This is a genomic window from Streptomyces sp. NPDC005423, from assembly GCF_040606415.1.
Taxonomy (GTDB): Bacteria; Actinomycetota; Actinomycetes; order Streptomycetales; family Streptomycetaceae; genus Streptomyces.
The window spans coordinates 170,734-225,619 of sequence record NZ_JBEXET010000003.1 but is presented as its reverse complement, the minus strand read 5'-3'; the positions used below and the strand labels follow the sequence as shown (position 1 = coordinate 225,619).

Genomic DNA, 54,886 nt, shown 5'->3' with positions numbered 1-54,886 from the left:
GTCAGCTCGGTCACGCGGGCCAGCCGGCTCACTCACCACCGGCATTCCATGCGCATTCTCCTCAACACGCGAGGGTTCCGAGCGATTCCGTGTCCGTCCGACCGGCCCCGCGGGCCCCGCCACCGGCCGGGTCGCCGGCCACCGGCCACCGGACCCGCTATTCGACGTCGATGCCGAAGTCCCGTACCAGTTCCTCCAGGCCGCCCGCGTATCCCTTTCCGCCCAGTACGAAGTCCCAGTCGCCGTTGGTCCGGCGGCGGAAGGAGCCGAGGACCAGGGCGGTCTCGTGGGAGCGGCCGTCGGAGACCTCGAGGCGGCCCTGTTCGGTCAGGCTGGGGTCGAGGAGGCGGATGGAGGCGTCGGTGAAGCCGGAGAGGTCGGCGTCGGGGTTGACCTCCGGGTCGACGGCGGCGACGAGGACGAAGCGGTCGGCCTGCCGGGGCAGGGCGTCGAAGGAGACGCAGATCGCGGCCTTGTCGGGGGCCGTGGGAGGCAGTGCCCGGACCGAACCGTCGGCTGTGCGGGGGTTGTTGTAGAAGACGAAGTGTTCGTCGCTGAGGACGTGGTTGCCGTGGCAGACGAGGGCGCAGACGTCGAGGGCGACGGCCCCGGTCCACGACATGCCCAACACGTTGTAGTCGTCGGGGAGTCGGGTGTCCACGACTGTCGGGGTCGGCTGGGCCGGGCTTCGGCGGTTGCCCTCGCCCAGCCGTCCGCGCAGGCCGTGGCGGTGCAGCAGGTCGACGAGCTGGGGGCCCGGGATCAGTTCGAGGGGCTTGCCGTTGGCGAAGGTGTGCGAGCCGGGGCCGAAGCCGGAAGTCGTCACCAGGACACCCTTGTTGGCGCCGGCGTCCTGCACGGTGCCGAACAGGTCGCGTACGGCGGTGGGCGGCACCGTGTTGCGGTAGCGCTTGACCTGGACGACGATCTTGCCGCCCCGGATCGGCGTCGGGTCCACCGCGTCGACGTCCACGCCGCCGTCGTTGGAGCGCTGGGTGGTGACCGCCCGCATCCCCATGGCCCGGAAGAGTTCCGCGACCAGGTTCTCGAACTCGATGGGGTCCATCTCGTACAGGTCGGGTTCCTCGGCGCCGCCGCCGTGGGCGACGACATGGTTGCCGACGTCCCGCGGGAGGCGGCCGGGCCGGACCGTCGCGAGCTGGTCGGGGCGGGCGGAGAGCTGGCCGCGCAGGGCGTCGGCGAAGCAGCTGCCCGCGTCCACCTGGGCCAGGTGCAGCCCCTGGAACGTCGAGCGTGCGGCCATGACGGTGGCCAGGTACATGTGGCCCGGCCGGCCCGTCGTCGGGTCGTGTCCGTCCACGAAGCCGTTCAGGGTCACCGACTCCAGCGCGCCGGACTCGTCGGCGGTGAAGAGTTCGTGCAGGACGAGCAGCATGCACTGGGCGAGGACCTCCCGGTACAGGGCCCGGCGCTGTCCGGCCGGGCGGGGCGTCTCCTTGTCCTGGTCGGTCCCGGAGACGTAGCGCACCGACTTGGCCTCGGGTACCACTCCGATGTCGGGCAACTCCCAGTCCAGCACCAGCTGTTGGGCCGACGCGTCGTAGGCGGCGGCCACCTGGCGGGGGAAGTCCTCCGGCCACGACGAGGAGGCGTAGAGCGCGGCGGTGAAGTACTCGACCACGGCATCGGGATCGCGCCGCCGCACCCCCTCGGTCACCTCGGTGACGCCCGCGTTGTGCCGGCGGACCTCGGCCTGCCGGCCGTCCGCCCACTGCTGGTACTCCCGCTGGTACTCGGCGAGCCGGCGTTGGCGTTCGGTCTCCGCCGCCTGGGCCGCGTGCCAGTCCCGTTCGAAGCGGGCCCGCGCCTCCTCCTGTGCCTGGGCGCGGCGGTTCGCCGTCCATCCGCTCTGCGGCTCGTACTGGCCGAAGTCCGGCATGGGCACCGGCTGTGCGAGCGCTCCCGGGGCGAAGGGCTCGAGGTCCTCGGCGGCCCGGAGCAGCGAGGCGGGCCGGAACGGCGGGGCCTGGCACCCCGAGGCCAGCAGGGTCTGCAGGGAGGCGACCTGGGCGTCCAGTTCCTCCGTGCGGCGCACCGCCTCGGCCTGCCGGTACTCGCGGTGGCTCTGCGCGGCGCGACGCTGATAGGCGCGTGCCTGCTGCGCCTCCTGCCGCTGCCGTCTGGCATCCGCTGCCAGCTGGCGCTGTTGCTGCCGCTGCATCTCGGCCCAGACACCGACCATGCCGGTGGAACGACGACTCATCTGCGCAGGCCCTCCCCGAGGCACTTGGTTGTCCCCACAACCAGGTGTGACGGGACGACTCTATCCAGCGATCACCGTGGTCGTCCCCGGCCGTCACCCGTCGCGGCGAAGTCACCTAGGGTGGGCGGGTGTTGGAGAGAGCCCGGGGACGCCCCGAGTCGGCGGCCGAGCGGGCCGCGCGTGAACTGGTCGCCCGGTGGCGGACGCGGAACGTCCTCGTGCGCGACGGAGCGCTCGCCCTGGCGATCGCCGCCGTGGCCTTCGCGCCGGGGCTGGTGGAGAACGGGGTGCTCCTCGGCGAGCTGCCCGAACGCCGGCTGGACGGGTGGGGAGTGCTGCTGGGGCTCGCCCAGTGTCTGCCGCTGGTCGCGCGGCGGCGCCGGCCCGTCATCTGCCTGACCCTGGCGGGCGGGGCGTTCGCCGTGGACCAGGCGCTCGGCTACGTCCCCTCGTTCGGCAGCGAGGGCGTCCTGATCGCCCTGTACTCCGGCGGCGCGTACATCGAACGGCGCCGGGAGAGTACGGCGGAGCGGGCCGTCGGAGGCCGCCGGTGGGTGGTGGCGGGGGTGGCGATCGCCTGCTACGCGGTTCTCGTCGTCGTGCTGCACCGGCTCGGCTCACCGGAGCGGGCCGTGGAGTTCGTGACGTTCTGGCTGGTGCTGGCGGGCTGCTGGGCCGCCGGCTGCTGGACCCGGGCGTGGCGCATCCGCGAGGAGCAACGACGGCTGCACAGCGCGCAGTTGGCGGTGGCCGAGGAGCGTGCGCGGATCGCCCGTGAGCTGCACGACGTGGTGACGCATCACGTCACGGCGATGGTCGTGCAGTCGGACGCGGCCCGGTTCCTGCTGCCGGGCGCGCCCGACCGCGTGGACGAGGGGCTCGACGCGATCGGGCGCACCGGCCGCCGGGCGCTGGTCGAACTCCGCTATCTCCTCGACGTGCTGAGCCGTCCCGAGGACTCCACGCCCGACCAGCCGGGCCCGGCCGATCAGGTCGCCCGGCCCGGCCTGCCCCACCAGCGGCACGACTCGTCCGCCACCTCCGCCTCCGCACCCACCTCCGCCTCCGCCGCCGCCCGTGCCCCCGGTCGGATGAGTGACCTGGTGGAGACGGCCCGGTCCGCGGGGCAACCCGTCGAGCTGGTGGAGCGCGGGCAGCCCCGGCAGCTGCACGGCAGCGTGGCGCTCGCCGCCTACCGCGTCGTCCAGGAGGCGCTCACCAACGCCGTGAAGTACGCACCGGGGCGACGGACCGTGGTGCGGCTCGCCTACGACGCCGAGGGCATCGACATCGACGTGGTCAACGACGGGGAGGCCGTACCGTCCTCGCGGCGCCGGGAACCGGTGGTGCCGGCGGGCCGGCGGGGACTGACCGGGCTGCGCGAGCGGGTCGGTGTCTTCGGCGGCGAGCTGTCGGCGGGGCCGCGCCCCGACGGCGGCTTCCGGGTCCGTACCCGGCTGCCCCTGGGAGAGCCCCGGTGAACGACGTACGGCAGGAGCACTCCCCGGTCAGGGTCCTGGTCTGCGACGACCAGGCGCTCGTCCGCGCGGGTTACGCGACCATCCTCGCCGCCCAGCCGGGCATCGAGGTCGTCGGTGAGGCCGCCGACGGCCGGGAGGCGGTGGACTCCGCGCTGGCGCTGCGGCCCGACGTGGTCGTGATGGACGTACGCATGCCGGTCCTGGACGGTATCGAGGCGACCCGGCGGCTCGCCGGACCGGAGGTCGGGACGCCCATGAAGGTGCTCGTCGTGACGACGTTCAACCTCGACGAGTACGTGTACGAGGCACTGCGGGCCGGCGCCAGCGGGTTCCTGCTCAAGGACGCCGGGCCGGCCGAACTGACCGCCGCCGTAAGGACGGTGGCCTCCGGAGAGGCGCTGCTCTCGCCCGCCGTGACCCGCAAGCTGGTCGGTGACTTCGCCGGGCGGGTGCGGCCCGCCGAGCGTGCCGCGGCGGCGAGGAACGAGTCGCTCGCGGCGTTGTCCCGCCGGGAGACCGAGGTGCTGCGGCTGATCGCGGCGGGGCTTTCGAACGCCGAGATCGCGGCGGAGCTGGTGATCAGCCCGGAGACCGTGAAGACGTATGTGTCCCGCATCCTGACCAAGCTCGATCTGCGGGACCGGGTGCAGGCCGTGGTGCTCGCCTACCGGACGGGACTCGCGACCGCGGAGGACTGACGCACCGCCCCGTTGCCTTGCCCGAGGAGCGGTGCGGGCCGCACCTCACGAGCCGCCGCTCCCGCCGCTTCCGCCGCTTCCGTACGGCTTGGTCAGGATCTCCAGGCGGTGGCCGCTGGGGTCGTCGAAGTACGTGCCCCGGCCGCCGTCGTTGCGGTTGATCTCGCCGGGGCGGCGGTGGTAGGGGTCGGCCCAGTAGGTGAGGCCGGCCGCGCGGAGGCGGGCGAAGATCGCGTCGAAGTCGGACTCCGAGACGAGGAACGCGTAGTGCTGCGGGGTGACCGGGCCGGACGCGTCCGCGTCGGCGAAGTCCAGCGTCACCCCGCCCGGGATCTCGACCGGCACGAACGGGCCGTACTCCGGGCCCACTTGCAGGCCCAGCAGGTCGGCGAGGAAGTGGGCCGAAGCGTGTCTGTCGTGGGCGGCGACGATGGTGTGGTTCAGCTGAACGGTCATCGTGGGACCTCCTCGGCCCAACATACTCCCGAGGCGTGACCGGGTACCGGTCGGAAGCCGGCCATCGGGGAGGTCCCCGGAACGCCGGGAGCCCCGGAGCGGTGCGGCTCCGGGGCCCCGGTTCGAGCGGCCTGGGTCAGATGGTGGCCGCGTCGATCACGAAGCGGTAGCGGACGTCGCTGGCCAGGACGCGCTCGTACGCCTCGTTTATCTGGTCGGCGGAGATCAGCTCGATCTCCGCGCCGAAGCCGTGCTCGGCGCAGAAGTCCAGCATCTCCTGGGTCTCCTGGATGCCGCCGATGCCGGAGCCGGCCAGGGTCTTGCGGCCGGAGATCACCGAGAACAGGTTGAGGGCGACGGGCTCCTCGGGGGCGCCGACGTTCACCAGGGCGCCGTCCGTCTTCAGCAGCGACAGGTACGCGCCGAGGTCGAGCGGGGCCGACACCGTGGAGACGATGAGGTCGAGGGTGCCCTTCAGCTCCTCGAAGGTCTTCGGGTCGCTGGTGGCGTAGTAGTGGTCGGCGCCCAGCTTCAGGCCGTCCTCCTGCTTGCGCAGGGACTGCGAGAGGACCGTGACCTCCGCGCCGAGGGCGTGCGCGATCTTGACACCCATGTGGCCGAGGCCGCCCATGCCGACGATCGCGACCTTCTTGCCGGGGCCGGCGTTCCAGTGCTTCAGCGGCGAGTACGTCGTGATGCCGGCGCAGAGCAGCGGCGCGGCCTCGTCGAGGGAGATGCCCTCGGGGATGCCGAGCACGTACTTCTCGTCGACGACGATCTTCTCGGAGTAGCCGCCGTAGGTGGGCTCGCCGTCCTTGCCGACGGCGTTGTACGTGCCGACACCGCCGCCGGTGCAGTACTGCTCCAGGCCGGCCTCGCAGTTGTCGCACTCACGACAGGAGTCGACCAGGCAGCCGACGCCCACCCGGTCGCCCACCTGGTACTTGGTGACCCCCGAACCCACCTCGGAGACGATCCCCGCGATCTCGTGACCGGGAACCATCGGGAAGATCGCCTCGCCCCAGCCCTCGCGGGCCTGGTGGATGTCGGAGTGGCAGATGCCGGCGAACTTGATGTCGATCAGGACGTCGAACTCGCGGACGGCCCGGCGCTCGATGGTGGTGCGCTCCAGCGGAGCCTTGGCGGCGGGGGCGGCGTACGCAGCGACAGTGGTCATTCCGGAACTCTCCTAGCGGGGGGTCGCGCCGGCCGGCTTCTGACCGGGCGCGTTCTCCAGCGTGCCCTGGATGGGCACGGCTACCCAGCCACCGGTTGTACGTAGGTCCGCTGTGCGTACCACTGACGGGGTCAGGCTCCTGTGCGTATGACGGGGAATACTGGGGGCATGGACGACAAGCCCGCATCCTCCCCCGAGCCGGCCGCGGACCCCGCCGGCCGCTCCCTGGACCGGCGTGCGGAGCTGAGCGAGTTCCTGCGCACCCGGCGGGCCCGGCTGAAGCCGGAGGAGGTGGGGTTGCCGGACTTCGGGCGGCACCGCAGGGTCCCCGGGCTGCGCCGCGAGGAACTGGCGCAGCTGGCCGGGGTGTCGGTGGCGTACTACACGCGCCTGGAGCAGGGCAACGGGCGGAACGTGTCGGCCGAGGTCCTCGACGCGATCGCCCGCGCGCTGCGGCTGAGCGACGCCGAGCACGCGCATCTGACCCATCTGGCCAAGCCCAAGCAGCACAAGAAGAAGGCGTCGGCGCGGACCCAGCATGTGCGCCCCGCGCTGGGGCAGTTGCTGGACGCGATGGACGGGGTCCCGGCGTACGTCATCGGCCGGCGTTCGGACATCCTGGTCTGGAACCGGATGGCCGCGGCCGTCTTCGGCGACTGGTCCCAACTGCCGTCGCAGGAACGGAACTGGGCGCGGCTGGTGTTCCTGCGCCCCGAGTACCGGGACCTGTTCGTGAACTGGGACCAGAAGGCCAGCGACATCGTCAGCATGCTCCGGATGGACGCGGGCTGCCATCCCGACGATCCGCGGCTCTCCGCCCTGGTGGGCGAACTCTCCGTGAAGAGCGGTGAGTTCAGGCGGCTGTGGGCCACCCACGACGTCAAGGAGAAGGTGTACGGCGTCAAGCACCTGCACCACCCGCTCGTCGGTGACCTCGCGTTGTCCTTCGAGGGCTTCCACTCCGCCGACGACGGCGAGCAGATGCTGGTGACGTACCACGCCGAGCCGGATTCCCCGTCGGCGGAGGCGCTGCGGCTGCTGGCCAGTTGGGGTACGGACGCGACCCGCGCGGGCACGGACGCCCACCGCGCCTCCTGACCGCCCGCGCTCGCCGCCGTCTCAGTCGCGGACGCCGAGGTCCGCCCGCATCAGCCGCCGCATCGCGGCCAGCCGGGGCTCGGCCTCCTTCAGGTCGAGCAGCGCCTCCTCGGCGCTCTCCCCTTCGGGCGACAGGCCCCGGTCGAGCCGCTTGGCGACGGCGTCCGCGGCCGCGAGCACCTGGTTCACCGCGCGGGAGGCGTCCAGGATCCGCTCGGGCACCACCATCTGCGCCTCCGCGTAACGGTCCCGGTAGTCGCGGCGCGCCTCCTCCAGCTGGTCGCGTTCCTGCTCGGTGTAGACGCCGTCGCGGATGCGGTGCAGGGCGTCCTTGAGGAGCGTGTGGAACTGCCGTGAGGCCCGGTTCATCGCCGTGTACGCCGCCCGCCGCTCCTCGAACCGCCTTCGCTCCGCGGCCAGTTGTGCCTCCTCGGCGCGGTGCCGCGCGGTGAGGCGCTGGCTGAGCACGGGTGCGAAGAGCGTGCCCAGCACCCCGACGACGGCGGTGATCATGGCGGTCACGGCGGCGGTCATGCGGCGACCCTATCCGCGCCCCTGGTGGACGGTCCGGCGGAAGCGGGGGCTCCGCCGGACCGCTCGCCGTCGAGGCTCTGTTCGGGTCCGTCGCCCGGCTGTGGTCAGGCTCCGGCGTTCTCCTTGACCGTGATCTTCCCCTTGCGGATGGTGGCCAGCCGCGGGGCCTTCTTCGCGATCGCGGAGTCGTGGGTGACCATGATGAAGGTCAGCCCGTGCTCCTTCCACATGCTTTCGAGTACGTCCATGATCTCGTCGCGCATCGACTCGTCGAGGTTGCCGGTCGGCTCGTCGGCGAGGAGCACCTTCGGCTGCTTGACCAGGGCGCGGGCGATGGCGACGCGTTGCTGCTGGCCGCCGGACATCTCGCCCGGCAGATGGCCGAGCCGCTCGCCGAGACCGACCGACACCAGCGCCTCCGCGGCCCGTTCGCGCCGTTCCTTGCTCTTGACGCGCAGCGGTACGAGGGCGGTCTCGACGTTCTCCTGCGCGGTGAGCGTCGGGATGAGGTTGAAGGACTGGAAGACGAAGCCGATGTTCTCGCTGCGGACCTTGGTCAGCTTCGCCTCGGAGAGCTTGGCCAGGTCCACTCCGTCCAGGACGATCTCACCGGTGGTGGGCCGGTCGAGTGCGCCGATCATCTGCAGCAGCGTCGACTTACCGCCGCCGGTGGGGCCCTGGATGACCAGCCGGTCGCCGTCCCCGATGGTCAGGTCGATGCCGTCGAGGGCATGGACGACTTCCTTGCCCCGCGAGTAGCGCTTGGTGACGCCTTTGAGTTCGTACATGGTGCAACTCCTGGTTATGCGAAAGGGGGTTGGGGCCCGTCGAGGTGACGGGCCCCGGTGCCGCGCGTGCTGTGCGGGGCGGTGCCGTGGCGGGGCGGCGTGAGGTGGGCGGCCGGACCGCTACTCGACGCGGCGCAGGGCGTCCGCGGGGCGGAGCCGGGAGGCGCGCCAGCCGCCGAAGGCCCCGGCGATCAGTCCGCCGGCCACGGCGAGACCCACCGCGAGGGCGATGGTGGTGCCGTTGACGGGCGCGGTGAGCGCGACGTCGAGCGTCTTGGCCGCGGCCTGCCGGCCGCCGCCGAATCCGCCGCCGCCACCGAAGCCGGCGCCGCCGGGTCCGCCCTGGCCGCCTCCGCCGCCCGTGCTGCCGACGGAGGCCGACAGCGTCGGGCTGATCGCGGTGACGACGTACGCGCCCGCCAGGCCGAGCGCGATACCGAGGATGCCGCCGACCAGACCGTTGACGATGGCCTCGCCGACCACCTGCCGGGTCACCCGGCCCGACCGCCAGCCGAGCGCCTTCAGGGTGCCGAACTCGCGTACCCGCCGGGAGACGGCCGAGGAGGTGAGCAGACCGGCGACCAGGAACGCGGCGATCAGCACCGCGATCGACAGCCACTTGCCGACGCTGGTGGCGAGGCTGGAAGCGGTGGACAGGGAGCCGGAGACCGTGTCGGCGAGGTCGGCGGAGGTGGTGACGGTCGTCCCCGAGACGTTGCTCTGGATCGTCTTCTTGACGGCGGAGATCTGCTGCGAGTCGGACGCCTTGACGTAGATCGTGGTGACCTTGCCGGTGTCACCGCTGAGGGTCTGCGCCTGCTTCAGCGGGATGTACAGGTTGGCCGCCGCGTCACCGCTGTCGGCGGTGGCGATGCCGATGACCTTGTACTTGACGCTCTTGATCGTGACCGTGCTGCCGACCTTGAGCTTCTTCTCCTTGGCGTAGGCGGAGTCGGCGACGACCACCTTGGCGTCGGTCTCGGAGGTGGTGAACGTACGACCGCTGGTGATCTTCGACGAGGTGAGCGGGCCGAGGGCCGGCTTGGTGACGTCGGTGCCGAACACCGAGTACTGGTTGACGTCGAAGTTGGCGCCGCCGCCGGTGACCTGGCCCTGCGGCTGGCCGGTGCCCTCGCCGCGCCCGCCGCCGTTGCCGCCGGAGTTCTGGTTCTGCTGGAACTGGCCGCGGGTGAACGTGCCGTTGACCTTCACCACGTTGAGGCTCAGTCCGCCGACCGCGGCGGAGACGCCGTGCTGTCCGGCGACCTTGGTGACCGTGGAGGTGGCCAGGGTGGTGAAGCCCTGCACCCTGACCCGGTCGCTGCTCTGCGACGTGCTGTCGCCGTTCTTGCCTGCGTCGAACTGGAAACGCGGTTGCTGCGAGGCGCTCGTGGTGGGGGTGGCCGCCTTGGTGACGGTCATGTCCGTGCCGAGCCCGTACAGCGACTGGAGGACCTTGTCCTGCGCCTTCCCCATGCCCGAGGACACGGAGTTGACCACGATGACCAGCGCGATGCCCAGAGCGAGACCGGAGGCGACGACGAGCGCCGCCTTTCTGCGGCGGCGCAACTCGCGCCTGAGATAGGTGAAGAACATGGCCGCAAGGTAGGGACGGCGCGTGATGATGCCATAAGGCCGACATAAGAGAACGATGAGAAGGCTGTCCATTGCCCAGGGGCGGGGTTGCCCGGGGCTGTCAACAGCCGCTCAGGGCACAGGATTTGATGCCGTATCGGCCGACTGTCCCCCTACGTCCAGGGGCCGCCGGCGCGGGGAGGCGGCGAGGAGAACGGGGGTCGGGGCGGGGGTGTCGCTGGAAAAAGCGTGACGGTCTTGGCAGAAGTGTCACGCTTTTCGAAGACGACCAGTGCGCTCGCCGAGCGTGTCGCGGGTGTGGGCGAAGAAGTGTGACACTCGGCGCTGAACCGTCACGCTTTTTCGGAGAAAGGGTCCCTCCCCCGGCCTCGGGGCCCAGGGCCGCACCGCTCGCTCGGCTGCCGGGGCATCCGGGAAGGCCGAAGGCGGCCGCCCGTCCGGGCAGCCGCCTTCGGTCGTTCTCAGTGTCGGGAGTCGGCGTCAGACCGCCGAACCCGCCTTCCACTGGGCCCAGTCCATGTTCCAGCCGTTGAGGCCGTTGTCCGGGGCCACCGTCTTGTCGCCCGTGTGGGAGATGACCACCACGTCGCCGACGATCGAGTGGTTGTAGAACCAGGCGGCCGGCATGTTGGCGTTGCCCGCGCCCTTCACGTCCTGGAGGCCGACGCAGCCGTGGCTGGTGTTGACGCTGCCGAACACCGAGGACGAGCCCCAGTAGTTGCCGTGGATGAAGGTGCCGGAGCTGGTGAGACGGATGGCGTGCGGGACGTCCTTGATGTCGTACTCGCCCTTGCCGTCATCGTCGGTGAAGCCGACCGTCGCGCCGTTCATCCGCGTCTGCGTGAACTTCTCCGACATCACCATCTGCCCGTTGTACGTGGTGTGTTCGGGGGAACCGGCCGAGATCGGGATGGTCTTGACGACCTTGCCGTCCTGCTCGACCTTCATCTGCTTCGTCTTGGCGTCGACGTACGAGACCTGGTTGCGGCCGATGTGGAAGGTCACCGTCTTCTGCTGCACGCCGTAGACACCGGAGGCACCCTGGACGCCGTCGAGCGCGAGCTTCAGCGTGACGGTGGAGTTCTCCTTCCAGTAGGCCTCGGGGCGGAAGTCGATGCGGTTGGCGCTGAACCAGTGGCCGACGACCTCCTGGCCGCTGCTGGAGGTGACGGTGATGCCCTTCTGGACGGCCGCCTTGTTGGTGATCGCCTTGTCGAAGTTGATCGACACGGGCATGCCGACGCCGACCGTCGAGCCGTTCTCCGGCGTGAAGTTGCCTATGAAGCTGTTGGCGGGGGCGACCGTGGTGAAGGAGGCGTTCTCGTGGGCGGCGCGGCCCGCGGAGTCCTTGGCTGTCGCGGCCACCTTGTAGGTCGTGGACCGGTCGAGCTGCGTGGTCGGCTTCCAACTGGTCTTGTCGGCGGCGATGGTGCCCGGGACGGCCTTGCCGTCGGAGGTGGTCATCGCCACGTCCGTGAGCGTGCCCTTGCTGACCACCACGGTCGCCGAGTTGTTGATGGAGGCGTTGTTCGAGCCGTCCTTGGGCGTGATCGTGATCTGGGCCTCGGAGGACTTCTTGGCCGCCGCCTCGTCGACCTTGGACTGTGAACTCTCGCCGCCCGTCGAGCCGCTCCCGGACGACGACTTGTCGTCCCCGCCGGAACACGCCGTGAGCACGAGCACACCGCCGAGCAGTGCGGACGCGGCCGCCAGGCTCTTGCGCCGCTTACTGTCCGTCATCACACGCTTCTCCATCATTGCCGAATCCCACAGAACTCCGAACGACCCCGTTGACGATCTCTAGAACCTTCAACCTTACAAAACGCCGGGACCGGCCGATCCCGTTCCACATCTTCCGCAGGTGTGGGGCACACCACTCCCCCGACGCGGGGACGACGGACCCCGGGCGCCGACGGCCGACCCGGAGTCACTTCTTCCCCGTACGGGCTCAGTCGTGCGCGGCCGCCGCGTCTTCTTCCACGGCGTCCACGTCGTCATCGGCGTAGCGGCCGTCCCGGTCGCCGTCGGCGCCATCATCCTCGTCAAGGTCCCAGTCCGGCGAATCGGGGTCGTAGTCGATCTCCTCGCTGCTCCAGGAGGCCTGCGCGAGTTCGACCCCCTCCATCCCGCTGACCAGGTCGAACGGGTCCACGAGATAGGCGAGCGCCTCGGCGGTGTCCTCTGTCACAGCGCTCTCGACGTGCGCCCGCTCGTCACCCGACAGCTCCGGATCGTCGGCGATCCGCGCCAGCGCGGCCCTGGCGACGGCGTCCTCGTTCTCCACTTCGACGACGAGTTCCACACGAAGGCGTACAAAACGTGATGTCTCTGGGGTGCTCATGCCCGGAGCGTACGGCCCGTGGCCCCCGCGACTTTCCCCTGACCCGCGCCGTTCATTAGCATCGGCCCACACGGCCAACTCGCCAGCGCCACAAGGGGATCGATATTCCGTGTCATCCGCTCGCCGTACGTTGCTGACCGCCACCGCCGCGGGCACCCTGCTGGGTGCCCTGTGGTTCGTCCCCTCCGCGCACGCGACGGTGGACCACCAGGCCGGAGCGGAGCCTTCGGCGAGCCCGTCCACGCAGGTCACACAGCAGGCACGGGTCACCGCCGCCGACCCGGCCGCGTACACGGAGGCGGCCTCGGACGCCAGCCGGCTGGCCGACACCGGCAGCCCCGACACCACCCCGTACGTCGTCGGCGGCACGCTCTTCCTCGGGCTGGGCGCCGGCTTCGTGGTCTATTCGGTGCGGCGCGAACGCCTCGGCCTCTGACCGGCTTGGCGAAGCCTTGACCTGAGCTTCATGATCCGCTCACGGAGGGATCACCGGACCTACGACTGTGCGCCACTTCGGCGGAGCGGCGGCGCGGCATCGCGGGGCCCCACCCGCCGGGCAGGGCCCAACTCCCCTACCGTAGCGGCCCGATGACCTTCTCCACGGTCTCGACGACATGCCCGCCCCGGACGAACGCATCCGCCGCCGCGAGGTCCGGCGCCAGGAACCGGTCCGGCCCGGGCCCCTGGACCCCGGCGGCCCGGACGGCGTCGATGACGGCCCGGGAGGCGGGGGCGGCCGCGAGCCCCTCGCGCAGTTCGACGGCGCGCGTCGCGGCGTAGAGCTCGACGGCGATGATCCGGGTCAGGTTGTCGACGGCGGTGCGCAGCTTGCGCGCGGCCGACCAGCCCATGGAGACGTGGTCCTCCTGCATCGCGGAGGACGGGATCGAGTCGGCGGAGGCCGGTACGGCCAGCCGCTTCATCTCGCTGACCAGCGCGGCCTGCGTGTACTGGGCGATCATCAGCCCCGAGTCGACGCCGGCGTCGTCCGCGAGGAACGGCGGCAGACCGTGGCTGCGGTTCTTGTCGAGCAGCCGGTCGGTGCGGCGCTCGGCGATCGAACCGAGGTCGGCGGCGGCGATGGCGAGGAAGTCCAGGACGTAGGCGACCGGGGCCCCGTGGAAGTTGCCGTTGGACTCGACCCGGCCGTCGGGCAGGACGACGGGGTTGTCCACCGCCGACGCCAGCTCACGCTCGGCGACGAGCCGCGCGTGCGCCATGGTGTCCCGCCCGGCACCGGCGACCTGCGGGGCGCAGCGCACCGAGTAGGCGTCCTGGACCCGGGGCGCGCCGTCCTGGTGGTGTCCGGTGAGGGCCGAACCCCGCAGTACCGCAAGCATGTTGGCGGCGCTGTCGCCCTGGCCCGGGTGGGGGCGGATGGCGTGCAGCTCGGGCGCGAGCACCTTCTCGGTGCCGAGCAGGGCCTCCAGCGAGAGCGCCGCGGTGACGTCCGCCGACTTGTAGAGGGTCTCCAGGTCGGCGAGGGCCATGATCAGCATGCCGAGCATGCCGTCGGTGCCGTTGAGGAGGGCGAGACCCTCCTTCTCCCGCAGTTCGACCGGGGCGATACCGGCCTCGGCGAGCAGCTCGCCGGCCGGCCGTACGACCCCGTCCGGGCCCTCCGCGTCGCCCTCGCCCATGAGCGTGAGGGCGCAGTGGGAGAGGGGGGCGAGGTCGCCGGAGCAGCCGAGGGAGCCGTACTCGTGGACGACGGGGGTGATGCCGGCGTTGAGCGCGTCGGCCATGGTTCGGGCGACCTCCGGGCGTACGCCGGTGCGGCCCGAGCAGACGGTCTTCAGCCGCAGGAACATGAGCGCCCGCACGACTTCCCGCTCCACGCGCGGGCCCATGCCGGCGGCGTGCGAGCGGACGATGTTGCGCTGCAACTGGGCACGGAGCTCCGGGCTGATGTGCCGGCTCGCCAGGGCCCCGAAGCCGGTACTCACGCCGTAGACGGGTTCCGGCTTGGCGGCCAGCGCGTCCACGATCTCGCGGGCCGCGGCGAGCGCCGCGACGGCCTCGGCCGAAAGCTCGATGCGGGCGCCGTCGCGCGCCACGGCGAGAACGTCGGACGCGGTGACCCCGGACGTCCCCACCACCACAGTGTGCATATCCATATTCAGGAGCGTACGCATTGAATGCGGCGGTGTCACTACCGGGGGGCGGGGTTGCCCCTTACCCAGGCAGACCCGCCGACAGCGCCGTCCCTCAGGCCCGGCGCCCCCGGAAGCGGCGGCGCTCGGCCGGGGTGTCCGGCGCCGGGGTGTCCGCGAGCCGGACGACCGGATCCTCCGGGCCGGCGCGGCCGGCGACCACCGGCCGGCCCGCGCGGAGCGCCTTGGCCCGGTACTGGGCCGCGTCGGCGAGCCGGAAGAGCCGGCGGGCGGACCGGACCGGACCGATCGGGTCCGCGGTCGACGCGACCCCGCAGGCGACCCCCTCACCGAGCTCCAACTCGGCGGCCCGACGGCAGAGTTGGGCGGCCGTGTCGACCACCTCGTCGGCGGGCGGGCCGACCGCGAGCAGACAGAACTCGTCGCCGCCGAGCCGCGCGGCGAGCGCGCCGGGCAGCATCGCGCCGCACAGTGACAGCACCGACCCGAACCGCTCCAGCAACCGGTCCCCGACGGCGTGCCCGCGGGTGTCGTTGACGCGCTTGAGCCCGTTCAGATCGCAGACGACGAGACTGACCACGGTTCCGTCCGCGCGATGCCGTTCGATCGCCTCGTCGAGCCGTACGTCGACCGCGCGACGGTTGGCGAGCCCGGTCAGGGCGTCGGTGAACGCCAGCCGCCGCGCCTCCTCCAGGCGCTCTGTCTGGGCGATCCCGGCGGCGACGACCGAGGCCAGCACGGTGGCGAAGTCGGCGTCGGGCCGCCCGAAGACCGGCGCGCCGACCGGCCGGGCCACGTACAGCTCACCCCAGGCCCGCCCGTGCAGCACGATCGGCGCGACCACACAGCAGCCGCGCCCGCGGCGGCGCAGGGCGGCCACACGCTGCCGGCAGTGACCGGGCTGCCCCGCGGTGGGACCGGCGGCCGTCTCCACCCAGGCGTTGGGCTCGCCGCCACCGGCCCACCGTTCGTGCAGGAACTCGGTGATCTCCGGAAACTGGTGGACGGGGTAGGTCTCGGCGTCCGGGAACTCCTCCTCGCCCCCGGCCCGCTCCCCCACGTTGGCCAGCACCCGCAGCCGTCCCAGCTCCCGCTCCCACACGGAGAGCGCCGCGAAACTCCCGGCCAGCGCCCGGCACGCCCCGGCCGCCGCCGCCCGCCAGGACTCGCGGGGGGTGTGCGCCGCCGCCATCCCCTGCGCCAACGCCACTACGGCCGCGAGTCGCGCATCCTCACCCATCGCTCCAGGCTAGGGACATTCGGCGCGAAGTGGGACATCGGGGCGGAGTTCGGGGCGGAGTACGGACCGGCGACCGGACCGGCGACCACGACGGAGCCCGCCGCCGGGGCCGACGCAGGCGCCAACACCAGCCCCTCGAAGCCGCCGGCTCCCGCCGACCCCTCGGGCCCTCGGACCCCCGAACGCCTCAGACCCCGAACGCCTCAGACCCCCGGCCACCGCGGCTTCCGCTTCTCGTTGAACGCCGCCACACCCTCCGCACGGTCGCCCGAGAACGCCACCGAACGCCAGGCCGCGTCCTCCACCTCAAGGCCGGCGCGCAGATCGAGGCCCTGGCCCAGCCGCAGCGCGCGCTTGGCGGCGCGCAGGCCGACCGGGGAGTTGGCGGCGATCCGCGCCCCCAACGCCAGCGCCTCCTCCCGGTCGCGGCCCTCTTCCACCAGGACGTCCACCAGGCCCAGGCCGGCCGCCTCGACGGCCTCCACCCGGCGCGCGGTGAAGACCAGTTCGGCGGCGCGGGCGGCACCCACCCGGCGGGGCAGCAGCTGCGTACCGCCGCCCCCGGGGATCACCCCGACGGAGACCTCGGGCAGCCCGACCACCGCCGTACGGTCGGCCACGATCAGATCGCAGGACAGGGCCAGCTCGAAACCGCCGCCCAGCGCGAAGCCGTGCACGGCGGCCACCGTCGGGACCGGCAGCTCCAGCACCCCGGTGTACGCGCCCCGGGCCACCGGCCGCTGCCGCAGGAGCTCCGCGTCGGTGAGGGAGTTGCGCTCCTTCAGGTCCGCGCCGACGCAGAAGGCCCGCTCATGGGTGGAGGTGAGCACGGCCACCCGTACGTCCTGGTCGGCCGCGAGCGCCGTACAGGCGGCGGCGATGGACCGCGCCATCTCCGTGGAGACGGCGTTCATGGCCTTGGGCCGGTCCAGGACGAGCTCCGCCACGTGGTCGTGCCGCCGCACCAGCACGTACTCCCCGAACCGTTCCTCACTCATGACACCCTCCCGGTTAACGCGGGTTAACAGCACTCGCCCCGATCATCGCAGCCGGACGCCGTGGAAGAAAGGCCGGACCCGAGAAGCAGGGCGCGGACCGCGGGAGCCCGGCTCCCCGTTCGGGTGACAACCCGCCCGACTCCGGCCGCGCGACGCGGCGCAGCGCATAACGTGCGTCCGCCACGGCGCCACAGCCCTACGGCGCAACGCGGAGGAGCGGGATGACGGAGACCAAGGCCAGGGCGGTGCGGCCCCGAAGCGGCGCCACCGGAACGGCCCTGACCACCGGGGGCGGCAAGGCCGACCCAGGGCCGTTCGTCGGCCGGGTCCGGCGCGGGCGGCACCGCAGACGGCGTCCCCGCAAGCTCGCGCTCGCCGCCGGGGGGCTCGCGCTGGCCGCCGGTGTGCTGACCCTCGTACGGATGGCGCCGGAGTCGGTGGTCGGCGGCGCGGACCGGGCCGAGGCCGGACCGGAGCCGGGCCCGACGGCGTCCACCGGCCGTTCCGGCAACGCCGCCGCGACCATCCGCGCCGTCCCCGGCGCGAGCCCCTCGGCGACTCCGGCGCTCGACGGGGCGCGTCCCGGGCCGGTCACCGGCTCCGGCGTGGTGGAGACCCCGTTCGCGTCCCCGAGCGCGGCGCCGGTCACCCCAGGCGCCGCCACGGTCCCGACCGCGATCCCCACCGCGGCAGCCGGTCCGCCGCCCGCGCCGGCCGGGACCTCCGCCCGGACCCCGCACGCCAAGCCACCGGCCCCGCGGCCCGACCGGACCACCACGGCCCCCGCGCCGGCCCCCGCGCCGAGCGCCGAACCCGCCAGGCCCGGCCTCTGCGTCCCGCTCATCGGCCTGTGCGTCGGCGCTCCCCCGCCCCACGGCTGAGCCACTCCGCGGTACAGCTGAGCCACCCCGCGCCGCTCCCCCGCGGCGACGGCCGAGCCGGCTACGCCGCCGGACCGTCCCGGCGCGTGAGCAGCCACGGTTCGACCACGCCGAGCCCGCGCACCGGCCGCTGCCACATCGGCTGGAGCGCGAAGCGGTAGGCCGGTGGCTCCTCGCCCTCCTTCTCGGCGGTCGCCGCGGCCTCGGCCGCCTCCGCCTCGGAGGCCGGGGCCTCGCCGGTACGGATCAGCTCCTCCGCGAAGGCGCTGTCGACGAGGACGGCGTCGCGGGGCGCTATCGACGTCAGCCGGGAGGCGAGGTTGACCGTCGTACCGAACACGTCGCCCATCCGGGTCGTCACCGTGCCGAAGGCGATGCCGACGCGCAGTTCCGGCATGGTCTCGTCGTGCGCCATGGTCTCGATGAGCCGCAGCGCGATCTCCGCGGCGACCGCGGCGTCGTCCGCCGAGTACAGCACCTCGTCGCCGAGCGTCTTGATGAGCCGGCCGCCGCGCGCCGCCACCAGGTCGGCGGCGGTGGTCTCGAACGCCTCGACGAGCTCGCCGAGCTCCTCCTCCTCCATCCGGCGGGTCAGCCGGGTGAAGCCGACCAGGTCGGCGAAGCCCACCGCGAGCCGCCGGTCCACCATCTCCTCGTCGTCACCGGCCTGCACGACCCGCCCGGTGGCGGCGGCGAGCTGGCGCCGCCAGACGTAGACGAGGAACTCCTCCAGCTCCGGCAGCAACAGCTCGACCAGGGGGTACGTCACCTCGGTGCGCGTCATGCCCGGTTCCGGGGGCTCGGTCAGCCCCTCCAGGAAGGAGTCGATCTGCCACTCGGCGAGCCGCGCCGTGGTCTGTCCGGTCGAGCGGGCCACCTGCACGGCCATCGCCTCGCTGAGCAGCCCCGCCTCGACGAGACCGGCGAGCCGGCGCAGCGCGAGCACGTCCGCCTCGGTGAGCGCCCTGGCCTGCCCGATGTCGGCGAAGCCCATGGCCCGCCAGAAACGGGACGCCAGCTCCATCGAGACGCCGGCGCTGCGGGCGGCCTGAAAGGGGGTGTAACGGCGCTCGGCGCCCAGGATGAGCCCTTCGAGGCGCAGGGCGAGAGGGTCGCCGCCGGGATCGACGGCGTCCGGGTCCTCCCGCTCGGCCGGAGCCGAGAACGCGGGAGGGTCCATCCGGCCGTCCGCGTCCGCGCCGGAGCCCGTGTCGTCGACGGTCACGCCTGCTGCCCTTCCGATCTGCCACGGTCAGATATCGACCGGGCCCAATGCTACGGCAGGTGTGGGCCAGCTCACTCCGTGAGGGGCGCCGACGGCCGTGCCCTGCGGACGGACGGTCTCACACCGGGCGCAGGTGGACGATGTCCCCGGCCCCCACCGGTTCCTGCACCCCGTCCGCCGTGGCCAGCACCAGCCGCCCGTCCCCGTCGACCGCCACGGCCTCCCCCGTCAGCGAACGGTCGCCGGGGAGTTCGGCGCGGACGGTCCGGCCGAGCGTGGAGCATCCGGCCGCGTAGGTCTCCTGGAGGCCGCTGAGCGCCGGGTCGCCGCCGGCTCCGCGCCACTTGCCGTACCACTGCTCCAGGGAGCGCAGGACGCCCCGGAGGAGGGGGTCGCGGTCGGTGCCGACGGCTCCCGCGAGCGCCAGGGAGCCCGCCTGGGGCACCGGCAGCTCGTCCTCGCGCAGGGTGACGTTGATGCCGACCCCGACGACCACCGCGCCGTCCCCGGCCCGCTCGGCGAGGATGCCGCCGGCCTTGCGCTCCGCACCCGCCACGGTCACCAGGAGGTCGTTGGGCCATTTGAGTGCCGTGTCCACGCCGGCGGCCTTGGACAGTCCCGTGGCGACGGCGACCCCGGTGAGCAGCGGCAGCCAGCCCCAGCGGGCCACCGGCACCCCAACCGGTTCCAGCAGCACGGAGAAGAAGAGGCCGGAGCGGGGCGGCGCGCTCCAGCGGCGGTCCAGGCGGCCCCGCCCCGAGGTCTGCTCCTCGGCGACCAGTACGGCGCCCTCGGCGGCCTTGCCCGCGGCGGCCAGGGCGACCAGGTCGGAGTTGGTGGAGCCGGTGCGCTGCACCACGTCGACGCCGGTCCACAGGCCGCCCTCCCGCACCAGCGCCCGGCGCAGCGCCCCGGCGTTCAGGGGCGGGCGCTCCAGGTCGGACCAGCGGCTGCCGTTGCCGGCCCGGCCGTCGTCCGGGGAATTCGCGTCTGGGACATCTCGCGGCGTCATGCAAGCCACCCTAGGTGTGTTCAACGCCGCACTGCCGATCGGGAAGCACCCCACTACTCTACGGATGAGTAACCGTCCCCCCTTTTGAGCAGGCAGGGAGCCGCATCCCGATGTCCGAGCCGGAAGAGATCGACCTCCACACGACCGCGGGCAAGCTCGCGGATCTGCAGCGCCGTATCCAGGAAGCGACGCACGCCGGTTCGGAACGCGCCGTCGAAAAGCAGCACGCCAAGGGCAAGTTGACGGCCCGTGAGCGGATCGAACTGCTGCTGGACGAGGAGTCGTTCGTCGAGTTCGACGAGTTCGCCCGGCACCGTTCCACCGACTTCGGGCTGGAGCACAACCGCCCCTACGGTGACGGCGTCGTGAGCGGCTACGGCACGGTCGACGGCCGTCCCGTCGCCGTGTTCTCGCAGGACTTCACCGTCTTCGGCGGCGCCCTCGGCGAGGTCTACGGCCAGAAGATCGTCAAGGTGATGGACTTCGCGCTGCGGACCGGCTGCCCGGTCATCGGCATCAACGACTCCGGCGGCGCCCGCATCCAGGAGGGCGTGGCCTCCCTCGGCGCCTACGGCGAGATCTTCCGCCGCAACACCCACGCCTCGGGCGTGATCCCGCAGATCTCCCTGGTCGTCGGTCCGTGCGCGGGCGGCGCGGTCTACTCCCCCGCGATCACCGACTTCACCGTCATGGTCGACCAGACCTCGCACATGTTCATCACCGGCCCTGACGTCATCAAGACGGTCACCGGCGAGGACGTCGGCTTCGAGGAGCTGGGCGGCGCGCGCACCCACAACTCCGTGTCGGGCGTGGCCCATCACATGGCCGGGGACGAGAAGGACGCCATCGAGTACGTCAAGCAGCTGCTGTCGTACCTGCCGTCCAACAACCTCAGCGAACCGCCGGCGTTCCCGGAGGAGGCGGACCTCGCCGTCACGGACGAGGACCGCGAGCTGGACACGCTCGTCCCGGACAGCGCGAACCAGCCGTACGACATGCACTCGGTGGTCGAACACGTCCTGGACGACGGGGAGTTCTTCGAGACGCAGCCGCTGTTCGCGCCGAACATCCTCACCGGGTTCGGGCGGGTGGAGGGGCGGCCGGTGGGCATCGTAGCCAACCAGCCGATGCAGTACGCGGGTTGTCTGGACATCGACGCGAGCGAGAAGGCGGCCCGCTTCGTCCGCACCTGCGACGCGTTCAACGTCCCGGTCATTACCTTCGTCGACGTGCCCGGGTTCCTCCCCGGCGTCGGCCAGGAGCACACGGGCATCATCCGGCGCGGCGCGAAGCTGATCTACGCCTACGCGGAGGCGACGGTCCCGCTGATCACGATCATCACCCGCAAGGCCTTCGGCGGCGCCTACGACGTGATGGGCTCCAAGCACCTGGGCGCCGACCTCAACCTGGCCTGGCCGACCGCCCAGATCGCCGTGATGGGCGCGCAGGGCGCGGTCAACATCCTGCACCGCCGCGCGCTCGCCGAGGCCGAGGCGGCGGGCGACGCGGAGGCCACCCGGGCCCGGCTGATCCAGGAGTACGAGGACACCCTCCTCAACCCGTACGTCGCCGCCGAGCGCGGTTACGTCGACGCGGTGATCGTGCCGTCCGACACGCGCCGCCAGGTCGTACGGGGGCTGCGTCAGCTCCGTACCAAGCGGGCGTCCCTGCCGCCGAAGAAGCACGGCAACATCCCCCTCTAGTGCCGCAACAGCCACTCGCGAAGCCTCCAGGAGCCGTCATGACGATCAAGGTGGTACGGGGCAATCCGACCCCGGAGGAACTGGCCGCCGCCCTGGCGGTGGTCAGGGCGCGCGCCGCGGCGGCGGCCGGTGCCCCGCCCGGCGCGCCCCGCCCGCGGGACTCCTGGTCGGACCCGGCACGCATCGCGGCCGGCCGGCTCCCCCGCCCGGGGGCGACGGCGTGGGCCCGTACGTACTGGCCCGGCTAGCGAGAGTTGAGTACGGGTACTCAGGCGCCGCCCCGGGCCGCCGTCCGACCATGGACGGCATGCTGTGGTCCGACCCCGAGAACGAGCCGCCCGAGGAACTGCGCGAGACGCAGGTCATGTTGCGGCGGCTCGGCGTTCTCATGGCGCTGGCCATGGTGATCGCGATGCTCGTCCTCGGGCTGCTGTGAGGCGGGGGAACCGACCGGCGAGGAGCGGCCGGCGGGGCGTCGATACGCTGGGCGTATGACAGATCAGCCGCGCCGCCGACTCGTGCTCGCCTCCCAGTCCCCCGCCCGGCTCGGACTGCTGCGGCAGGCCGGGCTCGATCCCGAGGTGATCGTCAGCGGGGTCGACGAGGACGCCGTGACCGCCCCCACCCCCGCCGACCTGGCCCTCGCGCTCGCCGAGGCGAAGGCCTCCGTGGTCGCCGCCCGGCCCGAGGTGACGGGCGCCCTGGTGATCGGCTGCGACTCGGTGCTCGACCTGGACGGGGAGGCCCTCGGCAAGCCCGTGGACGCCGCGGAGGCCACCGCGCGCTGGAAGGCGATGCGCGGCCGGGCGGGCACGCTCCAGACGGGCCACTGCGTCTACGACACGACGACGGGACGGTACGTCTCGGGCATCGCGTCCACGGTGGTCCGGTTCGGCGAGCCGACCGACGCGGAGGTCGCCGCGTACGTCGCCACGGGTGAACCCCTGTACGTCGCCGGGGCGTTCACGCTCGACGGCCGCTCGGCGCCGTTCATCGAGGGCATCGACGGCGACCACGGCAACGTGATCGGCCTCAGCCTGCCGCTCCTTCGCCGGCTGCTGGCCCAACTGGGCGTAGGCATCACGGAGTTGTGGACCACGCCGGACCGGTAGCCGCCCGGACTCGGCAGAGTCGGGAGTCCCGGGAGGGCAGGGAGGAGCTCGGCAGGGTCAGGAAGGGCTGGGGGCAGGCGGGTTGACCGGGCCGGGCCCCTCCGCCGCTCCGGAACCCTTTCCGGACCCCGGCCCGGATTCCTGTCCCGAACCTGGCCCGGGACCGGGTCCGGAACCCTGCGCGGACGGGCCCTGGAGACGGTCGTACGTCATCAGCAGCAGGACGACCAGAGCGAGCACCAGGATCATGAAGAGGAAAGCGACCGGGCCCACCAGCCCCCAGGCGAAGGCGCCCAGCAGCGCGTGCACCACGGCGACGCTGATCAGCAGGACCCGCCCCAGGCCCGCGGGGGCCCGGTCGCGCACGGCGACGAGCAGCGCGACCAGTCCGCAGAGCGCGAAGTAGAGGCCGAAGACCACGCCGCCGGCCTTGGAGGAGACCGACATCGTGTCCGGGTCGAGGCCGGCCAGGGACATGTCCTGACGGTCGACGACGATCCCCAGGAACCAGTTGAGCGCCGCGACCCCCAGCGCCTCCGCGAAGAGGACGACAGCCACGATCCATGCCACCGGTCTGCGAACCACCGGCCCCCACCCACTTTCGACTGGCACTCGCTCAAAGCTGCGGTTACCTGGCGTACGTTCGATCCATCGTGAACGCTACTAACGGGTAAACCGGGGGACAAGGGGTCCGGCGAGGGCAAAGAATCATTGGGCCATTCGTAGGGACTCCACAAAGAAACGTCGTGGTGCGCAGCACGCTCTCACAGAGACCTTGGCCACACAGGAGGGCTAGGGTTTCCGGGAGGAGTCCTGCGCACCGAGGTGCGACAAGGGATTTCGCGGGTCGAGCGAGCCTCGAATCACGCTCCGTGTGGGCAAGCTCACCATTGGGGACGGGTCGATGTGCCGTGTCGGCAGTCCCTAAACTCGGCTTGTTTCAAGGAGGGAGCCTCAATCGTGCGCAAGGTGCTCATCGCCAATCGTGGCGAAATCGCTGTCCGCGTGGCCCGGGCGTGCCAGGACGCCGGGATCGCGAGCGTGGCCGTCTACGCCGACCCGGACCGGGACGCTCTGCATGTCCGCGCCGCGGATGAGGCGTTCGCCCTGGGCGGTGACACTCCGGGGACCAGTTATCTGGACATCGCCAAGGTGTTGAACGCGGCCCGTGAGTCTGGTGCGGACGCCATCCATCCCGGCTACGGCTTCCTGTCGGAGAACGCGGAGTTCGCCCAGGCGGTGCTCGACGCGGGTCTCATCTGGATCGGGCCGCCCCCGCAGGCGATCCGCGACCTCGGTGACAAGGTCGCCGCCCGGCACATCGCCCAGCGGGCCGGTGCGCCACTGGTGGCCGGCACGCCCGACCCGGTCTCGGGGGCCGACGAGGTCGTGGCGTTCGCCGAGGAGCACGGGCTGCCGATCGCGATCAAGGCCGCGTTCGGCGGCGGCGGCCGTGGTCTGAAGGTCGCCCGGACCCTGGAGGAAGTCCCCGAACTGTACGACTCCGCGGTGCGCGAGGCGGTCGCCGCCTTCGGTCGCGGCGAGTGCTTCGTGGAGCGTTACCTGGACAAGCCGCGGCACGTGGAGACCCAGTGCCTGGCCGACTCGCACGGCAACGTGGTGGTCGTCTCCACGCGTGACTGCTCTCTCCAGCGGCGTCACCAGAAGCTGGTCGAGGAGGCCCCCGCGCCGTTCCTCTCCGACGCACAGGTCGCGGAGTTGTACGCCTCGTCCAAGGCGATCCTGAAGGAGGCCGGCTACGTCGGCGCCGGCACGGTGGAGTTCCTGGTCGGCGCGGACGGCACGATCTCCTTCCTGGAGGTCAACACCCGCCTCCAGGTGGAGCACCCGGTGACCGAGGAGGTCGCCGGCATCGACCTGGTGCGCGAGATGTTCCGGATCGCCGACGGCGAGGAACTCGGTTACGGGGACCCGAAGTTGCGCGGTCACTCCATCGAGTTCCGGATCAACGGCGAGGACCCGGGCCGGGGCTTCCTGCCCGCGCCCGGCACGGTGACCCGGTTCAGCACGCCGTCCGGTCCGGGCGTGCGGCTGGACGCGGGCGTCGAGGCGGGCTCGGTCATCGGCCCGGCGTGGGACTCGCTGCTGGCGAAGCTGATCGTCACCGGCGCCACCCGTGAGCAGGCCCTGCAGCGTGCCTCGCGTGCGCTGGAGGAGTTCCAGGTCGAGGGCATGGCGACGGCGATCCCGTTCCACCGCGCGGTGGTCAGGGACCCGGCGTTCGCTCCCGAACTGACCGGCTCCGACGCCCCGTTCACGATCCACACCCGGTGGATCGAGACCGAGTTCGTCAACGAGATCAAGCCCTTCGTGGTCCCCGCCGACGCGGAGGCCGATGAGGACGCCGGCCGCGAGACCGTCGTCGTCGAGGTCGGCGGCAAGCGGCTGGAGGTGTCGCTGCCCTCCTCGCTCGGCATGTCGCTGGCCCGCACCGGGCTGGCGGCGGGCGCCAAGCCCAAGCGCCGGGCGGCGAAGAAGTCCGGCCCGGTGGCCTCCGGCGACAGCCTCGCCTCGCCGATGCAGGGCACGATCGTCAAGGTCGCGGTCGAGGAGGGGCAGGAGGTCAAAGAGGGCGACCTCATCGTCGTCCTCGAAGCGATGAAGATGGAACAGCCGCTCAACGCCCACAAGTCCGGCACCGTCAAGGGCCTGGGCGCGGAGGTCGGCGCCTCGCTCACCTCGGGCGCGGTCATCTGCGAGATCAAGGACTGAGCGACCGGCCGTACGGCGTCGCCGCCCGGCGGCGTCCCGTACGGCCGCGTCATCCGAAGCGCCCGGCGCGCACCGAGAACCCTCGGCCCGCGCCGGGCGCTTCGACGTCCGGCTCCCGCCGCTCACCCCGCACCGCCCGCCAGGCACCCGCGCCGCCCCCGCCACACGGCACGCGTCACGCGCCGCCCGTCACCGATGGCATGCTGGGCACGGGCCGGACGGCGAGAGGGCGGTGGGTGTGATGACGGACGCGGACACGACGTCACGAGGGACCGCACCGCCACGCGCCATGCGCGCCGACGCCCGCCGCAACTACGGGCGGCTGCTGGCCGAGGCGCGCGCCTCCTTCGCCGAACACGGCACGGACGCCTCCCTGGAGGACGTCGCCCGCCGGGCCGGGGTCGGGATCGGCACGCTCTACCGGCACTTCCCCAACCGGCAGTCCCTGATGAGCGCAGTCTTCGAGGACGCGGCGGGTGAACTCCTGGCCCGGTCGGGCGAGTTGCTGCGGGCCCCGCAACCGTGCGGGGCGTTGGTGACCTGGCTGCGCGAGACGGTGACGCACGCGAGCGAGTACCGGGGCCTGGCGCGGGCGCTGATGGCGGTGGCGCAGGACGACTCCTCGGCGCTGGCCCGGTGCAGCGGCCCCATCCGGGAGGCGGGCGGCGCGCTGCTGGCCCGGGCCCAGGAGTCGGGCGAGGTGCGCCGGGACGTGGAGATCGGCGACCTCCTGCAACTGACGCACGCGATCGCACTGGCCGCGGAGGAGAACCCCGACGACCCCGAACTGGCGGACCGACTCCTGCGGTTGACGCTGCGGGGACTGAAGCCGTAGCGCCGCGAGGGCGGTGTGGATGCTCAACTCGGACGAAGTGACGGGCACTTCACCCGCGATCACTCACCTTCGCTCGCCGTCACTCACCTTCGCTCGCTTTCGCTCACCTTCGGCGGAGGTCCGCCACCCGTGCGCGTTCCCGTTCCGAGCCGGGGGGCTGGTCGCCGGCGAGCACCGCCGCCGTACGCAACCCCGGTCCTCCGCCCGGTACTTGACCGCGCCGTGGGGCCGGCAGAGGTACCTCCCGGCGCCGGTGTTCCCGCGCCGGGGCCTGATCACCCCCCGGGTTTCCCGGGCCGCCGGCCACGGCGATCTGCACCCCTTGGTCGGCCAGGGCCTGAAGTTCGGTGGCGGCGCGGTCGTCGTGCGCGGGCGGTTCGTCGGTGACGAGCCGGGTGATCACGTCCGTGGGCACGGTCTGGAACATCGTGTCCGTGCCGAGTTTGGTGTGATCGGCGAGGACGACGACCTCCGCGGCCGCCTGGACGAGCGCCCGGTCGACGGAGGCCGACAGCATGTTGGAGGTGGACAGCCCGCGCTCGGCGGTGAGTCCGCTCCCGGAGAGGAAGGCGCGCGAGACCCGCAGGCCCTGGAGGGACTGCTCGGCTCCGGACCCGACGAGGGCGTAGTTGGAGCCGCGCAGGGTACCGCCGGTCATCACCACCTCGACCCGGTTGGCATGGGCCAACGCCTGGGCCACCAGCAGGGAGTTGGTGACCACGGTCAGGCCGGGGACCCGGGCCAGCCGGCGGGCCAGCTCCTGGGTCGTGGTGCCGGCCCCCACCACGATGGCCTCGCCCTCTTCGACGAAGCTCGCGGCGAGATCGGCGATGGCCGTCTTCTCGGCGGTCGCGAGATGTGACTTCTGCGGAAAGCCGGACTCCCGCGTGAAACCGCCCGGCAGTACCGCACCGCCGTGCCGGCGGTCGAGGAGTCCTTCTGCCTCCAGCGCGCGCACGTCCCGCCGTACGGTCACTTCGGAGGTCTGGACGACGCGGGCGAGTTCACGGAGCGACACGGCCCCGTTCGCTCGCACCATTTCGAGGATCAATTGGCGACGTTCTGCAGCGAACACGAAACTGACAGTAACCCCAACGACCGTCTGCTTTCAGCTGTTTGCGCCGAATAGCAGAAGTTGTTCGCACAGAGGGACAGGAGGTGGTATAGGGCCTAGTCCGACCGCTTATGCCGCCGGACCGGGCTCAGATCCCCCGTCACCAGCGGGAGTCGGCAGGAGTCGGCGGGGCCTCACAGTTCCCCCTTGTCCTTGCGCGTGTGCAACTGCCGGGCCACTTCGGCGATCGAGCCGGAGAGGGAGGGATAGACGGTGAAGGCGTTCGCGATCTGTTCGACCGTCATGTTGTTGTCCACGGCGATGGAGATGGGGTGGATCAGCTCCGAGGCGCGGGGGGCGACGACCACACCGCCCACCACGATCCCGGTGCCCGGGCGGCAGAAGATCTTGACGAAACCGTCCCGGATGCCCAGCATCTTGGCGCGCGGGTTGCGCAGCAGCGGGAGCTTCACGACCCGGGCGTCGATCTTGCCGCCGTCCACGTCGGCCTGGGAGTAGCCGACCGTGGCGATCTCGGGGTCCGTGAAGACGTTGGAGGAGACCGTCTTCAGGTTGAGCGGGGCCACCGCGTCGCCGAGGAAGTGGTACATGGCGATCCGGCCCTGCATCGCGGCGACCGAGGCGAGCGCGAAGACCCCGGTCACGTCACCGGCCGCGTAGACCCCGGGAGCCGTCGTCCGCGACACCTTGTCGGTCCAGATGTGGCCCGAGTCGCGCAGTTTGACGCCCGCGTCCTCCAGGCCCATGCCCGCGGAGTTGGGGATGGCGCCGACCGCCATGAGGCAGTGCGAGCCGGTGATGACCCGGCCGTCGGCGAGCGCGACCTCGACCCGGTCGCCGACCCGCTTGGCGGACTGGGCGCGGGAGCGGGCCATGACGTTCATGCCGCGGCGGCGGAAGACGTCCTCCAGGACGGCGGCGGCGTCCGGGTCCTCGCCCGGCAGCACCCGGTCGCGGGAGGAGACCAGGGTGACCTTGGAGCCGAGCGCCTGGTAGGCACCGGCGAACTCGGCGCCGGTGACACCGGAGCCGACCACGATCAGCTCTTCGGGCAGCTCGGTGAGGTCGTAGACCTGGGTCCAGTTGAGGATGCGCTCGCCGTCGGGCCGGGCGTCGTCCAGCTCGCGCGGGTGGCCGCCGGTGGCGATGAGGACGGCGTCGGCGGTGAGGGTCTCCTCGGAGCCGTCGACCGCGCGCACGACGACCTTGCGGGAGCCGTCCATGGCCTGCATGCCGTCGAGCCGCCCGCGCCCGCGCAGCACCCGGGCGCCGGCCCGGGTCACGGAGGCGGTGATGTCGTGCGACTGGGCCAGCGCGAGCCGCTTCACCCGTCGGTTGACCTTGCCGAGGTCGACCCCGACCACCCGGGCGGCCTGCTCCAGGGGTGGCGTGTCGTCGGCGACGATGATCCCCAGCTCCTCGTACGACGAGTCGAAGGTGGTCATCACCTCGGCCGTCGCGATGAGCGTCTTCGACGGCACGCAGTCGGTGAGCACCGACGCCCCGCCCAGACCGTCGCAGTCGACGACGGTCACCTCCGCGCCGAGCTGCGCTGCCACCAGCGCCGCTTCATAGCCGCCGGGTCCGCCACCGATGATCACGATCCGAGTCACGTACCCCATTGTCCCGCACGCCTCAAGGTGCTTCCGCCCGGGGGCGTACGCACGCTTCGAAGCGTGCCGCCGGGGGGCGACGCAAGGTACCCGCGGGTACCCCGTTACGGGAGTGACCCGCGGGTCGGCTGCCGTACCCTCGACCCATGTCGCTCTACGCCGCGTACGCCGGCAATCTCGACCCGCGGCTGATGACCCGCCGCGCCCCGCACTCGCCGCTGCGCGCCACGGGCTGGCTGAACGGATGGCGGCTGACCTTCGGCGGCGAGCACATGGGCTGGGAGGGCGCGCTGGCCACGATCGTGGAGGCCCCGCGCTCCCAGGTCTTCGTCGCGCTGTACGAGATCGCGCCGCTCGACGAGGAGTCCATGGACCGGTGGGAGGGCGTCGGCCTGGACATCTACCGCCGGATGCGGGTGCGGGTGCACACCCTGGACGGCGAGGAGCCGGCCTGGCTGTACGTGCTCAACGGCTACGAGGGCGGCCTGCCCTCGGCCCGCTATCTGGGCGAGATCGCCGACGCGGCCGAGTCGGCGGGCGCCCCGCACGACTACGTGATGGAACTCCGCAAGCGCCCCTGCTGAGGCTTTCCCACCGACACCGCTCCGCCCGGCCCTCGTTGGAAACGACAAGACAACGATCGCCAACCCGTTCGCTCCGTCATCTACGCGCGTAGGCCGGGAGCGGCTACGCTCATCCGCGTGAACGCATCTCTTCTTCCGGACGACATCCAGGGCGCCACCCCGAGTGATCCACGGGCCGCCGCTGACGCCGCCGCCACGCGCCTGCGCGAACTGACGGGCGCCGAGACCCACGACGTCGCCCTCGTGATGGGCTCCGGCTGGGCCCCGGCCGTGGACGCCCTCGGCGAGGCCGAGGCCGAGTTCCCGGTCACCGAGCTGCCCGGCTTCCCGCCGCCGGCCGTGGAGGGCCACGGCGGCAAGGTCCGCTCCTACCTGATCGGGGAGAAGCGCGCGCTGGTCTTCCTCGGCCGTACGCACTACTACGAGGGCCGCGGTGTCGCCGCCGTCGCGCACGGCGTCCGTACCGCCGCCGCCGCGGGCTGCAAGACCGTCGTGCTCACCAACGGCTGCGGCGGTCTGCGCGAGGGCATGCGTCCCGGCCAGCCCGTCCTGATCAGCGACCACATCAACCTGACGGCCACCTCGCCGATCATCGGCGCGAACTTCGTCGACCTGACGGACCTGTACTCCCCGCGGCTGCGCGCCCTGTGCAAGGACATCGACCCCGGCCTCGAAGAGGGCGTCTACGCCCAGTTCCCCGGCCCGCACTACGAGACGCCGGCCGAGATCCGCATGGCCCGGGTGATCGGCGCGGACCTGGTCGGCATGTCGACGGTCCTGGAGGCGATCGCCGCCCGCGAGGCGGGCGCCGAGGTCCTCGGCATCTCCCTGGTGACGAACCTCGCCGCCGGCATGACGGGCGAACCCCTGAACCACGAAGAGGTCCTCCAGGCCGGCCGCGACTCGGCCACCCAGATGGGGGCGCTGCTCACCCAGGTGCTGGGCAGGCTGTAGACACGTCCGCCGCGGCGGACAGGTGTCGGCACGGGCCGGCACCGTCCGGCCGGCAGCGGTCGGCCCGCCCGTCCGGCACGGACCGGCACCGTCCGGCACCGCCGGACCGGCAGCGTCCGCCCGGCGCATCCGGCGCATCCGGCCCGCCGGGTCGTCCGGCTTCGCGGACGCGACCCGTCCGGAACGGCGGCGGAGGATTCCGGGGGTACGGCCCCCGGGGACCGACCCGCACCAAGAGACCACCATCAGGCAACGAGAGGTTGACCGACCGTGCACGCCGATCTCATCGCGCAGGCCAAGTCCTGGCTCGCCGAGGACCCGGACCCGGAGACTCGCGGGGAACTCGCCGAGCTGATCGACGCCGGGGACCACGCGGAGCTGACCGCGCGCTTCGCCGGCACCCTCCAGTTCGGCACCGCGGGGCTGCGCGGCGAACTCGGGGCGGGCCCCATGCGGATGAACCGCTCGGTCGTCATCCGCGCCGCCGCCGGACTCGCCGCGTACCTCAAGGCCAGAGGCCGGACCGACGGCCCGGTGGTGATCGGCTACGACGCCCGCCACAAGTCCGCCGACTTCGCCCGCGACACCGCCGCCGTGATGACCGGCGCGGGCCTGACCGCGCTGGTGCTGCCCCGCCCCCTGCCGACCCCGGTCCTCGCCTTCGCGATACGGCATCTGGGCGCGGTCGCGGGTGTGGAGGTCACCGCCAGCCACAACCCGCCCCGGGACAACGGCTACAAGGTCTACCTCGGCGACGGCTCGCAGATCGTGCCCCCGGCGGACGCGGAGATCGCGGCGGAGATCGACGCGATCGTCTCCCTGCACGACGTGCCGCGCCCCGAGGACGGCTGGCGCACCCTCGACGACGGTGTCCTCGACGCCTACCTCGCCCGCACGGACGCCGTGCTGGGCGCCGGTTCCCCGCGCACGGCCCGTACCGTCTACACGGCGATGCACGGTGTCGGCAAGGACGTCCTGCTGGCCGCGTTCGCGCGGGCCGGGTTCCCCGAGCCCGTCCTCGTCGCCGAACAGGCCGAGCCGGACCCGGACTTCCCCACCGTCGCGTTCCCCAACCCGGAGGAGCCCGGCGCGATGGACCTCTCCTTCGCCCGGGCCCGCGCCACCGACCCCGACCTGGTCATCGCCAACGACCCGGACGCCGACCGCTGTGCTGTGGCCGTGCAGGACGCGGGCGAGTGGCGCATGCTGCGCGGCGACGAGGTCGGCGCCCTGCTCGCCGCCCACCTCGTGCGGCGCGGCGCCCGCGGCACCTTCGCCGAGTCGATCGTCTCCTCCTCCCTCCTCGGCCGTATCGCCGAGAAGGCGGGCCTCCCCTACGAGGAGACCCTCACCGGCTTCAAGTGGATCGCCCGCGTCGACGGCCTGCGCTACGGCTACGAGGAGGCCCTCGGCTACTGCGTCGACCCGGACGGCGTACGCGACAAGGACGGCATCACCGCCGCGCTGCTCATCACCGAGCTGGCGTCCGAACTCAAGGAGCAGGGCCGCGATCTGCTGGGCCTCCTCGACGACCTCGCCGTGGAACACGGCCTGCACGCCACCGACCAGTTGGCGGTCCGCGTCGAGGACCTCTCGGTGATCGCGGACGCGATGCGGCGGCTGCGCGAGCGTCCCCCGGTCCACCTCGCGGGGCTGCGCGTCACCCGGGCCGAGGACCTCGCGCGCGGCACGGAGACGCTGCCGCCCACGGACGGGCTGCGCTACACGCTCGACGGCGCCCGGGTCGTCGTACGCCCCAGCGGCACCGAGCCGAAGCTCAAGTGCTACCTGGAGGTCGTGGTCCCGGTCGCCGAGCACGCCGGTCTCCCGGCCGCCCGCGCGCGGGCCGCCGAGACGCTCGCCATGATCAAGCGCGACCTGTCGGCGGCGGCCGGCATCTGACCGCAGCCCGATGGGGTGCCCGCGTCCGGGCACCCCATCGAGTGATTCGGGCCGGGCAGTCGACGCACCCCCCACGGCACACCGGGCCGTCCTGGGCAACGGTGGAGCGGTAGCGCCCCGCCGAAGCCCTGGAGCCGCCGCCGTGTCCTCCACCGCACCCGAGACCGTCCCCGGCGGACAGATCCCGGGCTCCCGGCGACCCCACCCCGGCCCGGCTCCGGCGGCCCGCCTCGCGGCCGTGCGCCGGGCGCTGCCCGCCCTCGCCGCCTACGCCGCCGTACGCGTCTGCGGTCTGCTGCTGCTGGCGTTCTGGGCGCACCGCCGGCACCACGGCGTCTGGCCGATCCTGGCGACGCGCTGGGACGCCGACTGGTATCTCGGCATCGCCGGCCACGGCTACACCCACCACCTGGGCACCGCGTACGACGCGAACAACCTGGCGTTCTTCCCGCTCTACCCGTTCCTGGTGCGGGCGGTCGCGGCGGTCACCCCCGGCAGCCGGGCGTCGGCCGGCCTCGGGGTCGCCGTCCTGGCCTCGCTCGTCGCCGCCTGGGGCGTCTTCGCGATCGGTGACCGCCTCCATGACCGCCGGACGGGCGTCCTGCTCACCGTCCTGTGGGCCGCGCTGCCGGTCGGTCTGGTGCAGTGGATGGGCTACACCGAGTCCCTCTTCACCGCCTTCGCGGCCTGGGCGCTGTACGCCCTGCTCACGGAGCGCCCGCTCTGGGCGGCGGGCGGCGCGGTCCTCGCGGGCCTGACCCGCCCCACCGGCATCGCGGTCGCCGCCGCGGTCACCGTCACGGCCCTGCTCTCCCTGCGCCGCGGCTTCTCCGCCCGCGCCCTCACGGCCGCCGCCCTCGCCCCGCTCGGCTGGTGCTCCTACGTCGGCTGGGTGGGCCTGCGCCTGGGCCGCTGGGACGGCTACCTCGCCGTACAACGGCTCTGGCACAACGAGCTGGACGGCGGCGCGGAGACCCTGCGGCGGCTGCGGGAGTATCTGGCGCACGACTCGACGCCCGAGCTGTTCCTGGTGACGGTGAGCGTGACGCTGCTGGCGTCGGCGCTGCTGTTCGCGCTGTCGGTCTGGGACCGCCAGCCGCTGCCGCTGCTGGTCTACACGGGTGTACTGCTGGCGATCGTGCTGGGCAGCGGCGGTGTCTACTTCCCGCGCGCCCGCTTCCTCCTGCCGGCCTTCCCCCTGCTGCTCCCGGCGGCCCTGCACCTCAGCCGCGCCTCTCCCCGGCACCGGGGCCTGGTCCTGGCCCTCGCGGTGACCGGATCGGCGTACTGCGGCGCGTACATGGCCCTCGTCTGGCCCAGCGCACCCTGAACCGACCGCGCCTTGAACCGATCGCGCCCGCCAACCGTCAGCCCGTCAGCCCGTCAGCCCATCGCCAGCAAAATGACCAGCAGCACCGCGCCCGCGACCGCCGGAGCGATCACCTCGTACGCCCACCGCACGGTGACCTCGCCCTGCGCCGGCTCCGCCCCCTCGCGCCGTTCCAGCGTCTCCCGCAGGTCGTCCATGACCTTGTCGGTCTCCGCGCGGGTACCGCCGGACGGCACCGCGGGACCCCGCCCGCCCCCACCGCCCAGTCCGCCGCCGAGCCCGCCCCCGAAGCCGCCGCCGAAGCCGCCGAGCCCCCCGGCGCCGCCGCTCCGGCCGCCCGCCGCCTCCGCCGCCGCGCGCGTCTCCCGGCGGGATGCCTTCTTGCGGGCGCGCAGCGAGACCGGGATCGCCCACAGCTGGTACTTGGCGCCGGACTTGGCGACGACCTCGTTGGAGAACCCGGAGCGCAGGGCGGCCACCGCGCCCCACGGCAGCACGATGACGCGGAACGGGTTGCGCACCCGCAGCCGGTCCTCGTTGGCGTAGACCGCCGGGCGCAGGGTGAAGGCGCCGACCGCCGGCACCACGAGGATCAGTCCCGCGAGCGCCAGCCACGGCGTGCGGCCGTCGCCCGTCACCAGCGCGTCGATGCCGAGCCACCCGGCGATGACGAACAGCAGCACGCCGCCGACGAGGCCGCCGGGCGACCGGTAGATCCGGTCCTTGGACACCGGTACCGGGGGCTGTGGCGCGGGGGGCTCATGCGGCGGGGTGGTCATGGTCCCGATTGTGCCCGACGCCCGCGGGCGCGTTCGTAGGCGGTGCGGCCGGACGAGCCGGCCGGGGGCGGGCGGCGGGCACCGCGGTGGGCCGATGTCCCGGGGTGTACAGCCGCTACGCGCGTAGATATGCTCGGCTGGTGACCATGCCCACCACTTCTCAAGCACTCGGCGAGGTAACGGCGTCCGACAGCACGCTGCGCCGCTTCCTCCACGGGCTGCCCGGCGTCGACGCGGTCGGCCTGGAGGCGCGCGCCGCCTCGCTCGGCACCCGTTCCATCAAGACCACCGCGAAGGCGTACGCGATCGACCTCGCCATCTCGATGGTCGACCTGACCACGCTGGAAGGCGCGGACACCCCGGGCAAGGTCCGGGCGCTCGGCGCCAAGGCGGTCCGTCCCGACCCGACCGACCGTACGGCCCCCGCCACCGCCGCGGTCTGCGTCTACCCCGACATGGTGGCCGCCGCCAAGGAGGCCGTCGCCGGCTCCCCGGTGAAGGTCGCGTCGGTCGCCACCGCGTTCCCCGCGGGCCGCGCCTCGCTCGCCGTGAAGCTGGCCGACGTGCGCGACGCGGTCGGCGCCGGTGCCGACGAGATCGACATGGTCATCGACCGGGGGGCGTTCCTGGCCGGCCACTACCTGAAGGTGTACGACGAGATCGTCGCCGTGAAGGAGGCGTCGGGGGCGGCCCGCCTCAAGGTCATCTTCGAGACGGGCGAGCTGTCGACGTACGACAACATCCGCCGCGCCTCCTGGCTCGGCATGCTGGCCGGCGCCGACTTCATCAAGACGTCCACCGGCAAGGTCGCCGTCAACGCCACCCCCGCCAACACCCTCCTCATGCTGGAGGCCGTACGGGACTTCCGCGCCCAGACCGGTGTGCAGGTCGGCGTGAAGCCCGCGGGCGGCATCCGCACCTCCAAGGACGCGGTCAAGTTCCTGGTCCTGGTCAACGAGACCGCGGGCGAGGACTGGCTGGACAACCACTGGTTCCGCTTCGGCGCGTCCTCGCTCCTGAACGATCTGCTGATGCAGCGTCAGAAGCTGGCCACCGGCCGCTACTCCGGCCCCGACTACGTGACGGTGGACTGATTTCTCATGGCTTCCTTCGAGTACGCACCGGCGCCCGAGTCCCGCGCCGTCGTGGACATCGCGCCCTCCTACGGCCTGTTCATCGACGGCGAGTTCACCGAGGCGGCCGACGGCCGGGTCTTCAAGACCGTCTCCCCCGCCACCGAGGAGGTCCTCTCCGAGGTCGCCCAGGCGGGCGAGGCGGACGTGGACCGCGCGGTACGGGCCGCCCGTACGGCCTTCGCGAAGTGGTCGGCGCTGCCCGGCTCCGAGCGCGCCAAGTACCTGTTCCGTATCGCCCGGATCATCCAGGAGCGCAGCCGCGAACTGGCCGTCCTGGAGACCCTGGACAACGGCAAGCCCATCAGGGAGACGCGGGACGCCGATCTCCCCCTGGTCGCCGCGCACTTCTTCTACTACGCGGGCTGGGCCGACAAGCTCGGGCACGCGGGCTTCGGCGCCGACCCCCGGCCGCTGGGCGTCGCGGGCCAGATCATCCCGTGGAACTTCCCGCTGCTGATGCTCGCGTGGAAGATCGCTCCGGCGCTGGCCACCGGCAACACGGTGGTGCTCAAGCCCGCCGAGACCACCCCGCTGTCCGCCCTGTTCTTCGCGGACATCTGCCGCCAGGCCGGTCTCCCCCGGGGAGTCGTCAACATCCTTCCCGGGTACGGCGACACGGGCGCCGCGCTGGTCGCGCACCCCGACGTCAACAAGGTCGCCTTCACCGGTTCCACGGCGGTGGGCAAGGCGATCGCCCGTCAGGTGGCCGGCACGGAGAAGAGGGTCGGCCTCGAACTGGGCGGCAAGGGCGCCAACATCGTCTTCGACGACGCCCCGATCGACCAGGCCGTCGAGGGGATCGTCACCGGCATCTTCTTCAACCAGGGGCAGGTCTGCTGCGCGGGCTCCCGGCTCCTCGTCCAGGAGTCCGTCCAGGACGAGTTGCTGGACTCGCTCAAGCGGCGCCTCTCCACGCTCCGCCTCGGCGACCCGCTCGACAAGAACACCGACATCGGCGCGATCAACTCCGCCGAGCAGCTCGCGCGGATCACCTCGCTCGTCGAGCAGGGCGAGGCGGAGGGCGCCGAGCGCTGGTCCCCGGAGTGCGAACTCCCGTCCGCCGGCTACTGGTTCGCGCCGACGCTCTTCACCGGCGTCACCCAGGCGCACACCATCGCCCGCGACGAGATCTTCGGCCCGGTGCTCTCCGTACTGTCCTTCCGCACGCCCGAAGAGGCGGTCGCCAAGGCCAACAACAGCCAGTACGGCCTCTCCGCGGGCATCTGGACCGAGAAGGGCTCCCGCATCCTCGCCGTGGCGGGCAAGCTGCGCGCGGGTGTCATCTGGTCCAACACGTTCAACAAGTTCGACCCGACCTCGCCGTTCGGCGGTTACAAGGAGTCGGGCTTCGGCCGCGAGGGCGGTCGCCACGGCCTGGAGGCGTACCTCGATGTCCGATAAGTCGACCAAGTCCGAACAGCAGCGGCTGAGCGTCTTCAAGACCTACAAGCTGTACGTGGGCGGGAAGTTCCCGCGTTCCGAGAGCGGCCGGGTGTACGAGGTGACCGACTCCAAGGGCAACTGGCTCGCGAACGCGCCGCGTTCCTCCCGCAAGGACGCCCGGGACGCGGTCGTCGCCGCCCGCAAGGCGTTCGGCGGCTGGTCCGGCGCCACGGCGTACAACCGGGGCCAGATCCTCTACCGCGTCGCCGAGATGCTGGAGGGCCGCAGGGACCAGTTCGCGCGCGAAGTGGCCGACGCGGAGGGGCTGTCGAGGTCCAGGGCGGCGGCCGTCGTGGACGCGGCGATCGACCGCTGGGTCTGGTACGCGGGCTGGACCGACAAGATCGCCCAGGTGGTCGGCGGCGCCAACCCGGTGGCGGGGCCGTTCTTCAACCTCTCCTCCCCGGAGCCGACGGGCGTGGTCACCGTCCTCGCCCCGCAGGAGTCGTCGTTCCTGGGCCTGGTCTCGGTGATCGCCCCGGTGATCGCGACGGGCAACACGGCCGTCGTGATCGCGAGCGAGCGCTCCCCGCTCCCGGCCCTGTCCCTGGGCGAGGTACTGGCCACCTCCGACCTGCCCGGCGGAGTCGTCAACATCCTCTCGGGCGGCACCGCGGAGCTCGCCGCCCCCCTGGCCGCACACCAGGACGTCAACGCGATCGACCTGGCCGGCGCGGACGACGCCCTGGCGAAGGAGCTGGAGATCGCGGCGGCGGACAACCTGAAGCGGGTACTGCGTCCACAGCCTGTGGATCACGCCGAGACGCCGGGCACCGAGCGTCTGACGGCGTTCCTGGAGACCAAGACGGTCTGGCACCCGACGGGGTCACTGGGCGCGTCGGGGTCCTCGTACTGACCGGGACCGGAGAGCGCTGAAGCCCGGAGAGCCGCGTCCTCCCGCCGTACGGGGAGGGCGCGGCTCTCCGCCGTGACCGGGCCGCCGTCAGCCGCCCAGGACCTTCGCCACCTGGCCCACCACCGGCACGCTCCCGATCGACTCCGCCTCCGCCACCGGGCCCGTCAGCGCCCGGGAGGCCAGCGGCTGGAAGTCGGCGAGCTGGGTGGCGACGCCGTTGTCGAGGGGGTCGACGCCGGTGCCCGCGAGCGGGTTGGGCTTCAGGTGCGCGACCGGGCCGGTGACGTAGCCGACGGTGCCGGTGAGGGCCTTGAGGCCGGACCGCGCGTCGATGTTGCCGAGCGAGGTGGGCTTCGAACGCAGCGCGTCGACCACCGGGGCGGTGTCCGCGGAGGCCGTCGCCGCGCCCGCGCCCAGGGCCACTCCGGCGGTCGCGAGGGCGATGAGGGCGCGCTGGGCGGTGGGGCTGTGGGGGGACGCGTGTCGTGCCATTGCGGGGGCCGCCTTCTGGTGCGCCGGGGTGATCGGATCGACACGAAGGGTAGTTGAGGTGTGACGCGCGCTCCAAAGTCGACCCGCGGGGTCGGCAGGACGTACGGGATACGTCAAACTGGTGTCCCGTGAGCATCCTTTCCCCGTCAGCGGCCCGTGTCGTGCTGCTGTGCGGCCCCTCGGGTTCCGGCAAGTCCCTCGTCTCCGCCCGGTCCGGTCTGCCCGTACTGCGGCTCGACGACTTCTACAAGGAGGGCGACGACCCGACGCTGCCGCTGGTGGCGGGGAGTTCGGACATCGACTGGGACCACCCCGACTCCTGGGACGCGGACGTGGCGGTCGCCGCGATCGTCGAGCTGTGCCGCACGGGCCGTACGGACGTGCCGGTCTACGACATCTCGCTGAGCGCCCGTACGGGCACGGAGGCGGTCGACGTCGGGCGGACCCCGCTGTTCATAGCGGAGGGCATCTTCGCCGCCGAAGTCATCACCCGCTGTCGGGAGTCGGGAGTCCTCGCCGACGCGCTGTGCCTGAGCCGCGGCCCGGTGCGCACCTTCCGGCGCCGCTTCCTGCGGGATCTCAGGGAGGGCCGTAAGTCCGTGTCGTTCCTGTTGCGGCGCGGCTGGCGGCTGATGCGGCAGGAGCGCTCGATCGTGGCCCGGCAGACCGGGCTCGGCGCGCACGCCTGCGACAAGGACGAGGCCCTGGGCCGGCTCGCCGCGGCGGCGGTCGGGCGGCGCCCGGCGGCGGCTCCCACCCCCACCAGCTGACGGCACGCAGAAGAGAGCGGGACTGGACGGACCCCCCGGCCCTCCGGTCCCGCTCTCCCCGTTCCCCCGTGGTGCTTCCCCCGTGACCCCGTCGGCACCCCCCGGTACCGCTCCCCCGTGGTCCCCCGTGCTCCCCCCGACCCTCAGGCGACCAACTCCCCGAAGGCGTCCTCCTCGTCACGGCCGAAGCTGAGGACCTCGTCCTCGCGCATCCGGCGGAGCGACCGCCAGATGCTGGACTTCACCGTGCCGACACTGATGTCGAGGATCTCCGCGATCTCCGGGTCCGTGCGGCCCTCGTAGTAACGAAGGACCAGCATGGTGCGCTGGAGTTCGGGCAGCCGGGCCAGCGCCTGCCACAGGACGGCGCGCAGTTCGGTGCCGCGCATCGCGTCCGTGTCGCCGGCCGTCTCCGGCAGCTCCTCGGTCGGGTACTCGTTCAGCTTGCGGCGGCGCCACGCGCTGATGTGCAGATTGGTCATCGTCCGCCGCAGGTAACCCCCGACGGCCGCCTTGTCACTGATCCGGTCCCACGCCCGGTAGGTCGAGAACAGCGCGCTCTGCAGCAGGTCCTCGGCCTCGAAGCGGTCGCCGGTGAGGTGGTAGGCGGTGGCGTACAGGGAGGCGCGGCGCTCCTTGACGTAGGCGGTGAACTCCACCTCCGACAGCGAACGACGCTCCCCCGTGCCCTCCCCGTACGCGCTTCCCCCGTGTGTCTCCCCCGTGTGTGCGTCAACGACCGTCATGTACGACGTGTGCTGACGCCCGGTGCCGCGAACGCACCCTCGCGCTCCCCCGCGCTCGAAGGCGCTCGCCCGGGAGGGACTCCCGTCGGCACCGGACTTCTCGGAACCCCGGGTGACGTCGTGCAGACGCGTGACGACTGCGTTGGTGCTGGTGCTGTGCAGCGTGCTCATCTCGCGCCCCCCGTAGTGGACTTCCCGGTGTTCGGCTGGTTCCGTGGTGCTTCCCCGCCTGTGCCGAGAACTCTGCCGGGGCCACTTCATCACCGTGTCCGTCGACTGTCACAGACCTGTCACAGGGGCCGGCGACAGAGACCGCACAAGGGATGCACAGAACGTGGCGGTACCGAGGTTTCTCTCCGACCGGGGCGCCTACAGGTCGTACGACACCCACTCCATGGGCCAGAATGAGCCCCGTGCCTTCCCTGTTGCTGATCGAGGACGACGACGCCATCCGTACGGCCCTGGAGCTCTCTCTGACGCGCCAGGGCCACCGGGTTGCCACCGCTGCCACCGGTGAGGACGGTCTCAAGCTGCTGCGCGAGCAGCGGCCGGACCTGATCGTGCTGGATGTGATGCTGCCGGGCATCGACGGGTTCGAGGTGTGCCGGCGCATCCGGCGCACGGACCAGTTGCCCATCATTCTGCTGACCGCGCGCAGCGACGACATCGACATCGTCGTCGGCCTGGAGTCCGGCGCCGACGACTATGTCGTCAAACCCGTGCAGGGCCGGGTGCTGGACGCCCGGATCCGTGCCGTGCTGCGGCGCGGGGAGCGGGAGGCCAACGACGCGGCGCAGTTCGGCTCGCTCACCATCGACCGCGCGGCGATGACCGTGACGAAGAACGGTGAGGACCTCCAACTCACGCCCACCGAGCTGCGGTTGCTGCTGGAGCTGAGCCGGCGGCCCGGACAGGCGCTGTCCCGGCAGCAGTTGCTGCGTCTGGTGTGGGAGCACGACTACCTCGGCGACTCGCGGCTGGTGGACGCGTGCGTGCAGCGGCTGCGCGCCAAGGTCGAGGACGTGCCGTCGTCCCCGACGCTGATCCGCACCGTGCGCGGGGTCGGGTACCGCCTGGACACGCCTCAGTGACCGAGGCGCACGGGGGGATCCGCGGCTGGGCCCCGGGTCGTAAGGGAGCGCTGTCGCGGTTGCGGTTCACCAGCCTGCGGCTGCGGCTGGTCGTGGTGTTCGGGCTGGTCGCGCTGACCGCCGCGGTCTCCGCGTCCGGGATCGCCTACTGGCTCAACCGTGAGGCCGTGCTGACCCGCGCCCAGGACGCGGTGCTGCGCGACTTCCGGCAGGAGATGCAGAACCGCGCGGGCGCGCTGCCGGCACGTCCGACCCAGGACGAACTGCTGCGCACCGCGGGCCAGATGGCGAACAGCAGCCAGCGCTTCAGCGTGCTGCTCGTCGCCCAGGACGCCAACGGCAAGACGGTGTACGGCAATTCGGGCGGTCTCAACGGCTTCTCGCTGGAGGACGTGCCCAAGTCGCTGCGTACGGCGGTGAACAGGCGGCAGCCGGTCTCCGACGGCAACAAGGAGCCCTACCACCTGTACTGGCAGCGGGTCACCGAGCACGGCTCGCCCTACCTGGTCGCCGGTACCCGGATGATCGGCGGCGGCCCGACCGGTTACACGCTCAAGTCCCTCGAACCGGAGGCGAAGGACCTCAACTCCCTCGCCTGGTCGCTGGGGATCGCCACCGGGCTCGCGCTGATCGGCTCCGCGCTGCTGGCGCAGGCCGCCGCGACGACCGTCCTCAAGCCGGTGCACCGGCTGGGCATCGCCGCCCGGCGCCTCGGCGAGGGCAAGCTCGACACCCGGCTGCGGGTCTCCGGCACCGATGAACTCGCCGAGCTGTCACGGACGTTCAACCAGACCGCGGAGGCCCTGGAGAAGCGGGTCGCCGACATGGCCGCCCGTGAGGACTCCTCCCGGCGGTTCGTCGCCGACATGTCGCACGAGCTGCGCACCCCGCTCACCGCGATCACCGCGGTGGTGGAGGTGCTGGAGGAGGAGCTCGACGCCGAGACCGGCAGCGTCGACCCGATGATCGAGCCCGCCGTACGGCTGGTGGTGAGCGAGACCCGCCGCCTCGGCGACCTCGTCGAGAACCTGATGGAGGTCACCCGCTTCGACGCGGGCACGGCACGGCTCGTCCTCGACGACGTGGACATCGCCGACCAGATCACCGCGTGCATGGACGCCCGGGCCTGGCTGGACGCGGTGGACCTGGACGCCGAGCGCGGCATCCAGGTGGGGCTCGACCCGCGCCGCCTGGACGTGATCCTCGCCAACCTCATCGGCAACGCCCTCAAGCACGGGGGCTCACCGGTACGGGTCTCGGTACGTGTGGCCGACGAGCACCTCGTCATCGCGGTGCGGGACCACGGTCCGGGCATTCCCGAGGACGTCCTGCCGCACGTCTTCGACCGGTTCTACAAGGCGAGCGCCTCCCGCCCCCGCTCCGAGGGCAGCGGCCTCGGCCTCTCCATCGCCCTGGAGAACGCGCACATCCACGGCGGGTCCATCACCGCCGCCAACTCCCCTGAAGGCGGTGCGGTGTTCACGCTCCGTCTGCCGCTGGGCGCGTCGGCCCACGCCGACGAGACCGACAAGGACGGGACCGGGGCCGAGGGGACCGGCGACGCCTCGGAGGGGACCACACCATGACCGTACGGAACCGGCCGGAGGCGCGAGGCGTACGACAGCCGACGGCTTCCTCCCTGCTCCCGCTGCTGGGTCTGCTCGGCCTGCTGCTGGCGGGCTGCGGCATCCGGTCGACGCAGGTGCCCACCGACTTCGGTGCCGCGCCGTCCCGGGTGCCCTGCACGCTGAGCGGGCCGGACGTCTCGGCGCCGGCCTCGCGCGGGGTGCCGGTGCAGGTGTTCCTGCTGTGCGGGTCGTCGCTGGTGACCGTCGACCGCTCGGTGGTGGTACCGGACGGCACGGCGGACGCCCGGCGGCGGGTGATCGTCGGGCAGGGCCTCCTCGACCAGCTCGCGGAGTCCCCGTCGTCCGGCGAGCGGGCGGCCGGCTACACGACGGACGTGCGCGGCGGCATGACGGTGAGCGGCCCGCGCGCCGGTGACCCCGAGGACTCCCTGCGGCTCAGCACCGCACCGGCCGAACTGACCTCGTACGCGCTGGCCCAGATCGTCTGTACGTTCTCCGACTCGGCGGCGGCCGAGGGCGACGGCTCGGTGATCCTGGGCGGCCCCGGTCCGGCACCGCTGCGCCGTTACGCGTGCACGGACGACGTACGCAACCAGCCGGGCAGCAAGCAGCCGCCGTCGACCGGGGTGACCAACGGCTGACACCGGCCGGGCGCGGCGGTGGCGCCGGGGTGTGGCGCAACCGACATCTCCTTGAGCCGTGCGGTCCCGGAACCGATCGTGCCGACCGGGGCGTCTTGTGGGGCGTGCAGCGTGAAGGCTCCATCGGCGGCAGCGCCGCGATCCGCATCCGTGTGACGGGAGGTGTCCTCCTCGTCGCACATCTCGCGTTCGTCGCCTGGGTCACGCTGCGCCCCCTGGACGTTCCCTGGGTGCAGCCGCCCAACCTGCGCCCGCTGGCCACGATCCGGGCCGACCTGGCGCTGGGCGGCCCGGCGGCGGCCCGGCGGATCGGTGAGGGTCTCGCGCTGCTCGCGCCGCTGGGCTTCCTCCTCCCCATGGTCGGCGGCCGCCTCCACGTGTCACCGCCGGCGTCCCTGATCCGGACGGCCGCGGCGGGCGCCCTGCTGTCGCTGGGGATCGAGCTGTGGCAGACCGGGGTGCCCGGCCGGGTGGCGGACGTCGACTCGCTGCTGCTGAACACGGTGGGTGTGGCGCTGGCCCACGCCCTGGTCGTACCGGCCGTCCGGGCCCGGCTCCGCCGCGGGGCGGAGAGGGACGGTCCGGTTCCCCTCCTCCAGGAGGAAACGTCTCAGGGGCGGACCCCGACGATTCCCAGGGTCGGCCTCGCCCCCTGGACCGACGCCCCGCTGGCTCCGGACCCGTACCGTTGAAGACAGCTGGAGGACCGGCCGCCCGCCCGCGGGACCGCGGAGCCGGGGCCCGCCGGTGCCGACACGGCGAACGACCGAACACACGAGGAGCGCGAGAGATATGACCGCCATTGCCCGCCCCACCAACGGCCGCGTGATAGGCGGAGTCTGCGCAGCGCTGGCACGGCGCTTCGGTACCTCCGCGACGACGATGCGGGTGATCTTCCTGGTCTCCTGCCTGTTGCCCGGCCCGCAGTTCCTGCTCTACATCGCGCTGTGGATCCTCTTCCCGTCCGAGGACAAGGTGCGCACGGAAGCCTGGTAGGTCCGCCGGACGCGGACGCGCCGGTGGGGCGCCCCGGTTCTCCGGGGCGCCCCACCGGCACGTGCGGTGCGGGGGCGGGGTCAGCCGAGCGGAATTCCGTTCACCGGGAGGCCGTGGGTGGGCAGGCCCTTCAACGGCAGGCCGCCGAGGAGTTTGCCCACCGGTGCGGTGGGGCCCGCGCTGAGCACCCGCTCGGCGGCCGGCTGCACGGCGGTGAGACCGGCGCCGACCGCGGGCTGCGCCTGGCCCAGCGCCTGGCCGGCCCCCGGCAGCGCCTTGGCGACGTTCTCGGCGGGCAGCGTGTGGGTGACGGTGCTCAGCGCCTGGGAGGCGTCGGGGACCGCCGGAGCCGCACTCGCGGCACCCGCGCCGGCGGCGGCGAAGGCGGCGCCGAGGGCGGCGACACCGAGGGTCTTGGCAGCAGACTGCTTCATGGTGAATGCGTCCTTGAATGGGATGACGGGGATGTGAGCGGTCCATGACCGTAAACACGCGCAGGCGCTCGCCGCAAACATCGAAAAGCGGACGGCCGATACCCACGCGACCGCGGCCCGCGTCCCCCGTTCAGCCCTATTCCGAGATGGAACCGCTGGTGGAAGCGGTGTGGCGGAACAGCCATTCGGATTTCAGTTCGGCATATCCCGGCTTGATCACGTCATTGATCATCGCCAGTCGTTCATCGAAAGGAATGAATGCTGACTTCATAGCATTGACGGAGAACCACTGCATGTCGTCGAGCGAATAATCAAACGCCTCGACGAGGTGCTCGAATTCGCGGCTCATGCTGGTGTGGGACATCAGCCTGTTGTCCGTGTTCACGGTGGCCCGGAAGTGCAGCCGGCGCAGCAGCCCGATGGGGTGCTCCGCGTAGGAGTCGGCGGCGCCGGTCTGGAGGTTGGAGCTGGGGCACAGCTCCAGCGGGATGCGCTTGTCCCGGACGTAGGAGGCGAGCCGGCCGAGTTCGACGGAGCCGTCCTCGCGGACCTTGATGTCGTCGATGATGCGGACTCCGTGGCCGAGCCGGTCGGCACCGCACCACTGGAGGGCCTGCCAGATGGACGGGAGCCCGAAGGCCTCGCCGGCGTGGATGGTGAAGTGGTTGTTCTCGCGCTTCAGGTACTCGAAGGCGTCGAGGTGCCGGGTGGGCGGGTAACCCGCCTCCGCGCCCGCGATGTCGAAGCCGACGACGCCCAAGTCGCGGTAACGGTTGGCGAGTTCGGCGATCTCCAGCGCGCGGGCCGCGTGCCGCATGGCGGTGAGCAGGGCGCCCACGCGGATGCGGTGACCGTTCTCCCGGGCGAGCGACTCCCCTTGCCGGAAGCCCTCGTTGACGGACTCGACGACCTCTTCGAGGGTGAGGCCGCCCTCCAGGTGCTGTTCGGGCGCGTACCGCACCTCGGCGTAGACGACACCGTCCTCGGCGAGGTCCTCGGCGCACTCGCGGGCGACCCGGATCAGCGCGTCCCGGGTCTGCATCACGCCGACCGTGTGCGAGAAGGTCTCCAGGTACCGCTCTAGGGAACCGGAGTCGGCGGCTTCGCTGAACCAGCGGCCGAGCTGGTCGGGGTCGGTCTCCGGGAGCCCCGAGTAGCCCGCCTCGCGGGCGAGTTCGACGATCGTCCGGGGGCGCAGACCTCCGTCGAGGTGGTCGTGCAGCAGGACCTTCGGTGCCCGGCGGATCTGGTCCGTGCCCGGGGTGTGCGTGGTCTGGCTCGTCATGGCCGCACTCTACTCCTACGCGCGTAGACAGCCCTCTGTACGAATCCGTCGATATGTAACGGTGACCGAGCGGACAGGTGGCGTACACCGCCGCTTCTGACACTGTTCTGTCATGGCACAGCAAGCGTTGCCGGTCCGAACGGCCCGGCTGGGGAGGGCGCTCGGCCCGGAACCGACGTCGGTGAGCGGGGTGGTCCTGCTGCTCCCGGGCGGCGAGGAGTCCTCGGTCCGCCGTCCGTCCCCCATGATGGCGACGGCCTCCGTCCGCGCGTTGGGACGCCGGCTCGCCCGCACGGGCCGCGCCGACGGTCTCGTCGCGCACGTCGTGCACTACCGCTACCGCGGCTGGAACGGCGGCGAGGCGCATCTCGCGCAGGACGCCTCCTGGGCGGCGGACGAGGCCGTACGGCGCTACGGGGACGTCACCGTCTGCCTCCTCGGGTACGACATGGGGGCCCGGGCCGCCCTCCGCTCGGCCGGGCACGAGGCCGTCAACTCCGTGGTGGCGCTGGCTCCCTGGCTGCCGGAGCAGGATGTGGCGACCCCGGCCGAACCGGTGCGGCAGCTGGCGGGGCGGCGGGTGCTGATCGTGCACGGCACCAACGACGAACGGAACGATCCCGAGCTGTCGTTCAGGCTGGCCGCCCGGGCGAAGAAGGCGAACCGGGACGTGTGCCGGTTCGAAGTGCACTCCGACGGACACGCGTTGTATCAGCACCGGCACGAAGTGCACGCGCTGACCGAAGACTTCGTGCTGGGGGCGCTGTGCGGGCGGGGGTTCTCCCGACCCGTCGAGGACGCGTTGCAGGCACCGCCGCCGCTGGGGCTGCGGATGCCGCTGGCCACGGGGTTCGGGCGGTCGCTGCGGCGGTGACCTCAGTCGGGCAGCAGGCTGCCCCGCCGGGAGAGCAGGAACTTCTTGAAGGCCGCCACCGGAGGGGTGTCGGGACGGCCGTCGAGCCAGGCCACGCCGATCTCGCGCACCGCGCGCGGGGCTGTCACCGTCAGTTCGGCAACTCCCGGGCGGGGTACGGCGGGTGGCGGCAGCAGGGCGACACCGAGGCCGGCCGCCACCAGCCCGCGCAGGGTCTCCGCCTCCTCCCCCTCGAAGGCGACCCGCGGCCGGAACCCCGCCTCCCTGCAGAGGTCGTCGGTGATACGGCGCAGCCCGTACCCCGGCTCCAGCGTCACGAAGGGCTCCTCGGCCGCCTCCGCCAGGCGGACCCGCTTGCGGTCGGCGAGACGGTGGTCGGCGGGGACGACCAGGCGCAGCCGCTGTTCGTCGAGGCGGCGGGCGACGAGGTCGGGGGCTTCGGGGACGGGCGAGGTGAGGCAGAGGTCGAGTTCGCCGGCCCGGAGCCGCTCCAGCATCGCCTCGCCGTAGTTCTGCACGAGGCTGAAGCGGACGCGGGGATGATCGGCGCGGAAGGCGCGGATGAGGCCGGGGACGGTCTCGGAGCCCATGGTGTGCAGGAAGCCGAAGGCGACCTTGCCGGCGGCCGGGTCGGCGTCGGCCCGCACCTCCTCGGCGGCGCGCTCCACCTCGGCGAGGGCGCGTTCCACGGAGACGAGGAAGGTGCGGCCGGCGGGCGTGAGGGAGACCGTGCGGCCGTGGCGCGCGAACAGGTCGACGCCCAGGTCCTGTTCGAGCCGGACCATGGCCCGGGAGAGCGTGGACTGCGGGACCCGCAGCTCCCGCGCCGCCCGTGTGACGTGCTCGGTGCGGGCGACACCGGCGAAGTACGCGAGGCGCGGCGCGAGCAGCGCGACGATGTCTTCTGTGTCACCGTGCGGTGACAGATGCGGCTGCGACCTCTGCTGATGCTCCATGGGAACGATTATGGTGTTTCCGTGCATTGGACGGATGAGCGGGCACGTACGTAGCTTCGACGCATGCCTCCCGCCGATACCGGGGCGTCCACCGTCGTGGCCGCCGCCCCCTCCGCTCCCGCCACCGGTCCCGCGTCCGACACCCGGCTGACGCCGGGCGGTCCCGGCTATCGCCGGATGAGCTTCGCGCTCTTCCTCGCCGGTGTGGCGACCTTCGCCCTCCTCTACTCCACCCAGGCCCTGCTGCCGCTGATCTCGTCCGGCTTCGGGGTCACGGCGAGCGCGGCGAGCTGGACGGTGGCGGCGGCGACCGGCGGACTCGCCGTCTTCGTCCTCCCGATGAGCGCGCTGTCGGAACGGTTCGGACGCCGTACGGTCATGACCGCCTCGCTGGCGGTCGCGGTGGGCGTCGGGATCCTGGTGCCCTTCGCGCCCTCGCTGGGTGTGCTGGTGGCGCTGCGGTTCCTCCAGGGGGCCGCGCTCGCCGGGCTCCCCGCGTCGGCGACCGCGTATCTCGCCGAAGAGGTCCGCCCCAAGGCGCTGGTCACGGCGATCGGCCTCTTCGTGGCGGGCAACAGCGTCGGCGGGATGAGCGGCCGGGTCATCACCGGCTGGGTCGCGCAGGAGTGGGGCTGGCGGACCGCCGTCGCGGTGATCGGCCTCCTCGCGGTCGGCTGCGCGGTCGCCTTCCGGCTGCTGCTCCCCGCCCCACGGCACTTCCGGCCCGGGTCGCTGCGCCCGCGCGTCCTGGCCCGCACGGTCCGCGACCACCTCGCCGACCCGCTGCTGCGCCGGCTGTACGCGATCGGCGCGCTGTTCATGACGGTGTTCGGCGGCGTCTACACGGTGATCGGCTATCGCCTGACCCAGGCGCCCTTCTCGCTCCCGCAGGGCATCGTCGGCTCGATCTTCCTGGTGTACCTGGTCGGTACGGTGTCGGCGTCCACGGCGGGCCGCCTGGTGGACCGGACCGGCCGTCGCGGGGCCCTCTACCTGGCGGGCGGTACGACGGCGGCGGGTCTGCTGGTCTCGCTGGCCGACGCGCTGCCGCTCATCCTGCTGGGGCTGGTGCTGATCACGGCGGGCTTCTTCGCGGGCCACGCGGTCGCCTCCTCGTCGGTCAGCAAGACGGCCACGACCGGCCGCGCCCAGGCCTCCGCCCTCTACCAGTCCGCCTACTACATCGGCTCCAGCGCCGGCAGCACCATCGGTGCCACGGCCTTCCACGCGAGCGGCTGGAGCGGCACGGTCGGGGTGGGCGTCCTGGCGGTCCTCGGCGTCGTGGCGATCACCGTGCTGGGCTCGCGGGCCGCGCGGAGGGTGCCGGCCGCGGCGGCCTCCGTCGGCTCGTCCTGACATCCGACGGGACCCGTCCGCACCCACTCCGACCTGCACAATCCCCCGCTCCGGGGGCCATTGTCAGTCCCCTGCGGTAGCTTCCGAGGTGTGGGGCGCGAAGACGCGCCGCGCGAAAGGAACGGCCACAGGGGCGGGTGGACGATGAGCGACGGCACGGCGACGACGGACCTCGACAGCAGGCTGGAGAAACACCGGGTCGAGCTGACCGGGTACTGCTACCGGATGCTCGGCTCCTCCTTCGAGGCGGAGGACGCGGTGCAGGACACCATGGTCCGCGCCTGGCGGAACCACGAGAAGTTCGAAGGCCGCTCCAGCCTGCGTTCCTGGCTGTACCGGATCGCCACCAACGTCTGCCTGGACATGCTCTCCGCGGGCAACAAGCGGGCCAGACCGGTCGACCTGAGCGACCCCACCCCGCTCGCCCGGGCCACGCTCGCGCCCCGCCCGGACCACACCTGGCTGGAGCCCGTCCCCGACGCGCGCGTGCTGCCGGCGGTCACCGACCCGGCGGAGGCGGCGGTCGCCAAGGAGTCGGTACGGCTCGCCTTCATGGCCGCGCTCCAGCAACTCCCGCCCAAGCAGCGGGCGGTGCTCATCCTGCGCGAGGTGCTGGCCTGGCGGGCGAGCGAGGTCGCCGAGCTGCTCGGCACCTCGGTCGCGTCGGTCAACAGCGCGTTGCAGCGGGCCCGGGCGACCCTCGCCGAGCGGGCCGACCGGGCGGGCGGCGCGGAGGTCTCCGATCCGCTCGACGCGGAGCAGAAGAAGCTCCTGGACCGCTACGTGGCGGCCTTCGAGGGGTACGACATGGCGGCGCTGACGGCGCTGCTGCACGAGGACGCCGTCATGACGATGCCGCCGTTCGACCTCTGGCTGACCGGCCACGACGACATCGCGGGCTTCATGACGACGTTCGGCGCGGCCTGCGCGGGCTCGCGCCTGCTGCCGGTCCGGGTGAACGGGATGCCGGGCTTCGCCCAGTACAAGCCGGACCCGGAGGCGGGCGGTTTCGCGCCGTGGGCGGTCCAGGTGCTGGAGATCTCAGCGGGCCGGCTCACCGGGTTCCACTTCTTCCTGGACACCGAGCGCTGGTTCCCCCTGTTCGGGGTTCCGCTCCGTCTCGAAGCGGAGGCCGACCAGACGCAGGAGGGCGCTTAACTCGGGGCCGCACTCGCGGAGCCGGATCCGGCCGCCGGACCGCCGGGCGGCCAGTTCCAAGCGCGCCAGCAGATCGACGGTGGCGAGCCCCGGCGGTCCGGGCCCCGCGACCTCGACCAGCACCACCCGGGCCCCGGTCGACGCCAGCCGCGCCCGCACCGCGGCACAGAGCCCCGTCACCTCGGCCCGGGTGACGGGGCCGGCCGGCACGAGTACGGCGGGTGTCTTGGCGTCCACGACCGGTAGACCGGGCGGGCGGCCATAACTCATCGAGAGGGACACCTCTAGGTTTGCTGTATGCCGCACGGATCAGCACCGCCCTGGATACCCCGCGCCCGCTTCCGCGCCTCGGCCCCTTTCTCCGTCTCTGTCTCCGTCAAGGAGGCGCCGTGCAGGGGGTGTTGACCGGTTTCGCGGTGATCGGGGTCGTCATCGCCGTGGGCTGGCTGATCGGGTGGCGCGGTTCTCTCGGGGAGCACGGCCGGGACGTCCTGACGAAGCTCGCCTTCAACGTGGCGTCGCCGGCACTCCTCTTCACCACCCTCGCGCGGGCCGACCTGTCGGTGGTCTTCTCCAGCCGACTGCTGGTCACGGCGTTGAGCACGGGGGCGACGGCGGGCGTCTTCGTGGCGGTCGGCGTCGCCCGGCGCTGGGGCGTGGGCCGCACCACGATCGGCGCGCTCTGCTCCAGCTACGTCAACTCGGGCAACCTCGGCATCCCGATCGCGGTGTACGTCCTGGGCGACGGGTCGCTCGTGGCGCCGGTGCTGCTGTTCCAGCTCGTGGTGGTCACCCCCCTCGCGCTCACGGTCCTCGACCTGTCCGGCGAGGGCGGAAAGGGCCCGCTGTGGCTACGGCTGCTCACGACCCTGCGCAATCCGATCGCCGTCGGCTCGCTCGCCGGGGTCGTGGTGTCGGCGTCCGGCGTGCGGGTGCCGAGCCCGGTCATGGACCCGCTCACCCTGATCGGCAACATGTCGGTACCGGCGGTCCTGCTCGCCTTCGGCATCTCCCTGTGCGGCAGCACGCTGCCGGGCCGGGGCGCCGACCGTCACCCGGTCCTGCTCTCGGTGGCCCTGAAATCGGTGGGCCAGCCCGCGGTCGCCTGGGCCCTGGCGGCCGGCGTCTTCGGCCTGCACGGCGCCCTGCTCCTGGACGTCGTGGTCACCTCCGCCCTCCCCGCGGCCCAGAACCTCTTCACCTACGCCGCCCGCTACCGCACCGCCGAGTCCCTGGCCCGCGACTCGGTCCTTCTCTCGACGATCCTGTCGGTACCGGTACTGGTGGTGGTGGCCGCGGTGCTGGGGTGAGTCAGCCCTCGGGGAACTCGCCGGTGTCGAGGGCGAGATCGAAGAGAGCGGGCAGCTTGATCGTCTCGCCGAACTTGACCGTGCTCAGGACCTGGTAGACATCGCCCTTCGGCTCGCCGTAGAGAGTGACCGTCGGGTTTCCGGGTGCGTAGCGGTCGACGAGGAGGTAGAGCGGGATGCCCGCGGCGGCATAGGCGGCGGGTTTGCTGACCCGGTCGTCGCGGGCGTTGGACTTCGAGGTGACCTCGACGACGAGTTCGGCCAGGGCGCCTGGGATGTGGGTTTCCGCGTCGGCACACAGGGCGACCGGGGCCACCACGAGGTCCGGAACGAGCATGCCCAAACGGGACGGCACGGCGATAGCCATTGTTTGGTAGACCCCCCAGTCCTCGGAGATCACCGAGTACAGGCGGCGGTGGATACGTTCTGCGATCACGTTGTGACGGGCAGCAGGAGCAGGCGACACGGTGATGATCCCCTCAATGATCTCCACCTTGCTGCCCTCGGGCCACTTCATCTCCTCCCAGAACCGGACGAGGTCGTCCCAGCTCTGCTCGGGGTCGTGGCTCACGGTGAGTGCGCTCATGGCGGTTCTCCTATCGCTACGTCACCGATCCCAGCATGCCGAACGGGACCGGTGGCAGTCCACCGGTCCCGTTCGCCCGAATGAGGGAAACGCAGGTCAGGCGATACGTTCCAGCACCACCGGGGTGGCCGTGAAGGCGGTTCCCGCGGGGGCGACGTCGTAGGAGCCCTCGACCGCCTCCAGGGCGTACGGGAAGCGGTCCGGGGTGTCCGTGTGGAGGGTGAGGAGGGGCTGGCCGGCCGTCACCGTGTCGCCGGGCTTGGCGTGGAGTTCGACGCCGGCGCCGGCCTGAACCGGGTCCTCCTTGCGGGCGCGGCCGGCGCCGAGGCGCCAGGCGGCGATGCCGATGTCGTAGGCGTCGAGGCGGGTGAGGACGCCGGAGGCGGCGGCCGTCACGACGTGCTGTTCGCGGGCGACCGGCAGTTCGGCGTCCGGGTCGCCGCCCTGGGCCGCGATCATGCGGCGCCAGACGTCCATCGCCGAACCGTCGGCCAGGGCCTTCGCCGGGTCCGCGTCCTTGACGCCGGCCGCGTCGAGCATCTCGCGGGCCAGCGCGATGGTCAGCTCGACCACGTCGGCGGGGCCGCCGCCGGCCAACACCTCGACGGATTCCCGGACTTCGAGGGCGTTGCCGGCCGTGAGGCCCAGCGGGGTCGACATGTCCGTCAGGAGCGCGACGGTCCGCACGCCGTGGTCCGTGCCCAGGCCGACCATCGTCGACGCCAGCTCGCGGGCGTCCTCGATGGTCTTCATGAAGGCGCCCGTGCCCACCTTCACGTCCAGGACGAGGGAGCCGGTGCCCTCGGCGATCTTCTTGGACATGATCGAGGAGGCGATCAGGGGGATCGCCTCGACCGTGCCGGTGACGTCCCGCAGCGCGTACAGCTTCTTGTCGGCGGGGGCCAGGCCGTCGCCCGCCGCGCAGATCACCGCGCCGGTCGTGTCCAGGACGTGCAGCATCTCCTCGTTGGAGAGCAGCGCGCGCCAGCCGGGGATCGACTCCAGCTTGTCGAGGGTGCCGCCGGTGTGGCCGAGGCCGCGGCCCGACAGCTGCGGGACGGCGGCGCCGCACGCGGCCACCAGGGGCGCCAGCGGCAGCGTGATCTTGTCGCCGACGCCGCCCGTGGAGTGCTTGTCGGCGGTGGGGCGGGAGAGCGCCGAGAAGTCCATGCGCTCACCAGAGGCGATCATCGCGGCGGTCCAGCGGGCGATCTCGCCGCGGTTCATGCCGTTGAGCAGGATCGCCATGTTGAGGGCGGCCATCTGGTAGTCGGCCACCTCCCCGCGGGTGTAAGCGTCGATGACCCAGTCGATCTGCTCGTCGCTGAGTTCGCCGCGGTCCCGCTTGGTGCGGATGACGGAGATGGCGTCCATGGCCATGGCTTTCCTTCCGAACGTTCAGAAAATCGCGCGGCCCCTCTGAGTGGTACGGACAACTCAAAGGGGCCGTACGGGAGTTACTTGGTGAGATGGTCCGGTCCGAAGGCCTGCGGGAGCATCTCCGAGAGCGGCAGGACGCCCGCCGGTGTCTCCACCAGCAGCCCGGCGCCGCCGAACTCGTAGAGCAGCTGCCGGCAGCGGCCGCACGGGACGAGGATGTCGCCCTTGCCGTCGACGCAGGTGAAGTGCGTCAGCCGGCCGCCCCCGGTGCGCTGGAGGTGCGAGACGAGGCCGCACTCGGCGCACAGGCCGAGCCCGTAGGAGGCGTTCTCGACGTTGCAGCCGGTGACCGTGCGTCCGTCGTCGACCCGGGCGGCGACCCCGACGGGGTAGCCCGAGTACGGCGCGTACGCGTGGGCCATCGCCTCCCGCGCCTCGGCCCGCAGCTGGTCCCAGTCCACGGCCGGACCGGTGGCGGGCGGCGTCACGAGCCCTGCCCCTTCCGGTACGGCAGACCGTCCGCCTTCGGCATCCGCAGGTGCTGCGCGGAGAGCGAGAGCACCAGCAGGGTGACGATGTACGGGCTGGCGCCCACCAGTTGGGTGGGGACCTGGTCCGTGGTGGCGTACCAGACGAACATCAGGGCGGCGACGGCCGCGGTGACGGCGGCGGCGACGTACCGCTTCCTCCACGCGAGGTAGGCGACGCCGACGACGAGCAGGAAGCCGAGGAGCAGGATCAGCGCGTGCACGTTGGTCGCGCCGCCGCGCAGGTTGAGGCTGTCGGTGTAGCCGAACAGGCCCGCGCCGAGGGCGAGTCCGCCCGGCATCCAGTTACCGAAGATCATCGACGCGAGGCCGATGTAGCCGCGCCCGCCGGTCTGGCCGTCGAGGTAGACGTTGGACGCCACGATCGACAGGAACGCGCCGCCGAGGCCGGCGAAGCCGCCGGAGATGATCACCGCGATGTACTTGTACTTGTAGACGTTGACGCCGAGGGACTCGGCCGCCACCGGGTTCTCGCCGCAGGAGCGCAGCCGCAGCCCGAAGGCGGTGCGCCACAGCACCCACCAGGTGGCCGGTACGAGGGCCACCGCGATGACGGTGAGCGGCGACAGGTTGGTCACCAGACCGCCGACGAGTCCGGCGATGTCGGAGACGAGGAACCAGTGTTTCTGGTTGAGGGTGTCCAGCCAGCCGGAGAGTCCGGGGATGTCGAAGCTGCCGAGCGAGTCGATCGGCGGGGACTGCTTGGCGGAGCCCTCGGCGGTGTCGGCGAAGGTGAACTTCGACAGATAGCGGGTG

55 protein-coding genes (1 of these 55 cut by a window edge) are annotated in these 54,886 nt (G+C 72.2%); 28 read left to right on the top strand and 27 right to left on the bottom strand.

What is annotated here, in order from left to right:
- Positions 1–157: 157 nt before the first annotated feature.
- On the bottom strand, positions 158–2,224 hold the full coding sequence (locus ABZT12_RS07315) for a restriction endonuclease (RefSeq protein ID WP_356378690.1): 2,067 nt from the start codon (positions 2,222–2,224) through the stop codon (positions 158–160).
- Positions 2,225–2,352: 128 nt separating this feature from the next.
- On the opposite strand from ABZT12_RS07315, the gene ABZT12_RS07310 reads away from it, so the two are divergent.
- A complete protein-coding gene (locus ABZT12_RS07310; RefSeq protein WP_356378687.1) occupies positions 2,353–3,705 on the top strand; it encodes a histidine kinase in 1,353 nt (450 codons plus the stop codon).
- Positions 3,702–4,403, top strand: a complete 702-nt coding sequence (locus ABZT12_RS07305) for a response regulator transcription factor (protein WP_356378684.1) — start codon at positions 3,702–3,704, stop codon at positions 4,401–4,403. The genes ABZT12_RS07310 and ABZT12_RS07305 overlap by 4 nt, the downstream gene beginning before the upstream one ends.
- 45 nt (positions 4,404–4,448) lie before the next feature.
- On the opposite strand, the gene ABZT12_RS07300 is transcribed toward ABZT12_RS07305, so the two are convergent.
- A complete protein-coding gene (locus tag ABZT12_RS07300; RefSeq protein WP_356378681.1) occupies positions 4,449–4,859 on the bottom strand; it encodes a VOC family protein in 411 nt (136 codons plus the stop codon).
- A 136-nt stretch (positions 4,860–4,995) separates the two neighbouring features.
- On the bottom strand, positions 4,996–6,036 hold the full coding sequence (locus ABZT12_RS07295) for an NAD(P)-dependent alcohol dehydrogenase (protein WP_356378678.1): 1,041 nt from the start codon (positions 6,034–6,036) through the stop codon (positions 4,996–4,998).
- Between the two features lie 168 nt (positions 6,037–6,204).
- On the opposite strand from ABZT12_RS07295, the gene ABZT12_RS07290 reads away from it, so the two are divergent.
- Positions 6,205–7,134, top strand: a complete 930-nt coding sequence (locus ABZT12_RS07290) for a helix-turn-helix transcriptional regulator (RefSeq protein WP_356378675.1) — start codon at positions 6,205–6,207, stop codon at positions 7,132–7,134.
- Between the two features lie 21 nt (positions 7,135–7,155).
- Here the strand turns inward: ABZT12_RS07290 and ABZT12_RS07285 are convergent, their stop codons facing one another.
- The 5 genes from ABZT12_RS07285 to ABZT12_RS07265 form a co-directional block, all read right to left on the bottom strand.
- Positions 7,156–7,668: a hypothetical protein gene (locus ABZT12_RS07285; protein WP_356378672.1), complete on the bottom strand. Its 513-nt coding sequence runs from the start codon at positions 7,666–7,668 to the stop codon at positions 7,156–7,158.
- 104 nt (positions 7,669–7,772) lie between these two features.
- Positions 7,773–8,456 carry an ABC transporter ATP-binding protein gene (locus ABZT12_RS07280; protein ID WP_356378669.1) on the bottom strand — a complete coding sequence of 228 codons (684 nt, stop codon included), beginning with the start codon at positions 8,454–8,456 and terminating at the stop codon, positions 7,773–7,775.
- A gap of 120 nt (positions 8,457–8,576) precedes the next feature.
- Positions 8,577–10,052, bottom strand: coding sequence for an ABC transporter permease (locus ABZT12_RS07275; RefSeq protein WP_356378666.1), 1,476 nt, complete (start codon positions 10,050–10,052; stop codon positions 8,577–8,579).
- Positions 10,053–10,532: 480 nt separating this feature from the next.
- Positions 10,533–11,792, bottom strand: coding sequence for an Ig-like domain-containing protein (locus ABZT12_RS07270; RefSeq protein WP_356378663.1), 1,260 nt, complete (start codon positions 11,790–11,792; stop codon positions 10,533–10,535).
- 208 nt (positions 11,793–12,000) lie between these two features.
- Positions 12,001–12,393 carry a hypothetical protein gene (locus tag ABZT12_RS07265; protein WP_356378660.1) on the bottom strand — a complete coding sequence of 131 codons (393 nt, stop codon included), beginning with the start codon at positions 12,391–12,393 and terminating at the stop codon, positions 12,001–12,003.
- Positions 12,394–12,523: 130 nt separating this feature from the next.
- Between ABZT12_RS07265 and ABZT12_RS07260 the strand changes: the two genes are divergently transcribed.
- Positions 12,524–12,829, top strand: coding sequence for a hypothetical protein (locus tag ABZT12_RS07260; protein ID WP_356379044.1), 306 nt, complete (start codon positions 12,524–12,526; stop codon positions 12,827–12,829).
- A 136-nt stretch (positions 12,830–12,965) separates the two neighbouring features.
- Here the strand turns inward: ABZT12_RS07260 and hutH are convergent, their stop codons facing one another.
- The 3 genes from hutH to ABZT12_RS07245 all read right to left on the bottom strand — a co-directional run bounded on the left by hutH (position 12,966) and on the right by ABZT12_RS07245 (position 16,745).
- The gene (gene hutH / locus ABZT12_RS07255) at positions 12,966–14,504 is read right to left on the bottom strand and encodes a histidine ammonia-lyase (protein WP_356379041.1); all 1,539 of its coding nucleotides are present in this window, start codon (positions 14,502–14,504) and stop codon (positions 12,966–12,968) included.
- Between the two features lie 97 nt (positions 14,505–14,601).
- Entirely contained in the window at positions 14,602–15,747 is a 1,146-nt protein-coding gene (locus tag ABZT12_RS07250) for a diguanylate cyclase (protein ID WP_356378657.1), read from the bottom strand.
- Positions 15,748–15,950: 203 nt separating this feature from the next.
- Entirely contained in the window at positions 15,951–16,745 is a 795-nt protein-coding gene (locus ABZT12_RS07245; RefSeq protein WP_356378653.1) for an enoyl-CoA hydratase-related protein, read from the bottom strand.
- A 221-nt stretch (positions 16,746–16,966) separates the two neighbouring features.
- Here ABZT12_RS07245 and ABZT12_RS07240 point away from each other — a divergent pair, with 221 nt between their 5' ends.
- Positions 16,967–17,626, top strand: a complete 660-nt coding sequence (locus ABZT12_RS07240; protein WP_356378650.1) for a hypothetical protein — start codon at positions 16,967–16,969, stop codon at positions 17,624–17,626.
- 61 nt (positions 17,627–17,687) lie between these two features.
- Here the strand turns inward: ABZT12_RS07240 and ABZT12_RS07235 are convergent, their stop codons facing one another.
- Positions 17,688–18,851 carry an adenylate/guanylate cyclase domain-containing protein gene (locus ABZT12_RS07235; protein WP_356378647.1) on the bottom strand — a complete coding sequence of 388 codons (1,164 nt, stop codon included), beginning with the start codon at positions 18,849–18,851 and terminating at the stop codon, positions 17,688–17,690.
- A gap of 118 nt (positions 18,852–18,969) precedes the next feature.
- Entirely contained in the window at positions 18,970–19,863 is an 894-nt protein-coding gene (locus ABZT12_RS07230) for a biotin--[acetyl-CoA-carboxylase] ligase (protein ID WP_356378644.1), read from the bottom strand.
- 110 nt (positions 19,864–19,973) lie between these two features.
- Here ABZT12_RS07230 and ABZT12_RS07225 point away from each other — a divergent pair, with 110 nt between their 5' ends.
- From ABZT12_RS07225 to ABZT12_RS07210, 4 genes are read left to right on the top strand one after another with little or no spacing between them, the layout of a single operon-like run.
- Positions 19,974–21,566: an acyl-CoA carboxylase subunit beta gene (locus ABZT12_RS07225; RefSeq protein ID WP_356378641.1), complete on the top strand. Its 1,593-nt coding sequence runs from the start codon at positions 19,974–19,976 to the stop codon at positions 21,564–21,566.
- Positions 21,567–21,604: 38 nt separating this feature from the next.
- Positions 21,605–21,814 carry an acyl-CoA carboxylase epsilon subunit gene (locus ABZT12_RS07220; protein ID WP_356378638.1) on the top strand — a complete coding sequence of 70 codons (210 nt, stop codon included), beginning with the start codon at positions 21,605–21,607 and terminating at the stop codon, positions 21,812–21,814.
- A gap of 50 nt (positions 21,815–21,864) precedes the next feature.
- Positions 21,865–22,002, top strand: coding sequence for a hypothetical protein (locus ABZT12_RS07215; RefSeq protein WP_356379060.1), 138 nt, complete (start codon positions 21,865–21,867; stop codon positions 22,000–22,002).
- A gap of 55 nt (positions 22,003–22,057) precedes the next feature.
- Complete coding sequence (locus tag ABZT12_RS07210; RefSeq protein ID WP_356378635.1) at positions 22,058–22,678, top strand: nucleoside triphosphate pyrophosphatase; 621 nt, start codon at positions 22,058–22,060, stop codon at positions 22,676–22,678.
- A gap of 57 nt (positions 22,679–22,735) precedes the next feature.
- Here ABZT12_RS07210 and ABZT12_RS07205 read toward each other — a convergent pair whose 3' ends face one another.
- On the bottom strand, positions 22,736–23,263 hold the full coding sequence (locus ABZT12_RS07205; protein ID WP_356378632.1) for a hypothetical protein: 528 nt from the start codon (positions 23,261–23,263) through the stop codon (positions 22,736–22,738).
- A gap of 375 nt (positions 23,264–23,638) precedes the next feature.
- On the opposite strand from ABZT12_RS07205, the gene ABZT12_RS07200 reads away from it, so the two are divergent.
- Together ABZT12_RS07200 and ABZT12_RS07195 are read left to right on the top strand one after the other, a co-directional pair.
- The gene (locus ABZT12_RS07200) at positions 23,639–25,411 is read left to right on the top strand and encodes a biotin carboxylase N-terminal domain-containing protein (RefSeq protein WP_356378629.1); all 1,773 of its coding nucleotides are present in this window, start codon (positions 23,639–23,641) and stop codon (positions 25,409–25,411) included.
- Positions 25,412–25,700: 289 nt separating this feature from the next.
- Complete coding sequence (locus ABZT12_RS07195) at positions 25,701–26,246, top strand: TetR/AcrR family transcriptional regulator (RefSeq protein WP_356378626.1); 546 nt, start codon at positions 25,701–25,703, stop codon at positions 26,244–26,246.
- Between the two features lie 103 nt (positions 26,247–26,349).
- On the opposite strand, the gene ABZT12_RS07190 is transcribed toward ABZT12_RS07195, so the two are convergent.
- Both ABZT12_RS07190 and ABZT12_RS07185 read right to left on the bottom strand, forming a co-directional pair.
- Complete coding sequence (locus ABZT12_RS07190) at positions 26,350–27,321, bottom strand: DeoR/GlpR family DNA-binding transcription regulator (RefSeq protein ID WP_356378623.1); 972 nt, start codon at positions 27,319–27,321, stop codon at positions 26,350–26,352.
- Positions 27,322–27,494: 173 nt separating this feature from the next.
- Entirely contained in the window at positions 27,495–28,943 is a 1,449-nt protein-coding gene (locus ABZT12_RS07185) for an NAD(P)H-quinone dehydrogenase (RefSeq protein ID WP_356378620.1), read from the bottom strand.
- Positions 28,944–29,080: 137 nt separating this feature from the next.
- On the opposite strand from ABZT12_RS07185, the gene ABZT12_RS07180 reads away from it, so the two are divergent.
- The 4 genes from ABZT12_RS07180 (at position 29,081) to ABZT12_RS07165 (ending at position 33,704) form a co-directional block, all read left to right on the top strand.
- The gene (locus ABZT12_RS07180; protein ID WP_356378617.1) at positions 29,081–29,518 is read left to right on the top strand and encodes a gamma-glutamylcyclotransferase; all 438 of its coding nucleotides are present in this window, start codon (positions 29,081–29,083) and stop codon (positions 29,516–29,518) included.
- Between the two features lie 117 nt (positions 29,519–29,635).
- A complete protein-coding gene (locus tag ABZT12_RS07175; protein ID WP_356378614.1) occupies positions 29,636–30,472 on the top strand; it encodes a purine-nucleoside phosphorylase in 837 nt (278 codons plus the stop codon).
- A gap of 270 nt (positions 30,473–30,742) precedes the next feature.
- Positions 30,743–32,374, top strand: coding sequence for a phospho-sugar mutase (locus ABZT12_RS07170; RefSeq protein WP_356378611.1), 1,632 nt, complete (start codon positions 30,743–30,745; stop codon positions 32,372–32,374).
- A gap of 181 nt (positions 32,375–32,555) precedes the next feature.
- Positions 32,556–33,704 (top strand): hypothetical protein, encoded by a 1,149-nt coding sequence (locus ABZT12_RS07165; protein WP_356379038.1) that lies wholly within the window; start codon positions 32,556–32,558, stop codon positions 33,702–33,704.
- A gap of 53 nt (positions 33,705–33,757) precedes the next feature.
- Here ABZT12_RS07165 and ABZT12_RS07160 read toward each other — a convergent pair whose 3' ends face one another.
- Positions 33,758–34,483: a PH domain-containing protein gene (locus tag ABZT12_RS07160; RefSeq protein ID WP_356378608.1), complete on the bottom strand. Its 726-nt coding sequence runs from the start codon at positions 34,481–34,483 to the stop codon at positions 33,758–33,760.
- Positions 34,484–34,629: 146 nt separating this feature from the next.
- Here ABZT12_RS07160 and deoC point away from each other — a divergent pair, with 146 nt between their 5' ends.
- From deoC to ABZT12_RS07145, 3 genes are read left to right on the top strand one after another with little or no spacing between them, the layout of a single operon-like run.
- On the top strand, positions 34,630–35,577 hold the full coding sequence (gene deoC, locus ABZT12_RS07155) for a deoxyribose-phosphate aldolase (protein ID WP_356379036.1): 948 nt from the start codon (positions 34,630–34,632) through the stop codon (positions 35,575–35,577).
- 6 nt (positions 35,578–35,583) lie between these two features.
- Positions 35,584–37,020, top strand: coding sequence for an aldehyde dehydrogenase family protein (locus tag ABZT12_RS07150; protein WP_356378605.1), 1,437 nt, complete (start codon positions 35,584–35,586; stop codon positions 37,018–37,020).
- Positions 37,010–37,918, top strand: a complete 909-nt coding sequence (locus tag ABZT12_RS07145) for an aldehyde dehydrogenase family protein (protein ID WP_356378602.1) — start codon at positions 37,010–37,012, stop codon at positions 37,916–37,918. The genes ABZT12_RS07150 and ABZT12_RS07145 overlap by 11 nt, the downstream gene beginning before the upstream one ends.
- An 87-nt stretch (positions 37,919–38,005) precedes the next feature.
- On the opposite strand, the gene ABZT12_RS07140 is transcribed toward ABZT12_RS07145, so the two are convergent.
- Entirely contained in the window at positions 38,006–38,410 is a 405-nt protein-coding gene (locus ABZT12_RS07140) for a hypothetical protein (protein WP_356378599.1), read from the bottom strand.
- Positions 38,411–38,538: 128 nt separating this feature from the next.
- On the opposite strand from ABZT12_RS07140, the gene ABZT12_RS07135 reads away from it, so the two are divergent.
- The gene (locus tag ABZT12_RS07135) at positions 38,539–39,180 is read left to right on the top strand and encodes a uridine kinase (protein WP_356378596.1); all 642 of its coding nucleotides are present in this window, start codon (positions 38,539–38,541) and stop codon (positions 39,178–39,180) included.
- A 143-nt stretch (positions 39,181–39,323) separates the two neighbouring features.
- Here the strand turns inward: ABZT12_RS07135 and ABZT12_RS07130 are convergent, their stop codons facing one another.
- A complete protein-coding gene (locus ABZT12_RS07130) occupies positions 39,324–40,097 on the bottom strand; it encodes a SigE family RNA polymerase sigma factor (RefSeq protein ID WP_356378594.1) in 774 nt (257 codons plus the stop codon).
- A gap of 242 nt (positions 40,098–40,339) precedes the next feature.
- Between ABZT12_RS07130 and afsQ1 the strand changes: the two genes are divergently transcribed.
- The 5 genes from afsQ1 to ABZT12_RS07105 all read left to right on the top strand — a co-directional run bounded on the left by afsQ1 (position 40,340) and on the right by ABZT12_RS07105 (position 44,243).
- Entirely contained in the window at positions 40,340–41,017 is a 678-nt protein-coding gene (afsQ1, locus tag ABZT12_RS07125) for a two-component system response regulator AfsQ1 (protein ID WP_356378592.1), read from the top strand.
- Positions 41,014–42,603, top strand: coding sequence for a HAMP domain-containing sensor histidine kinase (locus ABZT12_RS07120; protein ID WP_356378589.1), 1,590 nt, complete (start codon positions 41,014–41,016; stop codon positions 42,601–42,603). The genes afsQ1 and ABZT12_RS07120 overlap by 4 nt, the downstream gene beginning before the upstream one ends.
- Positions 42,600–43,247 carry a hypothetical protein gene (locus ABZT12_RS07115; protein WP_356378586.1) on the top strand — a complete coding sequence of 216 codons (648 nt, stop codon included), beginning with the start codon at positions 42,600–42,602 and terminating at the stop codon, positions 43,245–43,247. Before ABZT12_RS07120 ends, ABZT12_RS07115 begins: the two co-directional genes overlap by 4 nt.
- 104 nt (positions 43,248–43,351) lie before the next feature.
- Positions 43,352–43,939: a VanZ family protein gene (locus ABZT12_RS07110; RefSeq protein ID WP_356378583.1), complete on the top strand. Its 588-nt coding sequence runs from the start codon at positions 43,352–43,354 to the stop codon at positions 43,937–43,939.
- Positions 43,940–44,039: 100 nt separating this feature from the next.
- Entirely contained in the window at positions 44,040–44,243 is a 204-nt protein-coding gene (locus tag ABZT12_RS07105; RefSeq protein ID WP_356378580.1) for a PspC domain-containing protein, read from the top strand.
- An 80-nt stretch (positions 44,244–44,323) separates the two neighbouring features.
- Here ABZT12_RS07105 and ABZT12_RS07100 read toward each other — a convergent pair whose 3' ends face one another.
- Together ABZT12_RS07100 and ABZT12_RS07095 are read right to left on the bottom strand one after the other, a co-directional pair.
- Positions 44,324–44,677 (bottom strand): ATP-binding protein, encoded by a 354-nt coding sequence (locus ABZT12_RS07100; RefSeq protein ID WP_356378577.1) that lies wholly within the window; start codon positions 44,675–44,677, stop codon positions 44,324–44,326.
- 136 nt (positions 44,678–44,813) lie between these two features.
- On the bottom strand, positions 44,814–45,962 hold the full coding sequence (locus ABZT12_RS07095) for an adenosine deaminase (protein ID WP_356378574.1): 1,149 nt from the start codon (positions 45,960–45,962) through the stop codon (positions 44,814–44,816).
- Positions 45,963–46,074: 112 nt separating this feature from the next.
- Here ABZT12_RS07095 and ABZT12_RS07090 point away from each other — a divergent pair, with 112 nt between their 5' ends.
- The gene (locus ABZT12_RS07090; RefSeq protein ID WP_356378570.1) at positions 46,075–46,836 is read left to right on the top strand and encodes a prolyl oligopeptidase family serine peptidase; all 762 of its coding nucleotides are present in this window, start codon (positions 46,075–46,077) and stop codon (positions 46,834–46,836) included.
- A 2-nt stretch (positions 46,837–46,838) separates the two neighbouring features.
- Here the strand turns inward: ABZT12_RS07090 and ABZT12_RS07085 are convergent, their stop codons facing one another.
- Complete coding sequence (locus ABZT12_RS07085; protein ID WP_356378567.1) at positions 46,839–47,792, bottom strand: LysR substrate-binding domain-containing protein; 954 nt, start codon at positions 47,790–47,792, stop codon at positions 46,839–46,841.
- 63 nt (positions 47,793–47,855) lie between these two features.
- Between ABZT12_RS07085 and ABZT12_RS07080 the strand changes: the two genes are divergently transcribed.
- Positions 47,856–49,148, top strand: coding sequence for an MFS transporter (locus tag ABZT12_RS07080; protein WP_356378564.1), 1,293 nt, complete (start codon positions 47,856–47,858; stop codon positions 49,146–49,148).
- A 144-nt stretch (positions 49,149–49,292) separates the two neighbouring features.
- Positions 49,293–50,306: a sigma-70 family RNA polymerase sigma factor gene (locus tag ABZT12_RS07075; protein WP_356378561.1), complete on the top strand. Its 1,014-nt coding sequence runs from the start codon at positions 49,293–49,295 to the stop codon at positions 50,304–50,306.
- On the opposite strand, the gene ABZT12_RS07070 is transcribed toward ABZT12_RS07075, so the two are convergent.
- Positions 50,190–50,576: an STAS domain-containing protein gene (locus ABZT12_RS07070; RefSeq protein WP_356378559.1), complete on the bottom strand. Its 387-nt coding sequence runs from the start codon at positions 50,574–50,576 to the stop codon at positions 50,190–50,192. The genes ABZT12_RS07075 and ABZT12_RS07070 overlap by 117 nt on opposite strands.
- Positions 50,577–50,695: 119 nt before the next feature.
- On the opposite strand from ABZT12_RS07070, the gene ABZT12_RS07065 reads away from it, so the two are divergent.
- Positions 50,696–51,616: an AEC family transporter gene (locus ABZT12_RS07065; protein WP_356378556.1), complete on the top strand. Its 921-nt coding sequence runs from the start codon at positions 50,696–50,698 to the stop codon at positions 51,614–51,616.
- A gap of 1 nt (position 51,617) precedes the next feature.
- Here ABZT12_RS07065 and ABZT12_RS07060 read toward each other — a convergent pair whose 3' ends face one another.
- From ABZT12_RS07060 to ABZT12_RS07045, 4 genes are all read right to left on the bottom strand, one after another.
- The gene (locus ABZT12_RS07060) at positions 51,618–52,202 is read right to left on the bottom strand and encodes a Uma2 family endonuclease (RefSeq protein WP_356378553.1); all 585 of its coding nucleotides are present in this window, start codon (positions 52,200–52,202) and stop codon (positions 51,618–51,620) included.
- Positions 52,203–52,298: 96 nt separating this feature from the next.
- Positions 52,299–53,582 (bottom strand): thymidine phosphorylase, encoded by a 1,284-nt coding sequence (locus ABZT12_RS07055; RefSeq protein ID WP_356378550.1) that lies wholly within the window; start codon positions 53,580–53,582, stop codon positions 52,299–52,301.
- A gap of 77 nt (positions 53,583–53,659) precedes the next feature.
- Positions 53,660–54,070, bottom strand: a complete 411-nt coding sequence (locus tag ABZT12_RS07050) for a cytidine deaminase (RefSeq protein ID WP_356378547.1) — start codon at positions 54,068–54,070, stop codon at positions 53,660–53,662.
- A protein-coding gene (locus ABZT12_RS07045; RefSeq protein ID WP_356378544.1) for an ABC transporter permease crosses the window boundary here: on the bottom strand, positions 54,067–54,886 show its 3' portion. Its footprint extends 443 nt past the window's final position; 820 of the gene's 1,263 nt are visible here — the last part of the coding sequence; its start codon lies off the right edge, out of view — the gene reads right to left on this strand; it ends in the stop codon at positions 54,067–54,069. Before ABZT12_RS07045 ends, ABZT12_RS07050 begins: the two co-directional genes overlap by 4 nt.

Bases quoted from the DNA above. Each gene is read 5' to 3' on its own strand.
- ABZT12_RS07315 (WP_356378690.1), bottom strand. From the start codon at position 2,224: ATGAGTCGTCGTTCCACCGGCATGGTCGGTGTCTGGGCCGAGATGCAG.
- ABZT12_RS07300 (WP_356378681.1), bottom strand. From the start codon at position 4,859: ATGACCGTTCAGCTGAACCACACCATCGTCGCCGCCCACGACAGACAC.
- ABZT12_RS07295 (WP_356378678.1), bottom strand. From the start codon at position 6,036: ATGACCACTGTCGCTGCGTACGCCGCCCCCGCCGCCAAGGCTCCGCTG.
- ABZT12_RS07290 (WP_356378675.1), top strand. From the start codon at position 6,205: ATGGACGACAAGCCCGCATCCTCCCCCGAGCCGGCCGCGGACCCCGCC.
- ABZT12_RS07285 (WP_356378672.1), bottom strand. From the start codon at position 7,668: ATGACCGCCGCCGTGACCGCCATGATCACCGCCGTCGTCGGGGTGCTG.
- ABZT12_RS07280 (WP_356378669.1), bottom strand. From the start codon at position 8,456: ATGTACGAACTCAAAGGCGTCACCAAGCGCTACTCGCGGGGCAAGGAA.
- ABZT12_RS07275 (WP_356378666.1), bottom strand. From the start codon at position 10,052: ATGTTCTTCACCTATCTCAGGCGCGAGTTGCGCCGCCGCAGAAAGGCG.
- ABZT12_RS07270 (WP_356378663.1), bottom strand. From the start codon at position 11,792: ATGACGGACAGTAAGCGGCGCAAGAGCCTGGCGGCCGCGTCCGCACTG.
- ABZT12_RS07265 (WP_356378660.1), bottom strand. From the start codon at position 12,393: ATGAGCACCCCAGAGACATCACGTTTTGTACGCCTTCGTGTGGAACTC.
- hutH (WP_356379041.1), bottom strand. From the start codon at position 14,504: ATGCACACTGTGGTGGTGGGGACGTCCGGGGTCACCGCGTCCGACGTT.
- ABZT12_RS07250 (WP_356378657.1), bottom strand. From the start codon at position 15,747: ATGGGTGAGGATGCGCGACTCGCGGCCGTAGTGGCGTTGGCGCAGGGG.
- ABZT12_RS07245 (WP_356378653.1), bottom strand. From the start codon at position 16,745: ATGAGTGAGGAACGGTTCGGGGAGTACGTGCTGGTGCGGCGGCACGAC.
- ABZT12_RS07240 (WP_356378650.1), top strand. From the start codon at position 16,967: ATGACGGAGACCAAGGCCAGGGCGGTGCGGCCCCGAAGCGGCGCCACC.
- ABZT12_RS07230 (WP_356378644.1), bottom strand. From the start codon at position 19,863: ATGACGCCGCGAGATGTCCCAGACGCGAATTCCCCGGACGACGGCCGG.
- ABZT12_RS07225 (WP_356378641.1), top strand. From the start codon at position 19,974: ATGTCCGAGCCGGAAGAGATCGACCTCCACACGACCGCGGGCAAGCTC.
- ABZT12_RS07220 (WP_356378638.1), top strand. From the start codon at position 21,605: ATGACGATCAAGGTGGTACGGGGCAATCCGACCCCGGAGGAACTGGCC.
- ABZT12_RS07215 (WP_356379060.1), top strand. From the start codon at position 21,865: ATGGACGGCATGCTGTGGTCCGACCCCGAGAACGAGCCGCCCGAGGAA.
- ABZT12_RS07210 (WP_356378635.1), top strand. From the start codon at position 22,058: ATGACAGATCAGCCGCGCCGCCGACTCGTGCTCGCCTCCCAGTCCCCC.
- ABZT12_RS07195 (WP_356378626.1), top strand. From the start codon at position 25,701: ATGCGCGCCGACGCCCGCCGCAACTACGGGCGGCTGCTGGCCGAGGCG.
- ABZT12_RS07185 (WP_356378620.1), bottom strand. From the start codon at position 28,943: ATGGGGTACGTGACTCGGATCGTGATCATCGGTGGCGGACCCGGCGGC.
- ABZT12_RS07180 (WP_356378617.1), top strand. From the start codon at position 29,081: ATGTCGCTCTACGCCGCGTACGCCGGCAATCTCGACCCGCGGCTGATG.
- ABZT12_RS07160 (WP_356378608.1), bottom strand. From the start codon at position 34,483: ATGACCACCCCGCCGCATGAGCCCCCCGCGCCACAGCCCCCGGTACCG.
- deoC (WP_356379036.1), top strand. From the start codon at position 34,630: ATGCCCACCACTTCTCAAGCACTCGGCGAGGTAACGGCGTCCGACAGC.
- ABZT12_RS07150 (WP_356378605.1), top strand. From the start codon at position 35,584: ATGGCTTCCTTCGAGTACGCACCGGCGCCCGAGTCCCGCGCCGTCGTG.
- ABZT12_RS07145 (WP_356378602.1), top strand. From the start codon at position 37,010: ATGTCCGATAAGTCGACCAAGTCCGAACAGCAGCGGCTGAGCGTCTTC.
- ABZT12_RS07140 (WP_356378599.1), bottom strand. From the start codon at position 38,410: ATGGCACGACACGCGTCCCCCCACAGCCCCACCGCCCAGCGCGCCCTC.
- ABZT12_RS07130 (WP_356378594.1), bottom strand. From the start codon at position 40,097: ATGAGCACGCTGCACAGCACCAGCACCAACGCAGTCGTCACGCGTCTG.
- ABZT12_RS07115 (WP_356378586.1), top strand. From the start codon at position 42,600: ATGACCGTACGGAACCGGCCGGAGGCGCGAGGCGTACGACAGCCGACG.
- ABZT12_RS07105 (WP_356378580.1), top strand. From the start codon at position 44,040: ATGACCGCCATTGCCCGCCCCACCAACGGCCGCGTGATAGGCGGAGTC.
- ABZT12_RS07100 (WP_356378577.1), bottom strand. From the start codon at position 44,677: ATGAAGCAGTCTGCTGCCAAGACCCTCGGTGTCGCCGCCCTCGGCGCC.
- ABZT12_RS07095 (WP_356378574.1), bottom strand. From the start codon at position 45,962: ATGACGAGCCAGACCACGCACACCCCGGGCACGGACCAGATCCGCCGG.
- ABZT12_RS07090 (WP_356378570.1), top strand. From the start codon at position 46,075: ATGGCACAGCAAGCGTTGCCGGTCCGAACGGCCCGGCTGGGGAGGGCG.
- ABZT12_RS07085 (WP_356378567.1), bottom strand. From the start codon at position 47,792: ATGGAGCATCAGCAGAGGTCGCAGCCGCATCTGTCACCGCACGGTGAC.
- ABZT12_RS07080 (WP_356378564.1), top strand. From the start codon at position 47,856: ATGCCTCCCGCCGATACCGGGGCGTCCACCGTCGTGGCCGCCGCCCCC.
- ABZT12_RS07075 (WP_356378561.1), top strand. From the start codon at position 49,293: ATGAGCGACGGCACGGCGACGACGGACCTCGACAGCAGGCTGGAGAAA.
- ABZT12_RS07070 (WP_356378559.1), bottom strand. From the start codon at position 50,576: ATGAGTTATGGCCGCCCGCCCGGTCTACCGGTCGTGGACGCCAAGACA.
- ABZT12_RS07060 (WP_356378553.1), bottom strand. From the start codon at position 52,202: ATGAGCGCACTCACCGTGAGCCACGACCCCGAGCAGAGCTGGGACGAC.
- ABZT12_RS07055 (WP_356378550.1), bottom strand. From the start codon at position 53,582: ATGGCCATGGACGCCATCTCCGTCATCCGCACCAAGCGGGACCGCGGC.